Genomic DNA, 57,224 nt, shown 5'->3' with positions numbered 1-57,224 from the left:
AATCCACGCCTTCGTCAATGATCAGCACCTGCTGGACAAAGGCCTGAACAACTACTGGGGCTACAACAGCATCGCCTTCTTCGCCCCCCACCCGCGCTACCTGGCCAGCGGCAAGATCGCCGAGTTCAAGGAGATGGTCGCGCACCTGCACGACGCCGGGCTGGAGGTGATTCTGGACGTGGTCTATAACCACACCGCCGAAGGCAACGAGCGTGGCCCCACCCTGTCGATGCGCGGCATCGACAACGCCTCGTACTACCGCCTGATGCCGGACGACAAGCGCTACTACATCAACGATTCCGGCACCGGCAACACCTTGGACCTGAGCCACCCCTGCGTGCTGCAACTGGTCACCGACTCGCTGCGCTACTGGGCCGGCGAAATGCATGTGGATGGCTTCCGCTTCGACCTGGCAACCATCCTGGGCCGTTACCGCGAAGGCTACAGCGAGCGCCATGGTTTCCTCGTTGCCTGCCGACAGGACCCGATGCTGAGCCAGGTCAAGCTGATTGCCGAACCCTGGGACTGCGGCCCCGGCGGCTATCAGGTCGGCAACTTTGCCCCGGGCTGGGCCGAATGGAACGACCGCTTCCGCGACACCGTGCGGGCGTTCTGGAAAGGCGACGAAGGCCAGCTGGCCGACTTTGCCTCGCGCATGACCGCCTCGGGCGATATGTTCAACAACCGTGGCCGGCGCCCGTATGCCTCGGTCAACTTCGTCACCGCCCACGATGGTTTCACCCTGCGCGACCTGGTGTCGTACAACCACAAGCACAACGAAGACAACGACGAGAACAACCAGGACGGCACCGATAACAACCTGTCGTGGAACTGCGGCGTGGAAGGGCCGACCGACGACCCGGGCATCAATGCCTTGCGCATGCGCCAGATGCGCAACTACTTCGCCACCTTGCTGCTGGCCCAAGGCACGCCGATGATCGTTGCCGGCGACGAGTTCAGCCGTACCCAGCACGGCAACAACAACGCCTACTGCCAGGACAGCGAGATCGGCTGGGTGAACTGGGACCTGGACCAGGACGGCGAGGAGCTGCTGGCCTTTGTCAAACGCCTCACCCGCCTGCGCCTGGCCTACCCGGTGCTGCGCCGCTCGCGCTTTCTGGTGGGGGACTACAATGAGGCCATCGGGGTCAAGGACGTGACCTGGCTGGCGCCCGATGGCAGCGAAATGAGCGTGGAGCAATGGGAAGACCCGCACGGGCGTTGCCTGGGCATGCTGATCGACGGCCGTGCGCAGGTCAGCGGTATTGCCCGGCCGGGTGCCGAGGCCACCGTATTGCTGATCGTCAATGCTCACCATGACATTGTGCCGTTCAAGTTACCGGCTGTGCCTGAAGGCGAGTACTGGAGCTGCCTGGTCGATACCGACCGGCCGGAGCTGCGCAAGGGGCAGCACTTGCAGTTCGACAGCACGTTCGAGGTCAAAGGGCGGTCGATGCTGCTGATGGTATTGCAGCACGAGGAAGACTGAATCACCTGGCAGTGCAGGTGAGCGCTAGCAATCATTCTTCATAGCCGGGGCGCGGCAAATAGCTAACCCGGCTATGCCCTACTTCTTTGCTCAAAAAATCAAGGGCTTGAGCCCAACCACGAAGCGTGAACAGTTCTTTCACGCTTTCTTGACGCAAGCGGCGTCGTCTCCTTAGCTGAACATTATCTAGCAGTAAAGATCTCGCGCCGGGCCTCTAGCTCGCGCCTTTGTGCGCGCTTGCGAAGGCTGGCGTGCTGGTTTGGGTCGCCCTCTGTTTTTGCCGTACAGCTCGTGACAACAGGCCAGGTCCTCGGGCTGTAACTCACAAAAACAAAGGAGATCCGCCATGAAATGCACCTCGAACCCCTTGCGCTTCGACAGCATTTTCTACGCGGTTTCCACGTCGCTGCTTCTGGCAACCCCGGTGGAAACGTTCGCGTACGAATTGCAGGGTGACCCCACCTCGCCCGGCTTTTTGCAGCAGGCTGCGGTACCGCAGCTGTCGCTTGACCCGGTCAGCGCCAGTGGCCTGAGCATCGGCACGCTGAATGCCTTTTCACAGAAGATGAGCGAGCGCCACGGGCAGGCGGCACCGGACCTGGTTGCCAGCCAGTGGGCGCAGTTTTTCCCGACCACCTCGCGCAACGGCGCGCCCCCCCCGGAGCAGCTTGAGGCGCCCAGCCAGCAACTGATGATCGGCCCGGACCTGTTCGTGCGTGAAACGGCTGCGGGCAATGTGCACCGCGCCGGGATTTTCGTGGGGCACAACAACCTGCAAAGCAGCTTCAATGGCATGCGCCCACTGTTGGGCGACAAGCAGCGCAATGCGGTGAACCTGAGCGGGGAAAGCCTGGGCGTTTACTGGAGCATGACCCATGAACAGGGCTGGCACCTGGACGCCGTGGCCATGGGCTCGCGCATCGATGTGCTGGGGCGTGGCGAGAACGGCCAGCGCGTGGACGACAGCGGCCACGCGATGACCTTTTCGGTAGAAGGTGGTTACCCGATTCGCCTGGGTGGCAACTGGGTGATCGAACCCCAGGCACAGTTGATCAACCAACAGTTTTTCCCCGGTAACCAGGTGCAGGAAGAAACCCTGCAGGCCTTCGACAGCCAGCCGAGCTGGAGTGGCCGGGTGGGTGCGAAATTGTCCGGGCGCTACGAAGTGCGCGGCATGCCGATTGAACCCTATGTGCGGACCAACGTGTGGTATGACTTCAGCAATGCCGACGAGGTGAAGCTGGACCAGGTCGACAAGATCTCCAGCTCGCGCTACTCGACCACGGTGGAATTGGGGTTGGGGCTGGTGGCGCGGGTGACGCCTTCGGTGGCGTTGTTTGTGAGTGCAGATTACAGCAGTGATGTGGATGACAATGACCTGAATGGGCTGATTGGTAGCCTTGGGGTGCGGATGCGGTGGTAGGCAGGCCCGGCCTCTTCGCGGGCACGCCCGCTCCCACAGGGATTGCACAACACTCAGGCCATGTGCGGTCCCTGTGGGAGCGGGCGTGCCCGCGAAAGGGCCAGTACAGACGACAGATCAAGCCGGCTTCATTACCAATACCCCAAGCGGCGGCAAGTTGAGGGCTAGCGACAACGGCTGCCCATGGCTGGCCAATGCCTCACTGGCAACCGCCCCCAGATTGCCCACATTCGACCCGGCATACAGCTCGGCATCACTGTTCAACAACTCCTGCCAACGCTCGCCAAACGGCACGCCAATCCGATACCCCTCACGCGGCACCGGGGTGAAGTTGGCCACCACCAGCACCGGCTCGCCACTGCTGCTCCAGCGCAGCCAGGCGTACACGCTGTTCTGCGCATCATCACCGATTAGCCACTGGAAGCCCTGCGGCTGGCAGTCCTGCTCATGCAGTGCGGGCACCTCGCGGTACAGCCGGTTGAGATCGCTTACCAGCCGCTGCACGCCTTGGTGCTCGGGGTACTGCAACAGGTACCAGTCCAGTTCGCTGTCATGGTTCCACTCACGCCACTGGCCGAACTCGCAGCCCATGAACAGCAGCTTCTTGCCCGGGTGCGCCCACATGAAGGTGAGGTAGGCACGCAGGTTGGCGAACTTCTGCCAGCGGTCGCCGGGCATCTTGTCGATCAGCGAATGCTTGCCATGCACCACTTCGTCATGGGAGATGGGCAGGATGAAGTGTTCGGAGTAGGCATAGATCAGCCCGAAGCTCATCTCGTTGTGGTGGTAGGTGCGGTGCACCGGGTCGTTCTGGATGTAATGCAGGGTGTCGTGCATCCAGCCCATGTTCCACTTGTAGGCAAAACCGAGCCCGCCTTGCTGGGTCGGCTGGCTGACACCGGGCCAGGCGGTGGATTCCTCGGCGATGATGAGCGCGCCCGGGGCCTCGTGGGCCGCCACGCCGTTGAGGTGGCGGATGAAGTCGATGGCTTCCAGGTTTTCACGCCCGCCGTGGCGGTTGGGCACCCACTCGCCGGCCTTGCGCGAGTAGTCGCGGTACAACATGGAAGCCACCGCATCGACCCGCAGGCCGTCGATGTGGAAGTGCTTCAGCCAGTGCAGGGCCGAGGCCATCATGAAGCCGCGCACTTCGTTGCGGCCCAGGTTGTAGATCAGGGTGTTCCAGTCCTGGTGGTAGCCTTCCAGGGGGTTGTCGTATTCGTACAGGGCGGTGCCGTCGAAACGCGCCAGGCCGTGTTCATCGGTGGGGAAATGCGCGGGCACCCAGTCCAGCAGCACGCCAATGCCGCCCTGGTGGCAGGCGTCGACGAAGGCGGCGAAGTCCTCGGCACTGCCGTAGCGAGAAGTAGGCGCGAACATCGACAGCGGCTGGTAGCCCCAGGAGCCGCCGAACGGGTGCTCCATGATCGGCAGCAGTTCGATGTGGGTGAAGCCCAGTTGCTGCACGTAAGGCACCAGGCGCTCGGCCAGTTCGCGCCAGTTGTAATAGCGCCCGACTTCGCCCGCTTCATCCAGCTCGCAACGCCACGACCCGGGGTGCAGCTCGTAGATCGACAGCGGCGCGTTGTAGGCATGGCGCTGCGCGCGCTGTGCCATCCAGTCGTGGTCCTGCCAGTCATGGCTGAGTGCGTTGGCAACCTTGGACGCGGTGCTCGGCGGCAATTCGGTGGCGCGGGCCAGCGGGTCGGCCTTCAGCGGCAGAATCCCCTCCTTGCCCAGCACCTCGAACTTGTAGGTTTCGCCCACGCCCAGGCGCGGCACGAACAGCTCCCACACCCCGGCGCTGTGGCGCAGGCGCATGGGGTGGCGGCGGCCATCCCAGTTGTTGAAGTCACCCACCACCGACACCCGCCGGGCGTTGGGTGCCCACACCGAGAAGCACACGCCGGCGATGCCATCGACCTGGATCGGCTGGGCGCCGAAACGCCCGGACAAGTCGCGGTGATTGCCCTCGGCGAACAGGTACAGGTCCATATCGCCCAGTTGCGGGCCAAAGCTGTAGGGGTCTTCAGTGACTTGCTCGCCGCCGGCCCAGCCTATGTGCAACTGGTACGGCTGTGCCTCATCAAGGTGCGCGCTGAACAACCCGGGCAGGCTACCCTGCTCCATTTCGGCAAGCACGCGCCCGTCATGCCGCGCCAGGATGCGCACATTCAGGGCATTGGGCAGAAAGGCGCGAACCACCTGCCCGCCTGCGCCGTCGCCATGGGGGCCGAGTACCGCAAAGGGATCGGCGTGTTCGGCGCGGGCCAGGGCGTCGAGGTCCCGTTGCCGAAGGCCACCGTTTTCACGCGTTGTAACGTTCATTCTGACTCTCCCCAGGTACTGATCAGTCCATGCAGGCCATGCAAAGGCACGGCCAGCCAGCTCGGACGGTTTTCGGCTTCGTAGGTGATCTCGTAGGCGGCTTTTTCCAGGCAGAACAGTTCCAGTGCGGCGCGCTCGCCCTCGGCCTGTTGCCAGGCATGGGGCAAGGCGGCGGTGGCCAGGCCATAGGCTTCGACGAAGGCGTGGCGCGACTGATGCAGGTACTGCCGGGCAACCCGCTGACGAGCCTGCCGCGCCGGGCCGGAAAGGTCGACCGCAGACGCGCTGCGCAGGATCATGGCAGCAGCATAGTCGAAGGATCGCAACACGCCGCTCACATCCTTGTAAGGGCTGTGTTTTGCCCGGCGCTCTTGCAGTGGGCGGGACGGTTCGCCTTCAAAATCGATCAGGTAGGCGTCGCCCTGCACCACCAGCACCTGGCCCAGGTGGAGGTCACCGTGCACGCGCATCAGCAGGCCACCCTGGGCCTGCCCGGCCAGCTGGCTGACGTGTTGGGCCAGGCCGTCGCGTTGTTGCTGCAGGTCGTTGACCAAGGCCTGGCTGTCACTGTCGAGGTTGTCGCGGTGCTGGGCCAGCAAGTCGAGGGCACGGGTCAGCTCGGCGCTGATCTGCGTGGCCCAGTGCTGGCTGTCGCAGGCATTACTGGGGCGCGGGCGGAACGCCTCATCGTCGGTGGGGGCGGCCAGCAGCAGGTGCATTTCACCCAGGCGCTGGCCAAGCAAGGCTGCGAAGCCGCTGAGTTCGGCCAACGCGTCGGTGTGCGGCTCGGCCTCATTGGCGGTGGGCTCCATCTGGTCGCGGATGGCCCGCTCCAGGGTGTTCTGGGTCCAGGCCCAGGCATCGCCCTGGTTGTTCAGGTAGCCCTGGGCAATCATCAGCAAATGGGGCGCATGTTGTTCGTCCACCCGGCTGACCCAGGCCAGCAACGGCGAGATATTGGCAAAGCCGGCAGCGGTGAGGTAGGCACTCATTTCAAGTTCGGGGTGGATACCCGGGTTGACCCGGCGGATCAGCTTGAGCACCACCCGGTCGCCGATCACCACCGAGCTGTTGGACTGTTCGGCGCTGAGGTAGCGCACTGCACTTTCGTCGTTCAACGCCAGGCCTGCCAACGGCTCCGTGCTTTCGAAGCGCAGCTCACCCTCGCCGTTGCCACACGGCAGGCGCATGCCCTCCTGGCAGGCACGCAGCACGGCGCGGATGAAGGGTTCGAGGACGAAGGCATCGGTGATCAGGCCGACCTGATGGGCGCGACGCACCCGCGACAGGGCCAGTTGCTGCGGCAGCGCGGTGTTGATGTCCTCTTCGCGCAACAGGCCGAACGGCAGTTGATACCGATTGGCCGTGCCGTCGCTGAGCACTTCGATTTCGCTGAGCAGAACCGGCGTGGTGGCGGTGCCGAAGCGTACGCCATAGCACAGCCTGACTGCGTCGATTGGCCCTTCCTTGCCGGCGAACCAGCGCCGTTTTGGCAAGTATTGCGGCAGGATGCTGTTTTGCAGGGTGTCGCTTGACGGTGCTTCCAGCAGTTCTTCCAGGCGTTTGCGCAGCACTAGCGTGGTCAATTCGGGTAACCCCTCGGTGGCCTGTACGTGCCAACTGGGCATGCGGTCGTGGGGGGCCAGCAGGAACCAGTAGAAGGCATAGGGTGGCAAGGTGAGCAGGAACGGCAACTGGCCAATCGGCGGGAAGGCGCTGCCGCCGAGCATCTCTACCGGTACTTTGTCGGCGTAGTGTGACAATTCCAGTTCGGCGGCCTGAGCGGCACGGGAAACGTTGGCCACGCACAGGATCACCTCGGTGTTGCCATCGGCATCGGTGTACTCGCGGATATAGGCGAGGATGCGCCGGTTGCTGGGCGTGAGCGTGCGCAAGCTGCCGCGGCCAAAGGCCTTTTGCTGCTTGCGCACCGCCAGCATGCGCCGCGTCCAGTTCAGCAGCGAATGCGGGTCGTGGCTCTGGGCTTCGACGTTGACGGTCTGGTAGCCGTACAGCGGGTCCATGATTGGCGGCAGCACCAGGCGCTGCGGGTCGGCGCGGGAGAAGCCGCCGTTGCGGTCTGGCGACCATTGCATGGGCGTGCGCACCCCATCGCGATCACCCAGGTAGATGTTGTCACCCATGCCCAGTTCGTCGCCGTAGTACAAGGTCGGTGTGCCGGGCATCGACAGCAGCAGGCTGGTGAGCAGCTCGATACGCCGGCGGTCACGCTGCAGCAGTGGCGCCAGGCGCCGGCGGATCCCTAAGTTGATGCGGGCGCGGCGGTCTTCGGCGTAGTAATTCCACAGGTAATCGCGCTCGCGGTCGGTGACCATTTCCAGGGTCAGCTCATCGTGGTTGCGCAGGAAGATCGCCCATTGGCAGTTGGCGGGGATTTCCGGCGTCTGGCGCAGGATGTCGGTGATCGGGAAGCGGTCTTCCATGGCCAGGGCCATGTACATGCGCGGCATCAGCGGGAAATGGAAGGCCATGTGGCACTCGTCGCCTTCGCCTTCGCCGAAGTACGGGCGGGTGTCCTCGGGCCACTGGTTGGCCTCGGCCAGCAGCATGCGGTCGGGGTAGTTGGCGTCAATCTCGGCGCGAATGGCCTTTAGGACATCATGGGTTTCGGCGAGGTTTTCGTTGTTGGTGCCGTCGCGTTCGATCAGGTAGGGGATGGCATCCAGGCGCAGGCCATCGACGCCCAGGTCTAGCCAGAAATGCATGACATCGATCACCGCCTTGAGCACCTGCGGATTGTCGAAATTGAGGTCGGGCTGGTGCGAATAGAAGCGGTGCCAGAAGTACTGGCCGGCGACCGGGTCCCAGGTCCAGTTGGACTTTTCGGTGTCGAGAAAGATGATGCGCGTGCCGTCGTACTTCTGGTCATCGTCGGACCACACATAGAAATCGCGCGCCTTGCTGCCGCGCTTGGCATGGCGGGCACGCTGGAACCACGGGTGCTGGTCGCTGGTGTGGTTGATGACCAACTCGGTGATGACGCGCAGGCCGCGCTTGTGGGCTTCGGCGATGAAGCGGCGGGCGTCTGCCAGGCTGCCGTAATCAGGGTGCACGGCCTTGTATTCGGCGATGTCGTAACCGTCGTCGCGCCGTGGCGAGGGGTAGAACGGCAGCAGCCACAGGGTGTTGACGCCCAGCTCGGCGATGTAGTCGAGCTTGCTGATCAGGCCGGTGAAGTCGCCAATGCCGTCGTTATTCGAATCGAAGAACGACTTGATGTGTAGCTGGTAGATGACGGCGTCCTTGTACCACAGCGGGTCGTCGATGAAGGCTGCCGGGCGGGAACGCTTGGCCATGGGGGACTCCTTTCTATCCTTGGTTGCTCTAGCCCTGATGCACAAGCAACTGACTGGACACGATCCCTGTGGGAGCGGGCGTGCCCGCGAATCAGGCACTGCGGTGTATGGCACCGGCTCTGCCGGTGTTCGCGGGCACGCCCGCTCCCACAGGAGATGGCGTGTGTACCTTGCTAGCGGGCTTTTTCGATACGCCAGATACCGAATGGCTGATGCCAGGGCTCGATGCGCATGAACTGGGTCTTGCCGTACCACGACCAGCGGTGGCCGTTCATCAGGTCTTCGCCATGGGTTTCGGCGTTGTCGTCCAGGCCCAGCTCCCACAGCGGCAGCTCGAAATGCGCCTCCTGGGCGTTGTGCGGGTCGAGGCTGATTGCCACCAGGATGTAGTTGTCGCGCTCGGGCGTGCGTTTGGCGAAGTACAGGATGTTGTCGTTCCAGCAGTTGAAGAACGCCACGCCCAGGTGAGTCTGCAAGGCGCGGTTCTGGCGGCGGATGCGGTTGAGCTGGGCGATCTCGGCAATGATGTTGCCAGGCTGGGTGAAGTCCCGGGGGCGGATTTCGTATTTCTCCGAATCCAGGTACTCCTCCTTGCCCGGCAGCGGCGTGCCTTCGCACAGTTCAAAGCCCGAATACATGCCCCACAGGCCCGAGCCCATGGTGGCCAGTGCGGCGCGGATGAGGAAGCCGGCACGGCCGGAGGTATGCAGGAAGTACGGGTTGATATCCGGCGTGTTGACGAAAAAGTTGGGCCGGTAGCACTGGCTCCACGGCGGCTGGTTGAGCTGCTCGTAGAACTCGCGCAGCTCCTGTTTGGTGTTACGCCAGGTGAAATAGGTATAGCTCTGCGCATAGCCGACCTTGCCCAGCCGCGCCATCATGGCCGGCCGGGTGAATGCCTCGGCGAGGAAGATCACGTCCGGGTGCCGGGCGCGCACGTCGGCAATCAGCCATTGCCAGAACGGCAGCGGTTTGGTGTGCGGGTTGTCGACGCGGAAGGTTTTTACGCCCTCCTCCACCCAGCCGATGATCACATCGCGCAGGGCCAGCCACAGGCTCGGCACTGCGTCGGGGGCGTAGAAGTCGACGTTGACGATGTCCTGGTACTTTTTCGGCGGGTTCTCGGCATAGCGGATGGTGCCGTCCGGGCGCCAGCTGAACCAGCCCGGGTGCTCCTTGAGCCAGGGGTGGTCCTGGGAGCACTGGATGGCGAAGTCGAGGGCGATTTCCAGGCCATGCCCGGCAGCCGCAGCCACCAAGCGGCGGAAGTCGTCGCGGCTGCCCAGTTGCGGGTGGATCGCATCGTGGCCACCTTCGGCGCTGCCGATGGCGTAAGGGCTGCCCGGGTCGCCCGGCTGGGCCGTGAGTGCATTGTTGCGGCCTTTGCGGTGTTGCATGCCAATGGGGTGGATGGGCGGGAAGTACAGCACGTCGAAGCCCATGTCGCGGATCATCGGCAGGCGTTCATGCACATCGTTGAACGTGCCGTGGCGCTTGGGGTCGTCAGTGATCGAGCGTGGGAACAGCTCGTACCAGCTGGCAAACTGGGCTGCCGGGCGGTCGACATCAACGGGGAATTCACGGCTGCGGGCCAGGTAGCTGCGGTGTTCGGCCTCACTCATCAGGCGTGCGGTGGCCGGGTCGAGAAACAGCGCTACCTGGTCGTCGGTGCCGAGTGTAGCCAGGCGCTGCTGCGTGGCCTGTAGCTCCTCACGCAGGGCGCCTTTGCACAGGTCGATGCCTTTGCCCAGCATCAACCGGCCCTCTTCCAGCTCCAGCGTTACCTCGACACCGGCGTGGTACTTTTTCTCCAGGTCGTGGCAATAGGTGGCGAAGGGGTCGACCCAGGCTTCGATGCTGAACAGGTGTGGGCCCAGCTCGGTGGGGGTGAATTCGGCCAGCCAAAGGTCGTTGCCCGGTGAGTGCATGGGCACGCAATGCCAGCGGCGGCTGTGGGCCTGCCGCCAGCTGAGCATCACCGCCAGGCGGTCGTGGCCATCGCAATAGACGTTGCTGCTGACCGCCACCGGCTGGCCGCTGATGGCCTTGGCGGCAAAGGTGCCGGCTTCGAGCACGGGTTGGGTGTCTTCGATCACGATACGCGGCGCCAGCAGCGCCTGGGACAGGCCGATGGCCTGGTCCGGGTGATCGTTCGCCATGGGCACGCTTTCAAAGGGCTCGTTACGTGACATCGACCTTGCTCCCTCAGGCAGGTGGCGGTAAGGGTTCAGAGCCGGGCACAGGCGTGGGGTTCAAAAAAATTGAGCGAACGGCAGCTGCGCGAAGTCGAAGCCTGCAGCACCTCTTCATTCACCCACGCGAGGTCAGGCCATGAACATTCCCATTCCACCGGAAACCCCCGATCCCAACATCGACGACCCCAGCTTGCCGCCGCCCGTGCCGGAAGAAGAACCGGACGAACTGCCGATCAAGCCGACTGTGCCACCGACAGTGGGCGACCCGCCGAGCCAGGAGCCACCGGTGAAAGCCTAAGGGTAGACCAGGTTTTTGCACTGGCAGGTCTGGCCCTTTCGCGGGTAAACCCGCTCCTACAGGTACAGCGCCGCATTTACGGTTGGCGCTGTACCTGTAGGAGCGGGTTTACCCGCGAAGAGGCCAGTAGAGCCAACACATCACTGCGCAGTTACAGCCGAAATCTCCGCCACACTGATCTCCCGCATGCGGAACTTCTGCACCTTGCCCGTCACCGTCATCGGGTATTCGTCAACGAAACGGATATGCCGCGGCACCTTGAAGTGCGCAATGCGTGCCTTGCACCAGCCCTGCAATTCTTCCACTGTGGCGCTGTGCCCCGGATGCAGCTTGATCCAGGCCACAATCTCTTCGCCGTATCGGCTGCACGGAATGCCGATCACCTGCGCATCGGCCACCGCCGGGTGGGTGTAGAAGAACTCTTCCAGCTCACGCGGGTAAATGTTCTCACCGCCACGAATGATCATGTCTTTGTTACGCCCGACGATACGCACGTACCCGTGTTCGTCCATCACCGCCAGGTCGCCCGAGTGCATCCACCCCGCCGGGTCGATGGCGTCCGCCGTGGCCTGGGGGTTGTTCCAGTAACCCAGCATCACGCTGTAACCACGGGTGCACAGTTCGCCGATCTCACCGCGCGGGACGATGCAGCCATCGGCGTCCACCAGCTTGTTCTCCAGCTGCGGCTGGGTGCGGCCGACGGTGGTCACGCGTAGCTCCAGGTCATCGTCGGGGCCGGTTTGCAGCGATACCGGGCTGGTTTCGGTCATGCCGTAGGCAATTTGCACTTCGGCCATGTGCATCTGGTCGATGACCCGGCGCATGACTTCGATCGGGCAAGTGGCACCGGCCATGATGCCGCTGCGCAGGGTCGACAGGTCCATGCCTTGGCGAGCCGGATGGTCGAGCATGGCGATGAACATGGTCGGCACGCCGTACAGGATGCTGGCACGCTCCTCGGCCACAGCGCGCAGGGTGAGTTCGGCGTCGAAGGCGTCGTTGGGGTAGATCATGGTGCTGCCGTGGGTGATGCAACCGAGGTTGGCCATGACCATGCCGAAGCAATGGTACAGCGGCACCGGGATCACCATGCGGTCGTGCTCGGTCAGGCCCAGGCTTTCGCCGACCATGAAGCCGTTGTTGAGGATGTTGTAGTGGCTGAGCGTGGCGCCCTTGGGCGCGCCAGTGGTGCCGGAGGTGTACTGGATGTTCACCGGCTGGTCGAACTGCAGGCTTTGCTGACGAGCGGTGTAGGCTTGCGTCGTGGTCTGCCCTGCCCTTTCAGCCAGCGCTTGCCAAGGCAGGAGGCCGGCAGGCGGGTTGGCCGCCAGGCTGATGACCCCGCGCAATTCGGGCAGGCGTTCGCAGGCCAGTTCGCCTGGCGTGGCACTGGCCAGCTCCGGCGCCAGTTCCTGGACCATGGCGTGATAATCGGAGGTCTTGAAGGCATCGGCGCACACCAGCCAGCGGCAGGCGGACTGGCGCAACACGTATTCCAGTTCGCCCACGCGGTAGGCGGGGTTGATGTTGACGAGAATGGCGCCGACCTTGGCGCTGGCCAGTTGCAGGATGCACCACTGCGCGCAGTTGGGTGACCAGATGCCGACCCGGTCCCCGGTGTTGACGTCCAGGGCCATCAGGGCGCGGGCATGGGTATCGACCTGCTCGGCCAGCTGTCGCCAGCTGTAGCGCAAGCCCTGATGACGCGACACCAGCGCCTCGCTGTCAGTACAGCGGGCCACTGTGGCATCGAAGGCCTGGCCGATGGTCTGGGTCAGCAAGGCTTGGTCCTGGCGACCGCGGGTATAGCTCGGTTGACTCATGGGTGTCCCTTCTTGTGGTTGTTCTGGGCACGGCTGAAGCAGCGGGAATACTCTGGCGCAGATTTACGTTTACGTAAAGGTGACGAGCAGATTGACAGTGATCGCATGCAGGTTTACGTTAACGTAAAGGTGATCAACAACACCGGGTTTGTTGGCATGACACCGGCCCTGTGGGAGCGGGTTCACCCGCGAATGCGATCAGTCAGGCAATGACGGTGACCCTGCTGACCCATTCGCAGGTGAACCCGCTCCCACAGGGCCGGTTTAAAGGCCTTGAGCTACGGTGTAACCCAATTTCAAGAACAAGAAGGTGCCCCAGCATGCATTACCCCTCCCTGAACTTCGCCCTGGGCGAAACCATCGACATGCTCCGCGACCAGGTCCGCGCTTTTGTCGCGACCGAACTGGCCCCGCGCGCCGCGCAAATCGACCACGACAACCTGTTCCCCGCCGACATGTGGCGCAAGTTCGGCGACATGGGCCTGCTGGGCATCACCGTACCAGAAGAGTACGGCGGCGCCGGCCTGGGCTACCTGGCCCACGTGGTGTCGATGGAAGAAATCAGCCGTGGCTCGGCCTCGGTAGCACTGTCGTACGGCGCCCACTCCAACCTGTGCGTCAACCAGATCAACCGCAACGGCACCCATGAGCAGAAGCTCAAGTACCTGCCCAAGCTGATCAGCGGCGAGCACATCGGCGCGTTGGCCATGAGCGAGCCCAACGCCGGCTCCGACGTGGTGTCGATGAAGCTGCGCGCCGAAAAGCGCGGCGACCACTACGTGCTCAACGGCAGCAAGACCTGGATCACCAACGGCCCCGACGCCAACACCTACGTGATCTATGCCAAGACCGACCTGGACAAAGGCCCGCACGGCATCACCGCCTTCATCGTCGAGCGTGACTGGAAAGGTTTCAGCCGCAGCAACAAGTTCGACAAACTGGGCATGCGCGGTTCCAACACCTGCGAGCTGTTCTTCGACGGCGTGGAAGTGCCGCAAGAGAACATTCTCGGCCAGCTCAACGGCGGCGTGCGCGTGCTGATGAGCGGCCTGGACTACGAGCGCGTGGTGCTGTCCGGCGGCCCGACCGGCATCATGCAAAGCTGCATGGACCTGGTGGTCCCCTACATTCATGACCGCAAGCAATTCGGCCAGAGCATCGGCGAGTTCCAGCTGATCCAGGGCAAGATCGCCGACATGTACACCCAGCTCAACGCCAGCCGTGCCTACCTGTATGCCGTCGCCCAGGCCTGCGACCGTGGCGAGACCACCCGCAAGGACGCCGCCGGGGTCATCCTTTACACCGCCGAACGCGCCACGCAAATGGCCCTGGAGGCGATCCAGATTCTCGGTGGCAACGGCTACATCAACGAGTTCCCGGCTGGGCGCCTGCTGCGCGATGCCAAGTTGTACGAGATCGGTGCCGGCACCAGCGAAATCCGCCGGATGCTGATTGGCCGCGAACTGTTCAACGAAACCCGCTGAACATAAAGGACGGGCGCACATGGCTACCTTGCACACCCAGATCAACCCGCGTTCGGCGGAATTCGCCGGCAACAGCGCGGCCATGCTTGAACAGGTCCAGGCCCTGCGCGGCCTGCTTGCCCAGGTGGCCCAGGGCGGCGGGCCCAAAGCCCAGGAGCGGCACACTTCACGCGGCAAATTGCTGCCACGCGAGCGTATCGACCGCCTGCTGGACCCAGGCTCGCCGTTCCTCGAAATCGGCCAGTTGGCCGCCCATGAGGTGTACGGCGAAGACGTGCCGGCTGCGGGCGTGATTGCGGGTATCGGCCGCGTCGAAGGCGTGGAATGCATGATCGTGGCCAACGACGCCACGGTCAAAGGCGGTTCGTACTACCCGCTGACGGTGAAAAAGCACCTGCGCGCGCAGACCATTGCCCTGCAAAACCGCCTGCCGTGCATTTACCTGGTGGACTCGGGCGGCGCCAACCTGCCACGCCAGGACGAAGTATTCCCGGACCGCGAACACTTCGGGCGGATCTTCTTCAACCAGGCCAACATGAGCGCGCAGGGCATCCCGCAGATCGCCGTGGTGATGGGTTCGTGCACCGCTGGCGGTGCGTATGTGCCGGCCATGGCCGACGAAGCGATCATGGTGCGCCAACAGGCAACTATCTTCCTCGCCGGCCCGCCGCTGGTAAAAGCCGCCACCGGTGAGGTGGTCAGCGCCGAAGACCTCGGCGGCGCCGATGTGCATTGCCGCACCAGCGGCGTGGCCGACCACTATGCCGACAACGACGAACACGCCCTGGCGATCGCCCGGCGCAGCGTGGCCAACCTCAACTGGCACAAACTGGGCAAGCTGCAGCGCCTGGCCCCGGTGGCGCCGCTGTATGCGGCCGACGAGCTGTATGGCGTGGTGCCGGCCGATGCCAAGCAACCGTTCGATGTACGTGAGGTGATCGCCCGGCTGGTCGATGGCTCGGTGTTCGATGAGTTCAAGGCGCTGTTCGGCACCACCTTGGTGTGCGGCTTCGCCCATCTGCATGGCTACCCGGTGGCGATTTTGGCCAACAACGGCATCCTGTTCGCCGAAGCCGCGCAAAAAGGCGCGCACTTCATCGAACTGGCCTGCCAGCGCGGCATTCCGCTGCTGTTCCTGCAGAACATCACCGGCTTCATGGTCGGCAAGAAGTACGAAGAAGGCGGCATCGCCAAGCACGGTGCCAAGTTGGTGACCGCCGTGGCCTGCGCCCAAGTGCCCAAGTTCACGGTCATCATCGGCGGCAGCTTCGGCGCCGGCAACTATGGCATGTGCGGCCGCGCCTACGACCCGCGCTTCCTGTGGATGTGGCCCAATGCACGCATTGGCGTGATGGGCGCCGAACAGGCCGCAGGCGTGCTGGCCCAGGTCAAGCGCGAGCAAAGTGAGCGTAGCGGCCAGCCGTTCAGTGCCGAGGACGAGGCCAGGCTCAAGCAGCCGATCCTCGACCAGTACGAGCACCAGGGCCACCCTTACTACTCCAGCGCCCGCCTGTGGGACGACGGCGTCATCGACCCGGCACAAACCCGCGACGTGCTTGGCCTGGCGTTGTCTGCCGCGCTGAACGCGCCGATCGAACAGAGCCGCTTCGGCATTTTCCGGATGTGACCCATGAGCGATTTCAGCACCCTCGAAGTGATCCGCGACCCACGCGGTTTCGCCACCCTGTGGCTGAGCCGCGAGGACAAGAACAACGCCTTCAATGCGCAGATGATCCGCGAGCTGATCGTGGCCATCGACCAGTTGGCCGAAGACGCCAGCCTGCGCTTCGTGCTGCTGCGCGGCCGTGGCCGGCACTTCAGCGCCGGCGCCGACCTGGCCTGGATGCAGCAATCGGCGCAGCTGGATTTCAACACCAACCTGGATGATGCCCACGAACTGGGCGAACTGATGTACGCCCTGCACCGCCTCAAGGCCCCTACCCTGGCCGTGGTGCAAGGTGCAGCCTTTGGCGGCGCGCTGGGCCTGATCAGTTGCTGCGACATGGCCATTGGCGCCGAAGACGCCCAGCTGTGCCTGTCGGAAGTACGCATCGGCCTGGCCCCGGCAGTGATCAGCCCGTTCGTGGTCAAGGCGATCGGTGAGCGCGCCGCGCGCCGCTATGCCCTCACTGCCGAGCGTTTCAGTGGCGTGCGGGCCCGCGAACTGGGCTTGTTGGCGGAGGTGTATCCGGCCAGCGAACTGGACGCTCAGGTCGAAGCCTGGGTAACCAACCTGCTGCAGAACAGCCCGCAGGCGTTGCGCGCCACCAAGGACCTGCTGCGCGAAGTGGACGACGGCGAACTCAGCCCGGCCCTGCGTCGGTACTGCGAGAACACCATCGCCCGCATCCGCGTCAGCGCCGAAGGCCAGGAAGGCCTGCGCGCCTTCCTGGAAAAACGCCGCCCCGCCTGGCAAACCGATGACAAGAAGGAGCCGCGCCCATGAGCCGCCCCGTTTTGACCACCCTGCTGGTCGCCAACCGCGGCGAAATCGCCTGCCGGGTAATGCGTACCGCCAAGGCCATGGGCCTGACCACCGTCGCCGTGCACAGCGCCACCGACCGTGACGCCCGGCACAGCCGCGAAGCGGATATCCGCGTTGACCTGGGCGGCACCAAGGCCGCCGAAAGCTACCTGCTGGTCGACAAACTGCTGGCCGCCGCCAAGACCAGTGGCGCCCAGGCCATCCACCCGGGCTATGGCTTCCTGTCCGAGAACGCAGGCTTCGCACGCGCCATCGAACAGGCCGGGCTGATCTTCCTCGGCCCACCGGCCAGCGCCATCGATGCCATGGGCAGCAAGTCGGCAGCCAAGGCGCTGATGGAGGCTGCCGGGGTGCCGCTGGTGCCGGGCTACCACGGTGAAGCGCAGGACCTGGACACCTTCCGCGCCGCTGCCGAACGCATCGGCTACCCGGTGCTGCTCAAGGCCAGTGCCGGCGGCGGCGGCAAGGGCATGAAAGTGGTCGAGGAAGAAAGCCAGCTGGCCGACGCCCTGGCTTCGGCCCAGCGTGAAGCCCAGTCGTCGTTCGGCGATGCGCGCATGCTGGTTGAAAAGTACGTGCTCAAGCCGCGCCACGTAGAGATCCAGGTGTTCGCCGACCAGCACGGCAATTGCCTGTACCTCAACGAACGCGACTGCTCCATTCAGCGCCGCCACCAGAAAGTAGTCGAAGAAGCCCCTGCTCCCGGCCTGTCACCTGAACTGCGCCGGGCCATGGGTGAGGCGGCAGTACGCGCAGCCCAGGCCATCGGCTATGTAGGGGCCGGTACCGTAGAGTTTCTGCTCGACGCACGCGGTGAGTTCTTCTTCATGGAGATGAACACCCGCCTGCAGGTGGAACACCCGGTCACCGAGGCCATCACCGGCCTGGACCTGGTGGCCTGGCAGATTCGCGTGGCCTGCGGTGAGGCGTTGCCGATTACTCAGGAACAAGTGCCGCTGATCGGCCATGCCATCGAAGTGCGCTTGTATGCCGAAGACCCGGCCAACGAATTCCTGCCGGCGACCGGCAAGCTGGCGCTGTACCGTGAGTCGGCGCCGGGTGAAGGCCGGCGGGTGGACAGTGGGGTCAGTGAAGGTGACGTGGTGTCGCCGTTCTACGACCCGATGCTGGGCAAGTTGATCGCCTGGGGCGAAGACCGCGAACAGGCACGCCTGCGCTTGCTGGCCATGCTCGACGAGTTCGCCATTGGCGGGCTGAAAACCAACATCGCCTTCCTGCGCCGCATTCTGGCCCACCCGGCATTTGCTGAGGCTGAGTTGGATACCGGCTTCATTCCGCGTCACCAGGAGGTGTTGCTACCAGCGCCAAACGCACTGCCGGCCAGCTTCTGGGAAGCCGCAGCCGAAGCCTGGCTGCAAGGCCAGGCCGGGCATCAGCGTGATGACGACCGCCGTTCGCCGTGGGGTGAGCGCAACGGCTTGCGGTTGGGCCTGCCCGTACGCACCAGCCTGCACCTGGTAAGCAGCGGGCAGGACCAGGCGGTTGCCCTGGAGCGCAGCGCTACGTCCACCTACCAGCTGGTGGGCGAACAACTGGTGCATGACCAGGCCGGTGTGCGCCGCCAGCACCTGGCGATCCGCCGGGGTGGCACGCTTTACCTGCACTGGGATGGCGAGATGCACGCCATCGAGGCCTTCGACCCGATTGCCGAAGCCGAGGCCAGCCATAGCCATCAGGGCGGCTTGGGCGCGCCCATGAACGGCAGCATCGTGCGGGTACTGGTCGAGCCGGGGCAAGTGGTGGAAGCAGGTGCCGCGCTGGTGGTGCTGGAAGCCATGAAGATGGAGCACAGCATTCGTGCGCCGCATGGCGGGACGGTGAACGCGTTGTTCTGCCAGGAAGGGGATATGGTCAGCGAAGGGACGGTGCTGGTCGAGCTGACAGAGTGAGGTCAGTGGGGGCTGCTTTGCAGCCCCTTCATGCTAGAAGGCACCGTGCACTCGCACGACCACTCCGAGAAACTCGCAACCTTCTTCACAGAGCAGCGTCGGGTAGTTGTTATTGAGGGCCTTCAGGTACCGCTGCCCGCCGTCCTCAGCCAACTCGCGAAAAATCGCGGGTTTGCCCGGCTGACGAGCGATAACCAAACGCCCCGCCTCAACCTCCACCCCAGGATCAACCAGCATCCGCATGCCCTGTGGCACACTGCGACCACTGACGGTGCTCATCGCGTCGTTCTCAACTGTCAGCCAGAATGCTTTGCCTTGGGCCAGGTAATCCGTCTGTTCGAACACGCTGGGCTCCTCAGCATCTGTAGCACCCAACTCACTCCAGTCCTTGACCGGGTAGCGGAAACACACGATGTACTGCATGAGGTCCAGGTCGTCCTCGGCATCATCCACCCCGTAGGCGCCACGCTCCTCGCCAACCTGGCCCTGAATGCGCAGCTGCAGACTGACGTTGTAATGGGGCATGCCAATCTCGACAAACGTGCGGTTCATCGACTCGATCTTCGGCTGACGCCGCTTGTTCACCCAATGCCCCACACTGCCTTGAGACACACCAACGCGCTCGGCAAGCTGCTCCTGGGTGAGCCCTAGCTCCTCCATCCGGTCGCGGACGAGGGCAATCCATTTATCCATATTCATCGCTGGCACGATACGGACTGCCTTCAGGCGCTCAATAAACATTCAGTATTATTTATCTCAACGCATAAAAATACTCTAGGTATTAGTATCGGGTTCACCCTTTACTTACTGGCTCTAGCAGGTATCAGGATGAAACCATCGAAAAACGACGAAACAGATCTCGACAGCGAAGCAGCCCGTCGCGCGCTCGACTACTACCTCAACCCCAACCCGCCACGCCCCACGCTGGACAACAAGATCTGGACCTTGCACGAGGGTGTAACCGGCGACCAAGCCCAGGAGCACGCCATCGCCCTGCTGCGCTGCGCTGCAGCCACCGCCCAGGAAACAGCCACCCACCAGCACGGCAGCCAGCGCGAGCTGACCTTCGCCCTGATGCACATGATGGACATGGCCCGCGCACTGCTGGAGCACAAACGCACCGCAGATCCGGGTTTATAGGCAAGAAAGAAGGGAGAAAACGTGATAGCCGCGTAACGGCAAAGGCCCCGATTGCCGGGACAAGGAAGCGCATCGGTAAAACTTTTTTACCGAAAGGACGAAAATTCATTTGACTGGCAAATGATAACGATTATTATTGCACTCAGCTGATCGCGAGATCCGCTGGATAACCTGGAGCTTAGGTCGCTCTCAGATTATCTCCTCATCAGGCTAATCACGGTTTTTGACCCGGCTTTTTGCCGGGTCTTTTTTTTGGCTCTTCAGGCTAATGAAGATCGTGATGGCGCGCATGATAGCAAAGGTGTTTCAGGGCGTGAACGCTCATTACAAAACTTTGCGGAATCAGCAGTTGAGAATCAATCTCGTTTCGTCTACGCTGATCACGCATCAAGGAAGATGCCCCCATCCCCTCCCCCTTTGTAAAGCAAGGAGCTGTCCATGACCCGTCTGCTACTGCCCCTTGAGCACCCAGGCCCGGTTGCCGAACACGATGCCGACCACGCCCTGCTGCATGCCCTGAAGCGGCTGCCCCGGCGCGTACAGCAAGTGTTCCTGCTCAACCGCCTCGATCAACTGGACTTCGCCAGCATCGCCGCCCGCCTCGACCTGCCATTGGCCAGTATCGAGCGGCACATGGACCAGGCGTTGCAGGCCGGCCGCTCGCGCCGGGACGTACTGGCAAGTGTTGCCGGGCAATGGTATGTGCGCTTGCAAAGCCCTCAGGTAACGGCGTGCGAGCGGATCGACTTCCGCCGCTGGCTGGATGCGGATACGGCAAACTTGCAGGCGTTTCACGAGACGGAGCTGCGCTGGCGCAGCCTGCTGGCACCGGCTCGGCAGCTTGGCCACGACGGCTGGTACCGGCAAGGCCGGGCGGCGTTGTCGCTGGGCGGTTGTTCGGTTGCGGTCGGGCTTGGTGTCGTTGCGTTGGTGCTGTTTGGGTTGTGGGCCTGATCAGCGCCGATGGAACGGTACGCCGTCAGCAGTCGGCGTACCTTGCACGCTCTCCCGAGGCTATTCCTTGACCGTCTTCACGACGGCCAACTCGGGGTGACTGACCAGTTTGTCGATATGCAGCTCCGCATCGTCGAACCAGGTTTCAGTCAACACCCGGTAGTGTTCCATATCACGGCAACGCATGCGCAAGCTGTAGTCGAACGCGCCGCTGACCAAGTGGCATTCCAGCACCTGCGGGCAATTCTGCACCTTGGCCTCGAAGGCTTTCTGCGCAGCCCGACCACTCTGATTGGACAGCGCCACGAGCACCAGCAGTGACAAACCGGGTGTCAGCTTGCGCTGATCGATCACGGCCGAATAGCCACGGATGACGCCCATGCGCTCCAGCTTGCGCACCCGCTCCAGGCAGGGGCGTGGCGTGAGGTGTACGCGCTCGGAGAGCTTTTGGTAGGTGATGCGCCCTTCATGGCGCAGCACTTCCAGAATGGCTTGGTCAATACGGTCCAGAGCGAGGGATGATTCGCTGCTCTCGATCATTTCCAGCGGCTCACTTCAGCCGACCAGAAAGAAATTGCTGCAAGCGCCCGCTCTGCGGTTTGTCGAGTATCTCTGAACCACCTTGCTCCTCCACCTTGCCTTGGTGCAGGAACAGCACCTGGCTGGAAACGCGGCGGGCGAACTCCATCTCGTGGGTAACCATCAGCATCGTTCTGCCCTCTTCCGCCAGCGACTGGATAACCTTCAGCACCTCACCCACCAGCTCAGGGTCGAGGGCCGATGTTGGCTCGTCGAAGAGCATGACTTCTGGCTCCATCGCCAACGCACGGGCTATCGCCACCCGTTGTTGCTGGCCCCCGGAGAGGAAGGCCGGGTACTGGTCGGCGACGCGCGATGGCAAGCCCACTTTGTCCAGATACGACCGGGCGCGCTCCTGCGCCTCCTTTCGACTGACGCCGAGGACGCGAACGGGCGCCAGCGTAATGTTGTCCAGCACGCTCAGGTGGCTCCACAGGTTGAAATGCTGGAACACCATGGCCAACCGTGTGCGCAATGTCTGCAACTGCTTGCCGCACGCCGGACGCATGGCCCCCGCAGGCCCGCGCATGCGTATGGCCTCACCATCAAGGATGATGGCACCGGCATCCGGCTGCTCAAGGAAATTGATACAACGCAGCATGGTACTTTTGCCCGAGCCACTTGCACCGATCATGCTCACCACGTCCCCTTGGCGGGCATTCAGCGACACGCCTTTAAGGACTTCGTTGTCGCCATATCGCTTGTGCAGTGCTTCTACTGTCAGCTTGTACATAAGGCTCTCCAATGGCTGCGTTACTTCGACGCAGCATTTTCATTGCGAATCAAGATCCGGGGACTTAATGAGGGGTGCCGAGAAAGGCCAGCCAGCGCCGTTCAGCCAGCCGAAACAGGCCGACGAAAGCGAAGGTCAGGCCCAGGTACATCAGCGCGGCGAGTCCAAAAGACTGGAAAGTCAGGAAGGTTGCTGCATTGGCGTCACGGGCGACCTTCAGAATGTCCGGGATAGTTGCCGTGAAGGCCACCGAGGTCGCATGCAGCATGAGAATCACTTCATTGCTGTAATACGGCAATGCCCTGCGCAGCGCCGAAGGCACGATGAGCTGCGTGTAGAGCCGCCAGCCCTTGAGCCCATAGGCGCGCGCCGCCTCGATTTCTCCATGGGGAATGCTGCGGATGGCCCCGGCAAAGATCTCCACCGTGTAGGCACACGTGTTGAGTGTGAAAGCCAGTAATGTGCAATTCACTGCATCGCGCAAGAACGCATTCAGCACCGGCTGCTCGCGTACGGCTGCGACTCCGTACAGGCCGGTGTAAATGATCAGCAACTGGATGTAGAGCGGCGTGCCGCGGAACAGATAGGTAAAGAACTGCACTGGCCAACGCACCACTCGGCAATGAGACGTGCGAGCGATAGCCAGCGGAATCGACAGCACGAAGCCCAAGGCCAGGGAAAAACACAGCAACCAGAGCGTCATGGCGAGCCCGGTCATGTTGTACCCATCGCTGTAAAGGAAGGGTCTCCAGTACTCCTGAATCAGTTCAAGCATGATCGTGCCCTCTCACCCCAAGGTTGTATCGCGCTTCCAACCGGCGCAGGACGATATTGGAAAAACTGGTGATGAGCAGGTACAGCAGCGCAGCCAGGACCAGAAAATAGAGCATGTTGAACGTGGCCTTGCCGGCATCCTGGGCCACCTTGACGACATCAGCCAGGCCGATGATCGACACCAGCGCAGTAGCCTTGAGCAAAACGAGCCAGTTATTGCCCAGGCTCGGCAAGGCGAAGCGCATCATCTGCGGAAAGACCACCTGAACGAAGCGCTGGGTACGTCCCAGGCCATAAGCCGTGGCCGCCTCTACCTGGCTCCGTGGTACCGAAAGGATCGCGCCTCGGAATGTCTCGGCGAAGTACGCACCATAGATGAACCCGAGCGTGACGACGCCAGCAGCGAAGGGGTCGACGTCAATGTGTTCCCAACCCATGACATCGGTCAGGCTGCTCAGCCAGCCCTGCAGGCTATAGAAGATCAACAGCATCAGCACCAGATCGGGAATACCACGGATCAGCGTCGTATAGAGGGTTGCCGGAACCCGCAAGATCGACAGGGGTGACAGCTTCGCCACCGCACCCAGCAAGCCGATACCAATGCTCAGCGCCAGCGAGAGTAAAGAAAGCTTCAGGGTGACCCAAGTGCCGTGCAGCAGCAACGGCCCGAAACCCTGCAACGACAGAGATGGAAAGAGATCGTTCACGATACCTACCTGATTGAAAACACCGCGCAGCTGCCGCAAGCAACCGCGCGGATGACGAGATCGTCAGTTGTTGTAGAGGTCCAGGTCGCCGAAGTGCTTGCGCTGGATCTCCTGGTAGGTGCCACTGGCATGCATCTGTGCAATGGCCTTGTCGAGCAGGCCTTTCAATTCATCGTCGCCCTTGCGGATACCGATGGCGATATCGGAAGGCACCATAGGGTCACTGATGCCCTTGCTGCTCTGGAAGTCGGCGCCATGCGCAGACTTGAGGAAGCCCAGTTCTGCTTCGAGCATGTCCTGGATCGAGGCGTCCAACCGGCCAGACACCAAGTCCGAGTACACCTGATCCTGGTTCTGGTAGGCCTTTATCCGAACGCCTCCTGGCGCCAGTTTCGCCTTGGCATAGGCTTCCTGAATGGTGCCCTGCTGGAAGCCTACGGTCTTGCCCTTGAGCGATTCGGCAGTGGGCTCCAGACCGGAGCCTTTGCGCGTCACGATGGAAGTCGGGCCGGAGAAGAGCCGATCAGAGAAGTCGACCTGTTTCTTGCGGGGTTCGGTCACCGTCATGGAGGACAGCACGGCATCGATCTTGCGGGCCTTCAGTGACGGGATCAGGCCATCGAAATCGTTGGTCACCCAGGTGCACTTGACCTTGAGTTCAGCGCATATGGCATTGCCCAGGTCGATATCGAAACCTTGCAGGGAACCATCAGGGGCGGTGGATTCGAACGGCGGATAGGCCGGGTTCACACCAAAACGAATTTCCTTCCAGTCCTTGGCGTACGCAGCGCCGGAGGATAGCGCGAGCATCATTGCGGACAAGGTCAACCAATTGATCTTCATGAGCAGGGTCCCAGTGAGTTTTGATTTATCGCGGGCCGATGAGGGGCGGCCCGCACTTTTCATCAGGGCAGAGAACATGGAGCGAGAGATGATGAAGCATCCTGTTTTTGTTTTGCCTCGTAGGTCGTCCGAAGCCGCATGAAACCGCTATCGGACGCAGCCAGAATGCCTTCTCGCCCTTCCCTGTTGTTGTCGTAAAACTGCACCGGCACGACCAGAACAAGCTGTTTAACCAGGCAAAACAGCCGATTCTGTCGTGCGCCTTTCCTAAGCCTCGACCGGTTCGGTCATAAGCACCGATTCCACGGCCTCACCTGCTCTCAAGCGGGCCAGTAGCGCCGGTTCGCCCCGGTCCGACGCCTGCGCTTGCGCAATGGCTTTTGCGACCACCTGCGGTGGCAAAATCAGCACGCCATTGTCATCGGCCATCACCACATCCCCCGGATTGACCACTACGCCACCACAACACACCGGTATGTTGAAGGCACTGGAAGCGCTACCCAGCAGCTTGGTTGTGAGTTGCGTGGTGCCACGGGCGAACACCGGCAACCCGGCGGCACGTAACTCGACGAGGTCAGTGACCACACCGTCAACGACAATACCCATCGCGCCTGCGCAGAGCGCAGCGCACTGGGTGACGGTTCCAACGCAGGCGTGGGCATGATCGCCTGCCATGTCGATCACCAGTACGTCGCCGTGCCTCAAAGGAGCCAGTGCACGGTTAACGGCAATGGCATCCGCATGGGCCACACGCAAGGTCACTGCCCGACCGACCAAGTGGACATTCGGCACCATCGCGCGAATCTCATGGCTGACGAACCCTTGCTCCAGGAAGTGCCCAAGGGTGGCGAAACTCACTGACCGCAGTTGGTCGAGCAACTGTGAGAGGGCTACATCGTCCATCAGCAACCCCCTTCGACGAGCTCTGCAATGCAGTCGATTTCCAGGCTGACGCCCCAGAGTTGCACGCACACGGTGGTGCGCGCTGGCGGCGCATGGCCGAGGACTTCCCGGTAGACCTGGTTGAATTCCTCCAGCAACGCCGGGTCGGTGAGATAGGCATTGACCTTGACGATGTGGCTCAGGCTGGACCCCGCCGCGTCGAGAATCGCCCCCAGGTTGGCAAACGTCTGTCGGACCTGTTCAGCAAAGGTTTCAGGCTGCTCTTCAAGGCTGCCGATCGAGGGAATCTGGCCCGCCGTGAACACGAGGTGGCCACTCACCACCGCTTGCGAGTAAGGTCCGACCGGACCAATGGTGCCGGGTGCCGCGTTGATACGTTCCATGGCTGTCTCCTTCAGAAAAGCGCCAGGCTATAGCTCAGAATCAGGCGGTTCTGGTCCTGATTCGGATCGATGTCGGAATGCAGCACACCGTTGCGCCAGGCCAGGCCCAGCCCCTTGAAGGTGCCACTCTGGATCACGTAGTCCAGGCCGATGTCTCGCTCCCATTCAGAACCGTCATCCGCCCCGACACGTTTGATGTCGTCACCCTTGAGGTACATCAGCGAGGCCTTGAGCCCAGGCACACCGGCAGCGGCGAAGTCGTAGCTGTATTGAGCGAAGCCTGTGCGCTCACCGGCCCGGTTGAAGCTGGCCAGCATGCGGTCGGTGTGCAGGTACACGCTCGCCCCACCGGCACCCTTGCCGGCCAGGGAGCCCTGGTTGGGCTGGACGAAGTTGCTGGCGTCGGAAACCACCTGGTAACCGGCCATCAGCGCATGGCCCTGCACGCTGTAGGTGAACGCCGCGCTCCAGGTGCGGTTGTCGATTTCACCATTGCCGTCCTCGGTGTAGCCGCTCACCCGGTAACCGCTCGCACGCCCGGCGGCGCTGCCGTTGCCACCGTCAGAAGTGGTGCGAAAGTAACGCAGCTCGGTCTTGAAGGACTGCCCGTCGGCGAACGGCAGCGTATGGGTCAGGCCGACGAAGTGCTGGTTGTAGTAGTCCTGCATGTTGGCGAAGTAGTACTGCGCCAGCAGGTCTTTGCCCAACTTGTAGTCACCACCGGCAAACAGGAACTCATTGCTTTCGCGGCTGCCGCCTGCCACCGCCAGCCCGGTACGGTCACTGGAGCCACGCCCGGTGACATGCTCCAGGCGCCCGCCGGTCAGGGTCAGCCCATCGATCTCGCTGGAGGTCACCTGACCGCCTTCGAAGGTTTGCGGCAACAGTCGGCCATCGTTGTAGGTAAGCACCGGCAACTTGGGCAGCAGGCTGCCGTAGCGCAGCTCGGTTTTCGAGAACTTCATCTTGGGTGTAAGCCCAAAGCGGCTCCACTCGCTGGCTGCACCGGCACCGTCGTCCGGGATCATGCTACTGCCGCGGTGGCGGCCAGCGCCGCTGTCCAGGGTTACCCCCATCAGGCCGATGGCGTCCAGGCCCACGCCCACAGTGCCGTCGGTGAAGCCAGAGGCGAAATTGAAGACGAAACCCTGGGCCCATTCCTCAGTCTTGCTTTGCCCGGCAGCGCCGGGCTTGTCACGGAAATCGTTGTTGAAGTAGAAGTTGCGCAGGTTGAGGCTCGCCTGGCTGTCTTTCACCAGGTCGGCGAAGGCAGTCGGGCTAAGCGGCACGACAATGGCACTGACGGCCAGCAAGGTCTTTTTCATCGATGCTCTCCCTGGGCTCAGCCACGTGCCTTGGTGTTGATGTCTTTGTTGAAGGTTTCGGTGAGCAGCAGCAAGGCCACAAGCGACACCACCGCCGAACCGACCATGTACCAGGCCACCGAAGAGCCTTTGCCGGTCATCGACAGCAATGCCGTGGTCACCAGCGGCGTGGCCGCACTGCCCAGCAGGCCCGAGAGCATGTAACTGATCGACAACCCCGAGTAACGCACGCGGGTGCCGAACAATTCGGCCAGGAACGTCGCGATGGGGCCGTAGTTGGCGGCGAAGGCGGTCATCAGCAGCAGGTAACCGGCGAACACCAGCGGCAGCTCCTTGGTGTCCATCAGCCAGAACATCGGGAAGGCCACCAGCGCTTCGGCGATGATCCCGCCGATGATGATCGGCTTGCGCCCGATCCTGTCCGACAGCGCGCCGAAAAACGGCAGCATGAAGATGCACGCGGCGCAGGACACCAGCACCACAGTCAGCATCTCGCCGCGTGAGAAGCCGAGGGTCTGGGTGCCGTAAGTAAGGCCAAAGGCAACGATCAGGTTGTAGGAAGTACCGGTGGACATGGTCGCCACGCCGCCGAGCAGCACTTGTTTCCAGTACTTGCGGAACACCTCGAACAGCGGAACCTTCACCTGTTCACCGGTTTTCTCCACGGCCTTGAACGACGGGGTTTCGTGAATGTTCAGGCGGATGTACAGGCCCAGGGCAATCAGCAGCACGCTGCCCAGGAACGGGATGCGCCAGCCCCAGGCAAGCAACTCTTCGGTGCTCAAGGTGGTGGCGATCAGCAGGAACACCAGGTTGGCGAGCATGGTGCCGGCCGGAACGCCGATCTGAACCCACGAACCGTACAGGCCACGCTGGTGTTTGGGCGCATGCTCCACCGCCATCAGCACGGCGCCGCCCCATTCTCCCCCCAGGGCCAGGCCCTGGATGATGCGCAGCGTCAGCAGTGAAATGGGGGCCCAGATGCCGATGGACTGGTAGTCCGGTAGCAGACCGATGCCAAAGGTGGCAGCCCCCATGGCCAGTAGCGAGATCAGCAGCATCGATTTGCGCCCGAGGCGATCACCGAAGTGGCCGAACAGTGCGGCGCCGACGATCCGCGCGCCGTAGGCTGAGGCGAAGGTACCAAAGGCCAGCAGCGTGCCGACCAGCGGATCGAAGCCTGGGAAGAAGATCTTGTTGAACACCAGGGCCGAGGCCGTGGCGAAAAGGAACAGGTCGTACCATTCGACAGTGGTGCCGATCACGCTGGCGATGGCGACCTTTTTCATATCGGTGGTCTGGGTCGGTTGCTCGCTGGCAACCTTGGTGTACGCAGGGCTGTTCATGCCATTTACTCCCGGAAGTGGGTTTTGGTTGTTGTTTGGCAGGTGCAATCGGTACGGCAATTTCTTGTTTTTCGGGCAAAGCGAAGCCGTGGCGCGCGGCTGGCGGGCGCCAATTACTGGAAAAGTTCATGACTTTTTTGTTGCCGCGACCGCTTCGCGGTCGATGGCTGGCGATGCCCGGCAACGCCGGGCCGTGTCAGCTCCGGTCGGCGCGCTTCAGCACGGCATTGAGCAACACATCACACCCTTTGCTCACATCGTCAGGCAGGGCATCCTCCGCCTCGTTATGGCTGAGCCCCCCAACACACGGAATGAACACCATGGTCGTCGGGCAATGCCGCGCCAGGTGAATGGCGTCATGCCCCGCTCCACTGACAATTCGCTGGTGCGCATAACCCAGCTCGTCAACCGCCTGCTGCACCGCCGCGATGCATTGCGCATCGAACGGCGTCGCCGGGCTCAGCCAGTGGCGCTCAACGCTCACAGATAACCCTCGGCGCAGTGCAATGGCATTGATCAGCTCACGCGCACTGGCCTCCATCGCGGCGATCTGCTCATCCTCGTGGTGCCGCAGATCCAGCGTGAACGCCACCCGGCCTGGAATGGTATTGCGCGAAGACCGGGCGATCTCCAGTTGCCCCACCGTGACCAGCCCTTTGGGCGCGAAGTCCCGGGCCAGTTGTTCCAGTGCCGTGACCATCTCACCCACCGCAAACATCGCATCACGGCGCAGCGGCATCGGCGTGGTGCCAGCGTGCGCGGGAATGCCCTTGACCTCGATGTCCAGCCAGCAGATCGCCTGCCCGCCCGTCACCACGCCAACCGGCAGGCCGGCATCCTCAAGGATCGGCCCCTGCTCGATATGCGCTTCGAAATAGGCATCGAACTCACGCGCCAGCGGCAGGCTGCCGGCATGACCGGTGTCCTCCAGTGCCTGCGCCACGCTGACCCCGGCCGCGTCCTTCACCGCCAATGCACGCTCCAGCGCCAGGTCGCCGGTGAACACCGCCGAGCCGAGCATCGCCGGGGTGAAGCGAGCGCCCTCCTCGTTGGTCCATACCGCAATTTCCAGCGTCCGCAGCGGCTCAATACCTTGATCGCGCAGGCTACGCAGCACTTCCAGCCCGGCCAACACGCCGTAGATACCATCAAAACGCCCGCCCTTGGGTTGGGTGTCCAGGTGGCTACCCATCACTACCGGCGGCATCGACTCATCGCGCCCAACCTTGCGGGCGAACAGGTTGCCAATGGCGTCGAAATGGACAGTCATCCCCAGGTCGCGGCACCAGCCAGCAAACAACTCGCGCCCGGCCTTGTCCTCGGCAGACAGCGCCAGCCGGCAGTTGCCACCGTTTTCCGTTGGGCCTACCTTGGCCATCTGCATCAGGCTGTCCCACAGCCGGTCCCCATTGCATGTCAGCATGGTGTGTTTCCTCATCAGTTCAGGCGGTGGGTTCAGTAACCGAGGTGCACATCCACCCGGTTGAGCAACGGCTGGCCTTCGTGAAGGCGCCGGGCATTTGTTGCGATCTGCTGGGCGATGCAATCGTGTGACGCCGCCGACGCCATGTGCGGCGTGACGACGATGCCTGGCGTGATCCAGAGTCGGCTGTCCGGTGCCAACGGTTCCTTCTCGAACACGTCCAGCAAGGCCCCGCGCAGGCGGCCGCTTTCCACGGCGCCGATCAGCTCGTCTACCTGCACATGCTGGCCACGCCCGCAGTTCACCACGGCCGCGCCAGGCGCCAGTGAGTCAAAGGTCTTCTGGCAGAGAATGCCGCGTGTAGCGTTGGTCAGCGGCAGCAGGTTCACCAGCAGATCAAGGCCATCGAGGAACGCGACGAAGGACGCTTCGCCGGCGAAAGTCTGCACGCCCTCTATCGCTTTCAGGGTGCGCGACCAGCCGCGTACCACGTAACCCGCAGCGCTCAGTTCTTCGGCAATGACGCCGCCGAGCGAGCCCAGCCCCATGATGCCCACGCGGTATTGTGCGGCGGGTTTCTGCGGGTGACGCTGCCATACCTGACGCGCTTGCTGCTGCATGGCCCGGTCGAAATCCCGGTGGTAGTGGGTCACGGCCCAGCGCACGTATTCGGCCATGCCCTGGCGGTGCGCCGGGTCGACCACGCGGCATACCGGCAGGTTGCGTTGGTCGGGGTCGGTGCCCAAGTGATCGACACCGGCAGCCACCGAGTGGATCAGCTTCAGGCAGGGCAATGCCTTCAGGCTGCCCGCTGGCGGAAACCAGCAGGCGGCGACTTCTGCATCCACGGCGGCCGGGTCGCCAGCCAGTACCACGCGCAGCCCCGGCGCCTGGCGGGCGAACGCTGCCTGCAACTGCCCAAGCAACACATTGTCGGCGGATAAAAGCACCAGCGGTTTCATGAGCAGTAAGACTCGCGTTGGGTTTCGATCAGGGTCAGGGCAGCGTTCCAGCTCAGGGCGATGATCTCGTCCGCCTCATCCCGGTCGAACTGCGCCGCGGTATGCCGGCACACGGCTTCCGAGGGGAAGATCAGCTTGCTGCCACCGGCCAGGGCCTGCACCTGGGCCTGGCAGGCGCGCTCCAGGAAATGCAGCTCGTGGAAGGCATGGGCCACACTCTGCCCACCGGCCAGCAGGCCGTGGTTACGCAGGATCATCGCCTTGTGCGGGCCAAGGTCGGCGATGAGCCGCTCGCGCTCGTCCAGCGACAGCGCGATGCCCTCGTACTGGTGATAGGCGAGCTTGCCGTAGAACTTCAGCGCATGCTGGCTGATTGGCAACAGCCCGTGCTCCTGGGCCGACACCGCGATGCCGGCGGCGGTATGGGTGTGCACCACGCAGGCCATGTCCGGGCGGGCCATGTGGATGGCCGAATGGATCACGAACCCGGCGGCGTTCACCCGTTGCGCGTCGGTGTTACCGCCAACGACATTGCCATACTGGTCGATGCGCACCAGGTCCGAGGCGCGCATACGGTCGAAAATCACCCCGTAGCGGTTGATCAGGAAGTGATGCTCCGGCCCTGGGATACGCAGGGTGATGTGGGTGTCGATCAGGTCGGTCATGCGAAAGTGCGCGACCAGGCGGTACAGCGCGGCCAGTTCGCAACGGGCGTGCCATTCGACGTCGCTGATGTGATGGGGCTTGCTCATGGAAACTCCTGGTTAACGAGCGAGTACGGCGTCGGGTTGAGTGTCGCTGCGCAGGCGCGACAGGCCGCAGACACCGATCAGGGAAAGCGTGGACAGCAAGGTGAAGAACAGCGCCAGCGGCAGCCATTGCCCGGCGAACTGGTTGGCCAGCAGTGTGCCGATGATCGGCGTACTGCCCCCGGCCAGGGCGCAGATCAACTGGTAGGCCAGCGAGATGCCCGAGTAGCGAAGGTGGGCCGGGAAGGCTTGGGCCATGTAGCCCGCGATCACCGCGTAGAGGGCCGACAAGGTGACTACCGCCAAGGCGATGCCAAGGGTCATCAGCAACAGATTCTGGGTACCCACCAGCATGAACATCGGATAGGGCACGGCCATGCACAGCAATGCGACCCCTTTGAGGAAGCACCCTTCGCCGATGCGCTCGGCCAGCAACGCGGCCAAAGGCTGGGTGAGGAACTGGAGGATAGTCACCAGGAACAGGCAGTCCAGGATCGTCGAGCGCGCAATGCCCTGGTAGGTAGTGACGTACGTGATCATGAAGGTATTGGTGAAGAAGAACCCGGCCGAGCCGATGGTTACGGCGAGCGCGGCAAAGAGGATTTGTCGCCAGCAACTGCGGATCACTTCAGCGACCGGATATTCGACTACCTCTTTATTCTCGCGCGCGGCCTTGAACTCGGGTGACTCGTCGACCCCGAAGCGGATCGCCAGACCAACCATCATCAGCAGTCCGCTGATCAGAAACGGAATGCGCCAACCCCAGCTGACGAAGTCGTCCTGGTCAAGCATCGAGGCCAGGCGGAAGGCGATCAGCGCCAGCAACAGGCCGGCCGGGCTACCCAGCTGAGCAAAAGAGGCATAGAAGGTCTTGCGCTTGGCCGGGGCGTGTTCGCTGGCCATCAACACCGCACCGCCCCACTCCCCGCCTACCGAGATGCCCTGCACGATACGCAGCGCGATCAGCCCGATGGGCGCCCAGATACCGGCCGTTGCGTAACTTGGCAGCAGACCGATACCGGTGGTGGCGAGGCCCATCAGCGCCATGGTCACCAACAGCATCTTCTTGCGACCCAGACGGTCACCCAGATGGCCGAAGACCATGCCGGCCATGGGCCTGGCGATAAAGCCGACGGCGAAGGTGCCAAAAGCGCCAAGGGTGCTGAGCAGTGGATTGGAGCTGGGGAAGAACACCTGGCCGAGCACCAGCGCCGCGGCGGTGGCGTAGATGTAAAAGTCGTAGAACTCGATGGTGGTGCCGACGAATGCGGCAGCCGCAGCGCGCCTCGGCTGAGTGGACGTGTGCATGGCAAGGCCCTTCTTGAAATAATTGTAAAGGCAGTGTTTCTGGCTAAAACGGTGCGCTCTTTGGCGCTTTTGTCTTTTATCGCCCCGCTGGCTATGATTAGTCAATTTGCTAATTCTTAATCGCCGTATTAGCAGTGCTACTAATGGAGCCTGAGATGAAAGTGCCTGCGTCGCAAGCTGACGGCTTGGTCAACAAATGGGAGGGTCGTCGCTTCCTCAACGACCGGCTCGACTGGAACCTGTTACGCACCTACCTGGTGATCGGCCAGGAAGGCAGTGTCAGCCGCGCAGCCGCGCGTTTGCACATCACCCAGTCGGCGGTAAGCCAAGCACTGAAGCGCCTGGAGGAGCAGCTGGACTGTGCCCTGATTCTGCGGCGTGGGCCGCGTTTTGACCTGACCTCTGCCGGCGAGGAAGTGTTGCGCATTGCCACGGATATCTATGGCGATGTTTCGCGGATCAGCGCTGCCGTCGAGGAACGAAACGATGGCGTGGCCGGCAAAGTCCGGCTGCTGACCATCAGCGGGCTGCAGTCGACGCTGTACGACGAATTTCTTGCAGATTTTCACGAAGCGCACCCACGGGTGGAGGTGGAGATCGAGGTGCTACGCAGTTCGGACATCATCAGTTCACTGCTGCAGAAGACGGCGACGGTGGGTTTAGGTCTATGCCGGATACCGCAACAGAAACTGGAGCAGCGGCAACTGCTGCGCCAGCGTTATGCATTTTTCTGCGGACGACGTCATCGGTTGTTCGGGCGCGCAGACGTGGCGCTGGAGGAGATGCAGGGAGAGAACTTTGTCAGCTTCGTGAGCGATCAGTTGGGCGGAAACCTGTCGCCGTTGGCGGTATTTCGGGATCAACAGGGGTTCACCGGGCGAATTGTGGCCTCCTCCTCCAGCTTCGAGGAGATTCACCGACTGGTGTGCGCGGGGTACGGAATCGGGTGTTTGCCGGACCATATGCTGCAAAAGGATATCGAGGAAGGGTTGCTGTGGCGATTACCACCGGCTGAGGGAATCGTTGATGTGGACGTGTATCTGCTGTGGAATCGGGAGCAGAAGCTGACGATGGCAGAAGGGGTATTTCTGGAGGGGTTGCAGCATAAGTTGGCGACTGTCGATAAATCCTGAGGCGAGCGTAACGAACCCGCTGCGCTTTCCGAGCCTCAGCGCAAACCGTCGTTGTCCCGGTCGCAACGACCTGATCCGCTGCCGGCCACCTGCATCACGACAGGTTTCGCGTCTCTTTATCCGAGAAACTTTCGAGACGGGTCTGCGCTCCCGAGGGGGCGCCGGCTCGCTCTCCTCAATAAGAACGGAAGCCAGACATGACCCGACACGCCCTCAGTCGCATCGCTATCGCCATGGCGCTCGCCAGCAGCGCAAGCTTCGTACACGCCGCGCCGCTGCTTGACGCCAGCAGCAACGACGTACCTGCAGCAGCACGCATGGCGCAAAGCAATGCCTGGCTGGAAATCGACCAGGCTGCCTTCGAACACAACATCGCACGCATACAGAAGCTGGTCGCCGGCAAGAGTCAGGTCTGCGCAGTCATGAAAGCTGACGCCTATGGCAACGGGATTGCCCTGCTGGTGCCATCGGCCATTCGTATGGGTATCGGTTGCATTGGCGTTGCCAGTAATGAAGAAGCACGCGTCGCCCGTGAGAAAGGCTTCAAAGGCCGGCTCATGCGACTGCGAACTGCCAGCCTTGGCGAGGTACAGGATGCACTTCCCTACGACATGGACGAACTGGTAGGCAACCTGGAGGTGGCACAGCAACTGGATGCCCTGGCCAAGCGCAATGGCCACCCATTGAAAGTGCACCTGGCACTCAATTCGGCCGGAATGGGACGTAACGGTGTGGAGATGGGGACGCCCCAGGGTCGCAAAGACGCCATTGCCATGGCTACCCTCGCGCACCTGCAAGTGGTCGGCATCATGACCCACTTCCCGGAGGAGGCGCGTGAGGATGTCCTCAAAGGGCTTGCCACATTCAAGGAACAGTCAGCGTTGCTGATCGAACAGGCCAAACTGGATCGCAGCAAACTGCTACTGCACTGCGCCAATACCTTCACCACGCTAGAAGTACCTGAGGGCTGGCTGGACATGGTGCGCCCCGGCGCGGCGCTGTATGGCTACCCGGTTGGCGGCCACGAAGAGTTCCAGCGTGTCATGCAGTTCAAGTCGCAGGTCGCAGCTGTCAACCACTACCCCGCCGGAAGTACCATCAGCTACGACCGCACCTACACCCTGAATCGCGACTCGCTGGTTGCCAACATTCCCGCAGGCTACTCAGACGGCTATCGCCGGGCTTTCTCCAACAAGGCCTCGGTACTGATCAATGGCAAGCGGGCGCCAGTAATTGGCAAGGTCACCATGAACACCCTCATGGTCGATGTGACCGATATTCCGGGGGTCAAGCCGGGTAATGAAGTGGTGCTCTACGGCAAGCAGGGCGATCAGGAAATCACCCAGGCAGAGCTGGAAACCATCAACGGCGCGTTGCTGGCCGACCTCTACACGATCTGGGGCAACTCGAATCCGAAGGTGCTGAAAGCACAGTGATGGGCCGGTACGCTGCCTGAAGACGGCGTACCTTGTACTTCCCCCGAGGCTATTGCTGGACAGTCTTCACTACTGCCGGCACGGGGTGAATAACCAGCTTGCCAAGATGATTACCGCAGAAACGAAAAAAGGGCCCGAAGGCCCTTTTTTCACGACTTACAGACTTCGAATAAAAATCTGTAGATCTTTATTTGGAGCGGGAAACGAGACTCGAACTCGCGACCCCGACCTTGGCAAGGTCGTGCTCTACCAACTGAGCTATTCCCGCGTCGTGATGGGTGCCATTCTAGCGATTTCTAAAACAGCGTCAACCCCTTGATTCAAAAAAACTTTTATTTCTGCTCCGAACCTTCGCGCAGGTGCGGCCAGGCCGCCAGCAGGTAGTGCACCATTGACCACAGCGTCAGCCCCGCCGCCACCAGCAGCAGCCCGTAACCCAGGATGACCCAGAAAGTCACCGCCGGCGGGTTGGCCAGCAGAATCACCAGTGCCAGCATCTGCGCTGCCGTCTTCCACTTGCCAAGGTTGGACACCGCCACATGCGCGCGTGCGCCCAGCTCGGCCATCCACTCGCGCAGTGCCGACACCACGATTTCGCGGCCGATGATGACTGCAGCCGGCAGGGTCAGCCAGAAGTTGGCGTGGGTCTGCACCAGCAGCACCAGGGCCACGGCCACCATCAGTTTGTCGGCCACCGGGTCCAGGAAGGCACCGAACGGCGTGCTCTGCTGCAGGCGACGCGCCAGGTAGCCGTCCAGCCAGTCGGTGGCAGCGGCAACGGCGAACACGCTGCTGGCGGCCATGTAGCTCCAGTGATAGGGCACATAGAACAGCAGGATGAAGATCGGGATGAGCAGGACGCGTAGAACGGTGAGCAGGTTTGGAATATTCATCGGTACGACTGGCTGCAAGTTGAGCCCGGCATTCTACTCGCTATGCAGGCTGGCATAAATTGATTCGGCAAGCTTTTTACTGATGCCGGGGGCTTTGGCGATTTCATCGATACTGGCGCGGTTGAGCTCTTGCAGGCCGCCGAAATGTTTCAGCAGGTCACGGCGGCGCTTCGGCCCTACCCCGGCCACATCTTCAAGGCTGGAGACCCGACGGGCCTTGCCACGACGGGCGCGGTGACCGGTGATGGCAAAACGGTGGGCTTCATCGCGGATCTGCTGGATCAGGTGCAGAGCCGCAGAATCACCCTTGAGGGTAAATTCGTGGTGCACGTCGTTCAGATAAAGGGTCTCGAAGCCTGCCTTGCGGGTGACGCCTTTGGCCACACCAAGCAGGGTCAGGTCGTTGAAGCCCAGTTCCTGCATCACATCGCGGGCCATGTTCAGCTGGCCCTTGCCGCCGTCCACCAGCAACACATCGGGCAGCTTGCCCTCGCCGTCCTTGATACGCCCGTAGCGGCGAGTCAGCGCCTGATGCATGGCGGCATAGTCATCACCGCCGGTAATGCCTTCGATGTTGAACCGACGGTAATCGGACTTCAGCGGGCCTTCGGGGCCGAACACCACGCAGCTGGCCACGGTGGCTTCGCCGCTGGAATGGCTGATGTCGTAGCACTCCAGGCGCTGCGGCACTTCATCCAGGCCCAGCACTTCGGCCAGGGCCTCAAAGCGGGCAGCCATGTGCTGGCGGTTGGCCAGGCGGGCGTTGAGCGCCTGCTCGGCGTTGGTCACGGCCAGCTGCTGCCAGCGGGCGCGTGTACCGCGCACCCGGTGGCTGATGGTCAGTTCGCGGCCACGCAGCGTGTGCAGCGCTTCGGTGATGGCTTCAAAGTCTTCGTGAACCACGTTGACGATCAACTCGCCAGGCAGTTCGCGCTCTGCGTTGCCCAGGTAGTACTGGGAAAGGAATGCGGCCATGACCTCGGCCACCTCTTCCTCGATACCCACCTGCGGGAAAAAGTTCTTGCTGCCCAGTACTCGCCCACCGCGCACGCTGATCAGGTGCACACAGGCGCCGCCCGGGTTGACGAAAGCGGCGATGACATCGACGTCGCCACTGCCACCTTCTATGTACTGCTGGTCCTGCACGCGCCGCAGCAGGGCGATCTGGTCACGCAGTTCGGCAGCTTTCTCGAAATTGAGGGCCATGGCGGCCGTTTCCATCTCGGCATTCAGTTCGTTGCCCAACTGCTGGCTACGCCCTTCCAGGAACATGACCGAGTGGCGCACATCCTCAGCGTATTCCTCGGCAGTCACCAACCCGGTGCAGGGCCCTTTGCAGCGTTTGATCTGGTACTGCAGGCAAGGCCGGGTGCGGTTTGCGTAATAGCTGTCCTCGCACTGGCGCACGGAAAAGGCCTTTTGCAGCAGGCTGAGGCTTTCGCGGATGGCCCCGGCGCTGGGGTACGGGCCGAAGTAGCGGCCCTTGGCCTTTTTCGCCCCACGGTGAATGCCCAACCGTGGGAACTCGCCATCGGACAGGAACACATAGGGGTAGGATTTGTCGTCGCGCAGGAGGATGTTGTAGGGCGGGCGCCACTCCTTGATCAGGTTCTGTTCCAGCAGCAACGCCTCGGTTTCGTTGGCGGTGATGGTGGTTTCGACCTGCGCAATGCGCGCTACCAGCGCGGCGGTCTTGGGCGCCAGGCCAGTCTTGCGGAAATAGCTGGCCAGGCGCTTCTTGAGGTTCTTGGCCTTGCCCACGTAAAGCAGCCGGGCTTCGGCATCGAACATCCGGTAAACGCCCGGGCGACCACTGCAGGTCGCCAGGAATGCGCTGGCATCAAACACTTGAGACATGAGGTTTTACAGGCTTGCGTCGACCATACCGTGGCGAACGGCCAGCAAGGTCAGTTCGACGTCGCTGGTGACCGAGAGTTTTTCAAAGATCCGATAACGGTAAGTATTGACGGTCTTGGGCGAGAGGCACAACTTGTCAGAGATGATCTGCACTTTCTGGCAGCCGACGATCATCAGGGCAATCTGGATTTCCCGTTCGGACAACGCGTCAAACGGCGAACCCTGCGGCTGAAACGGTTTCAGTGCCAACTGCTGGGCGATCTGCGGGCTGATATAGCGTTGGCCGGCAAAGGCCAGCCGAATAGCCTGGACCATTTCATCAAGGCCTGCCCCCTTGGTCAGATAGCCGGCAGCGCCGGCCTGCAGCAAGCGCGTGGGGAACGGGTCTTCCTCGCACACCGTCACGGCGACTACCTTGATGTCCGGATGGCTGCGCAGCAATTTGCGGGTAGCCTCCAGGCCACCGATGCCGGGCATTTTCACGTCCATCAGCACCACATCCGGCTTGAGCTCACGGGCCAGTTTGAGCGCCGACTCGCCCGAGTCCCCCTCACCCACTACCTGCAGGCCGTCGATGTCGGCAAGCATGCGCGTAATACCGGTTCGTACCAGATCGTGATCATCGACCACTAAGACCCTAATCAAGCACACACCTCGTCAGCAGGGCGATTGGATCCCGCCACCTTAACAAAATTTTTCACGGTGGGCCTAACGCATTGATTCCGTCAGAAACGCCTGACGCTCAACGGGCAGAGGCCTCGCTGTTTGCCGGGGTTTACCGTTGCTGGACAAACGCCCCAACAGGTGCCAAATCGCCGCCTGATCCTCGAACGGCAGTTGGCGGAATGCCCCCAGCAAACCGGACTCATCCGTACTCAAACCTTCGAGCGGTGCAGGGGTGCGTGTACCGCTAAGCACATACAGTGCATCCACCCCCCTGACAGACAACGCGGCCAGGTAATCGATCCGAGGGGTACGCTCACCGCTTTCATACTTGCCCTGAGCATTGGGCTCGACACCGCCGATATCGCCAAAAACTCGCTGGGTCATGCCCAGTCGTTCGCGTTCTTCCCGCAGCCGCGGACCGATTCCATTCATTGGGGTTTCTCCTCTTCCTTGATATCCCTGATGCCCGGCCAACCCTCTGCAGGCAGCCCTAGGCACGTGGATCCACTATGCACATGCTCTTGGACCGCGACAAGCCATCATTGGGCTATTAGTTGATGGCGCGCTGCATACGCACAAAGCAATCGTCTTCTCCCATTTCAACGAAACCGTGGCGCTGATACAGCTGACGGGCCGGGTTGCTGCGAAACACCATCAGCCGCAGCAGCGGCAGGCGCCGCTGCCTGGCCCAAAGCGCCAACTGCTCCAATACCCAGCTGCCGACCCCGCGCCCACGGTGCTCGGGCAACAGGTGCAACTCGCGGATGAACAACGCCTGGCGGTCCTGGCTGAGGCTGCAGAAACCCAGCAGGGTGTCGCCTTCGGTCACCAGCCACTGCTCGCGCCAGCCCCAGGCCTCGTCGAAGGCTTCTTCGATCCACAACAGGTCGTACTCGCGGTAGTACGGCAACATGGCGCGGCGCGTGAGGTCTCGGGCAAAGGTACAATGGCGGTCGCTGGCGGGGGTTAACTGTAAAGACATCGCATATCGCTCACTGGGCGTAACACACTGGCGAACTGCCAGGCCCACGCCTGTCCAGTTCGGCCTCCAGCCACTCAGCCAGCACCTGGGCATTGTTATGCCCCGTGTCCTTGCCGGCATACAGCAATGTCAGCGTGCCCTTCGCGGCCATATCCAACAGCGGATACCAGTGTTCGGGGCGGGCCGCCAGTTCTTGCCGATAGCACTGGGTAAACCCGGCAAAATCGACCTCGCCCTGGTGAAATGCCTTGCGCAATGCCGACGAAGGTGCCACTTCGCGCAACCACTGCCCATGCAGGTCTTCCTTGCGTATGTTGCGCGGCCACAGGCGGTCGACCAGCACGCGCTGGCCATCTTCATCCTCAACCCCTTCGTAGACACGCTTGCAGCGAATCATCATTTACTCCTGCCATTACCGTCTGTCTTGAGCCTAGATAATTCATTGATCGAGGTCACGGCCGGGTTACGAATTGTTTCTATGCTCAAGGCCTTCGGCACCCACGCCCAACGCCAACCGGAGCACCCATGGCAACCCCGTCACTGGCCAGCCAGCCGCAACTGGCCCAGCGCGATTCCCGCCCGCAGCTTGCCCACACGCCAGGGCGCGCCACCCTCGTGTTGTTCTTCGGCCTGCTACTGGCCGGTATTGCCTATACCGTCTGGAGCCTGAAACAGGATGTGACGGCCAGCGGCACGGTGATCACCACGGTCACACCGTTCCTTCTACTGGGCCTGGCGCTGCTGATTGCCCTGGGCTTTGAATTCGTCAATGGTTTTCATGACACCGCCAATGCAGTCGCCACGGTCATCTACACCCACTCGCTGCCAGCACCGGTGGCGGTCGTCTGGTCCGGGCTTTGCAACTTCCTTGGCGTGTTGCTTTCCAGCGGCGCGGTAGCGTTCGGCATCATTGCCCTGCTGCCGGTAGAGCTGATTTTGCAGGTCGGCTCCTCGGCCGGCTTTGCCATGGTCTTCGCCCTGCTGCTGGCAGCCATCATCTGGAACCTCGGCACCTGGTGGCTGGGCCTGCCGGCATCGTCCTCCCACACGTTGATCGGCTCGATCATCGGCGTGGGCGTGGCCAACGCGCTGATGCACGGGCGTGACGGCACCAGTGGCGTGGACTGGGCCCAAGCCAGCAAAGTCGGCTATGCCTTGCTGTTCTCACCCCTGATCGGCTTTGCCTGCGCGGCCTTGTTGCTGATGGCGTTACGCGCACTGGTCAAGCGCAAGGAACTGTATCAGGCACCGGAAGGCCGCACCCCGCCACCGTGGTGGATCCGCAGCGTCCTGATCCTCACCTGCACCGGCGTATCCTTTGCCCATGGCTCCAACGACGGCCAGAAAGGCATGGGCCTGATCATGCTGATCCTGGTCGGCACCCTGCCCATGGCCTATGCCCTGAACAAGACCATGCCCAACGAACAGGCCCTGCAGTTTTCTGCCGTTGCCGAAGCAACCCGCCAGGCGCTGGTGCGCAGCGACCCGCAAGCGGCCCCGGCCGACCCGCACAAGGTACTGACCTTGTTCATTGCCGAGCCCAAGGCCAGCCCGCAACTGATACCGGCACTCGCGGCGCTGACCGGGATGATCGGCGACCAGGTCAAAGGCTATGGCTCGCTCAAGCGCGTGCCGGCCGAAGCCATGGCCAATGTGCGCAACGACATGTACCTGACCAGCGAAGCCATTCGCCTGATCGAGAAAAACCAGCTGGTGGCATTCGATGCCGACACCCGCAGCCATGTAGAACTGTTCAAGGCCCAGCTGGACGATGCCACCCGCTACATTCCACTGTGGGTGAAGGTGGTCGTGGCCATCGCGCTGGGGCTGGGCACCATGGTTGGCTGGCGACGTATCGTGGTGACGGTGGGCGAGAAGATCGGCAAGACCCACCTGAGCTATGCCCAGGGCGCCTCGGCTGAAGTGGTTGCGATGTGCACCATCGGCGCGGCGGACATGTTCGGGTTGCCGGTTTCGACCACCCATGTGCTGAGCTCTGGTGTGGCCGGCACCATGGTCGCCAACGGCTCAGGCATTCAGAAACGCACACTGATCAACCTGCTGATGGCCTGGGTGCTGACCCTGCCGGCAGCCATGGTGCTGGCAGGGTCGCTGTACTGGTTGTTGAACCAGGTCTTCTAGGTCCGTCAGGCAGGAATCTTCAGGCCGCGCTGCACGGCTGGCCGCTCGAGGAAGGCGGCCAGCACGCGCTGCACTTCCTTGAACGCATCGAAACCAATCAACTCACGGGCGTTGTAACGCTCCACCAGGTTGCGTACCCACGGGAAGATGGCGATGTCGGCGATGCTGTATTCGTCAACCATCCACTCCCGCCCTTTCAGGTGCCGATCCAGCACACCCAGCAGCCGTTTGGACTCGTTGACATAACGATCACGCGGACGCTTGTCTTCATATTCCTTGCCAGCAAAGAAGTGGAAAAAGCCGACCTGGCCGAACATCGGCCCGATGCCGCCCATCTGGAACATCAGCCACTGCAGGGTCTGGTAACGCTGGGCAGGGTCCTGGCTGAGCAGTTGGCCGCTTTTCTCCGCCAGGTACTGCAGGATCGCCCCTGACTCGAACAGCGGCAGCGGCTGACCGCCCGGCCCGTTGGGGTCGAGGATGGCCGGGATCTTGTTATTCGCGCTGAGCGAGATGAACTCGGGGCTCAACTGGTCATCGTTGTCAAAACTGACCTTGTGCGCCTCGTAGGCCAGGCCGATTTCTTCGAGCATGATCGACACCTTGACGCCGTTGGGTGTCGGCAGCGAATACAGCTGCAGGCGTTCTGGGTACTTGGCGGGCCACTTGCGGGTAATCGGGAAAGCACTGAGATCGGTCATGATCAACCTTGCCTGGGGAATGAACCTGTCACTCTAGAGACATCCCCGGCCGCTGACCATCACCGACCACGCATCAGCGCTGGCAACTCAGGCCTGACCGTGGGCCTTGAGCTTGAGTTTTTCGGTGTCGACACGCACGAACACCGAGTCGGCGGTCACGGTCAGCACATCGTCGGCCCAGACCTCGCAGATCACCCGGCTCTTGCGCCCCACGTCCCCTTCCACACGCGCCTTGAGCAACAGCTCGACGCCCATGGGCGTGGGTTTCAGGTAGGTCAGGTTGAGCGTACCCGTGACGCAGTCGATGCGCGGCAGGCTGCCCGGCTCACGGCCTTCATTGCGGTAGTGGTAAGCCATGGCCGTCCAGTTGGAATGACAGTCGACCAGCATCGCCAACAGGCCGCCGTAAACCAGGCCGGGCCAGCCGATGAAGGTGCTGTCGGGCGCATGGCGGCATATCAGATGAACGCCGTCGGCGTCCCAGTGGCTTTGCAGATGCAGCCCGCTGGGGTGGGAACACCCGCAGCCATAACACGTGCCGTCGGGTGCCGCGAGGGCCTGGAGGGAAAGGGCTTGGTCGTTCATACGCTTCCTGTGCTTATTGAAATGGGGGCGCGCAACGCCCCCATTAAAGCAGAAACATCAGGCCGTCTGGGCAACCACCTTGGCACGCCGCTGGGTCAGCGAAACCAGCAGGATGAACAGGGTTACGCCAGCAGTCATCAGGGTTTCGTAGCGGTAGGCATCGCTGAACAGCATGTAGCCCAGCACCATGACGATGGTGCCGATCACCAGCCAGGTCAGCCACGGGAACAGCCACATCTTGAGCTCCAGCGGCCGCCCTTCGCGCTCGGCACGGGCACGCATGCGCAGTTGCGACACGGCAATCACCAGGTACACCAGCAAGGCAATGGCACCGGTGGTGGACAGCAGGAAGCCGAACACCTTGCCCGGGAACACATAGTTGACGAAGCAACCGGCAAAGCCTGCCAGGGTAGAGAAGATCACCGCCACGGTCGGTACGCCGGAGCCGGAGATGCGCTTGGTAACGCTCAGAGCCTGACCACGGGCACCCAGCGAATAGAGCATGCGCGACGCGGTATACAGCCCCGAGTTCATACAACTGGTCACCGCTACCAGCACCACCAGGTCAACCAGCAGTTTGGCACCCGGCACGTTCAGCACCTCCAGTACGCGCTGGAACGAACCGACCGCCTTCAGTTCAGGGTCATTCCAGGCCACCAGCGACACCACCAGGAAAATCGACGCCAGATAGAAGATGGCGATGCGGTACACCACCAGGTTGGTGGCACGGCGGATCTTGTCTTTCGGGTTGGCGGTTTCGTCAGCGGCAATGGTGACGATTTCGGCACCGAAGAACGAGAAAATGGTGATCAGTACACCACCCAGCACGGTCCCGAAGCCGTTGGGCATGAAGCCGCCGTTGTCCCACAGTCGGCTGACCCCGGACACTTCGGCCAGCGGCCAGAAGCCGAACACGGCCAAGGTGCAGACCACGATGAAGGCAATGATCGCCACCACCTTGACCAGGGCGAACCAGTACTCGAAGGCACCGAAGTTCTTCACGCTGATCAGGTTGGTGCCCGACAGCACCAGCATGATCAGGAAGGCGAACAGCCACGATGGCACCCCAGGGAAGTAGGCATGCAGGATGTCCGCACCGGCAATGGCCTCGACCGGAATGATCAGCACCCAGAACCACCAGTACAGCCAACCGATGGTAAAGCCCGCCCATGGGCCGATGGCTTCGGAGGCATAGGTGGAGAACGAGCCGCTGTTGGGGTTGGCGATGGCCATTTCGCCCAGCATACGCATCACCAGCAAGACCAGCAGGCCGGTCATGGCGTAGGAGATCAGGATGGCCGGGCCGGCGGTGGCGATGGCGTTGGAGGAGCCGATGAACAGGCCGGCGCCGATGATGCCCGCAATGGAGATCATGGACACCTGACGGGAGGTCAGGCCGTGCTGCAGGGAACGCTGTTTCTTGTTGTCTTGCGAAGCCATGAAGAACCCTCGAATGGGTCGGCCGCAGCGAGGCGGCTGAAGGTCGGAGCAGAATTCTTTTAAATTTCTGATAGTCGTTGTTGTTGTTTTGCAGATGCCGGAAGCGGGTACTGACCTCCTCTTCGCATGACCGGTTGTAATCGTTGATCCAGGTCAGTATTAATCTATAGGCCGGGGTCAACAAACGACCTTTTCGAACCACATGATTCCTCTTTGGAATGAACTCCTTCCTTTTTTGCTCGGTATTTGCCCGTCATGTCCAAACGCCTGATGCCTTCGACCACCGCCCTTCAGTGCTTCGAAGCGGCCGCCCGCCACCTCAGCTTCACCCGCGCGGCGCAGGAACTGCACCTGACCCAGAGCGCCGTCAGCAAGCAGGTGGCGCAGCTTGAGGACATGCTCTCGCACTCGCTGTTCCAGCGCATTCGCCGCCGCCTGCACCTGACCCCGGCCGGCGCGCTGTACCTCACCGAAGTGAACAAGATCCTCACCCAGATCGATATCTCAAGCCGCTACATCCTCAGCTACGGCGATGAAACCGAAGTGCTGCGCATTGCCACTCAGCCCACCTTCGGCGCCCGCTGGCTGGTGCCCAAACTCAAGGGTTTCGGCGACCGCTACCCGCGTATTCACCTGGACGTGCGCAACGAACTGGAACCGTTCGACCTGGTGCAGGCCAAGGCAGATATCGCGTTTTTCTTCGGCCAAGGCACCTGGCCCGGGGCAACCTGCATCGAGCTGTTCAGCGAAGAAGTGGTGCCGGTGTGCAGCCCGCAGCTATTGGCCAACCATCCTTTCGACAGTGCCCAGGCGCTGACCGAGCACCGGCTGCTGCAGTGCGTGTCGCGGCCGGAGGCCTGGCACGAATGGTTTCTGGGGCTGGGGCTGCATAGCCAGAACAGCTACCACGGGCCGCGTTTCGACACGTTCTACCTGTGCATTCGCGCAGCGATTGCGGGCTGCGGTATCGCCCTGATTCCGCGCTACCTGGTGGCAGAGGAACTGAGCGAGGGCAAGCTGGTGGTGGCCTGGGATCACCCGGTGGCGAGCAATGGCCGGCACTTCATCGCCCATGCCGAGCATGCGGCCGAAGTGCCCAAGATCCGGGCTTTTGTACAATGGATCCGGGAGCGGGTGGCTGAGGGGGATTGATATTGACCGCGCCGGCAAGATCACGAATCCACGGAATGACCGCAATCGAATAATTCGTTTGCGGAATAACCCGCCAACACGCTTGGATAATAAGAAACTCGAACAAGGTCCCGCGTGCCCATGAACCAGGAAAGTATCAGCCAATCCATTGCCATCGTTCACCCGATCACACTTTCCCATGGCCGTAATGCCGAAGTCTGGGACACCGACGGCAAACGTTACATCGATTTCGTCGGTGGTATCGGTGTGCTCAACCTGGGCCACTGCAACCCCGCCGTGGTCGAGGCGATCCAGACCCAGGCCACCCGCCTGACCCACTACGCCTTCAACGCCGCCCCTCACGGCCCGTACCTGGCACTGATGGAACAACTGAGCGAATTCGTGCCCGTCAGCTACCCATTGGCCGGCATGCTCACCAACAGCGGCGCGGAAGCGGCAGAAAACGCCCTGAAAGTGGCCCGTGGTGCCACCGGCAAGCGGGCCATCATCGCCTTCGACGGCGGCTTCCATGGCCGCACCCTGGCCACCCTGAACCTCAACGGCAAGGTCGCCCCGTACAAACAGCGGGTCGGTGAACTGCCTGGGCCGGTGTACCACCTGCCCTACCCCAGCGCCGACACCGGCGTGACCTGCGAGCAGGCGCTCAAGGCCATGGACCGCCTGTTCAGCGTCGAGCTGGCTGTGGAAGACGTGGCAGCGTTCATTTTCGAGCCGGTGCAGGGAGAAGGCGGTTTCCTCGCCCTTGACCCCGCCTTCGCCCAGGCCCTGCGCCGCTTCTGCGACGAGCGCGGCATCCTGATTATCATCGACGAAATCCAGTCGGGCTTCGGCCGCACCGGCCAACGCTTCGCCTTCCCACGCCTTGGCATCGAACCCGACCTGTTGCTGCTGGCCAAGAGCATTGCCGGCGGTATGCCGCTGGGTGCGGTGGTCGGGCGCAAGGAATTGATGGCAGCCCTGCCCAAGGGCGGCCTGGGCGGCACCTATTCGGGCAACCCGATTGCCTGTGCGGCGGCGCTGGCCAGCCTGGCGCAGATGACCGACGAGAACATCGCCACCTGGGGTGAACGCCAGGAGCAGGCCATCGTCAGCCGCCACCAGCGCTGGCAGGCCTCGGGCCTGAGCCCGTTCATCGGCCGCCTGACTGGCGTGGGCGCCATGCGTGGCATCGAGTTCGTCAATGCCGATGGCAGCCCGGCGCCGGCACAACTGGCCAAGGTGATGGACGCCGCGCGGGCCAAGGGCTTGTTGCTGATGCCCAGCGGCAAGTCACGGCACATCATCCGCCTGTTGGCACCACTGACCATCGAGGCCGAGGTGCTCGAAGAAGGCCTGGATATCCTCGAGCAGTGCCTGGCCGAGCTGAACTGAGGCTTACAGCCCCAGTTCTTGCGGGGTGAGCATGTCGGACTCGAAGGCAATCCAGCCGCCTTCGAGTTCGGCATGGCCGTTGACGATCGGGCCGTAGTAGGTCAGGCCGTTCTCCAGGGTCACGCAAATGTGCGTGGCCGATTTCTCGGGGGCTGCGAGCGTACCGACGAAATGCACCTTCTTCAGGGTTTCGGTCACCGCCTCCAGGCCAACGCGCATGTTGGGGTTTTCCGATGCCTCGGTATCTCCACCACGGTCTTCGGCGCTGATGGTCACGGTGGCGATGTACGGGTACTTGGTGCTCAAGCGGGTTACCTCTGTGGGTGTGAAGGCGTATGGGCGCGTAGAGTACGGCAGGTGATCTCTATTGTCTCTACCGGCCTCTTCGCGGGCACGCCCGCTCCCACAGGGATCGCATGTTGCCCGGGGTGTGCACAGCACCTGTGGGAGCGGGCGAGCCCGCGAAGAGGCCGGGCCTGCAAAAGGTGATCTGAATGCCCCGATCTGTTAGGGTGCCCGCCGATGCACGCCACACCACACGAGGATCCCGAGTGAGCGCCGAAGAACCCCTGATCGCCGACCTGTTCGATGTCGACAAACGCCTGTCCCTCAAGCCCGTCGTGGACTTCAACAGCTACCTGCGCAATGCCTTCGGCGAAGGCCCGTGCCGCTGCCACCGTTGCGCCGAAGGTGGCGACGAGAGCACCTACAGCCACGCCCACAGCTTCACCTTCGACGGCCGTCAGTGGCACCGCCGCTTCGCCAGCACCTCGGGTAGCGATGTTGCCCAAGCGCTGAAAAAGGCCTGGCTGTCGTACACCAAAGCCGATCTCAACCTGGTCGGCGCGCTGGACCTGACCACCCTCAAGACCTTCACCGAAGCCGCCCTGCACCCGCGCCTGCTGGCCCTGCTGCCAGCCAGCGGCCTGGCCCGTGAAGTCGATGGCCAATGGATGCTGCAAGCCCAGGCCGACTGACGGCCCGGCGGCAGGGCAGGATTCCACCGGTCTGCTAACGTGGTGGAATCCGCCCATCCGCAGGTAGTCCGCCATGGCCCGCACAACGCCCATCGAGCTGTACCGCAATATCGGCATCGTCGCACACGTTGACGCCGGCAAGACCACGACTACCGAGCGGATCCTGTTCTACACCGGGGTCAACCACAAGATGGGCGAGGTGCACGATGGCGCCGCGACCATGGACTGGATGGCTCAGGAGCAAGAGCGCGGCATCACCATCACCTCGGCGGCGACCACGGCGTTCTGGCAAGGCTCGACCAAACAGTTCGCGCACAAGTACCGCTTCAACATCATCGACACCCCCGGCCACGTCGACTTCACCATCGAGGTGGAGCGCTCGTTGCGCGTGCTCGATGGCGCGGTGGTGGTGTTCAGCGGCGCTGACGGGGTGGAGCCACAGTCCGAGACGGTCTGGCGCCAGGCCAACAAATACCATGTGCCACGCCTGGCCTACATCAACAAGATGGACCGCCAGGGCGCCGACTTCCTGCGCGTGGTCAAGCAGATCGACCAGCGTCTGGGGCACCACCCGGTACCCATCCAGCTGGCCATCGGCAGCGAAGAAAACTTCGTCGGCCAGATCGACCTCGTGAAAATGAAGGCCATCTACTGGAACGATGCCGACCAGGGCACCAGCTACCGCGAAGAACCCATTCCCGCAGAACTGCAGGCGCTGGCCGACGAATGGCGTGCGCATATGATCGAGGCCGCCGCCGAGGCCAACGATGAGCTGACCATGAAGTTTCTCGAAGGCGAGGAATTGAGTGTCGACGAGATCAAGGCTGCGCTGCGCCAACGCACCATCGCCAACGAAATCGTACCGACCATCCTCGGCTCCTCGTTCAAGAACAAAGGCGTGCCGCTGATGCTCGACGCGGTCATCGACTACCTGCCCGCCCCGTCGGAAATCCCGGCGATCAAGGGCACCGACCCCGACGACGAAGAGAAGCACCTGGAGCGCCACGCCGACGACAAAGAGCCGTTCTCGGCCCTGGCATTCAAGATCGCCACCGACCCCTTCGTCGGCACCCTCACCTTCGCCCGGGTGTATTCCGGCGTGCTCAGCTCGGGCAACGCGGTACTCAACTCGGTCAAGGGCAAGAAGGAACGCATCGGCCGCATGGTGCAGATGCACGCCAACCAGCGCGCAGAGATCAAAGACGTGTGTGCCGGCGACATCGCCGCGCTGATCGGCATGAAGGACGTGACCACCGGCGACACCCTGTGCGACATGGACAAGCCAATCATCCTTGAGCGCATGGACTTCCCCGACCCGGTGATTTCCGTGGCCGTCGAGCCGAAGACCAAGGCCGACCAGGAAAAAATGGGCATCGCCCTGGGCAAGCTGGCCCAGGAAGACCCGTCATTCCGCGTACGCACCGACGAAGAAACCGGCCAGACCATCATCTCTGGCATGGGCGAGTTGCACCTGGACATCATCGTCGACCGCATGCGCCGCGAGTTCAATGTCGAGGCCAACATCGGCAAGCCGCAGGTGGCCTACCGCGAAAAAATCCGCAATACCTGCGAGATCGAGGGGCGTTTCGTCCGCCAGTCCGGCGGCCGTGGCCAGTATGGTCACTGCTGGATCCGCTTCGCCCCCGGCGACGAAGGCAAGGAAGGCCTGGAGTTCATCAACGAGATTGTCGGTGGCGTGGTACCACGCGAATACATTCCGGCGATCCAGAAAGGCATCGAGGAACAGATGAAGAACGGCGTGCTCGCCGGTTACCCGCTGATCAACCTCAAAGCCGCGGTGTTCGACGGCTCTTACCACGACGTCGACTCCAACGAAATGGCCTACAAGATCGCTGCGTCGATGGCCACCAAACAGCTATCGCAGAAAGGTGGCGCGGTGCTGCTGGAGCCGGTGATGAAGGTGGAGGTGGTGACGCCGGAGGAGTACCAGGGCGACATTCTGGGCGACCTGAGCCGGCGCCGCGGGATGATTCAGGACGGTGACGAAACGCCGGCAGGCAAGGTGATCCGTGCCGAGGTGCCGCTGGGCGAAATGTTCGGCTACGCCACCTCGATGCGCTCGATGACCCAGGGCCGGGCGAGCTTTTCGATGGAGTTCACCCGATATGCCGAGGCACCGGCCAGTATTGCCGATGCAATTGTGAAGAAGAACCGCGGCGAGTAAGCCGTTCTCCTGCACCGGCCTCATCGCGGCTAAAGCCGCTCCTACAGGGATCGCACACCCCTTGTAGGAGCGGCTTTAGCCGCGATGAGGCCAGCACAGGCAGCAACTATCTTCAGTGCTGTTCACCAGCCCGCTTCAACAGCTTCTTGCAGCGCTCCGACAAGTGCACCACGCGCAACTGCTTGCCCGCCTTGGCATACCGTTCACGCAGGGTCTTCAATGCCGCAATCGCCGAGTAATCGACAAAGCTCAGATGCTGGCAATCCAGCGTAACCTGAGCAGGGTCGCTGGCCGTATCGAACTGATTGAGGAACGAGGTGGTAGAGGCAAAGAACAGCGTGCCATGTACCTGATAATGCTTGCCGCCCTGCGCATCCTCATGGCAGTCCGCATACAACTCCCGCGCATGCTGCCAGGCAAAATTAAGGGCCGCGATGATGATGCCGAACAGCACCGCCATGGCCAGGTCGGTAAACACTGTCACGACAGTGACCGCAATGATCGCCAGCACATCGTTCACCGGTACTTTGTTAAGCACCCGCAGCGACGCCCAGGCAAACGTCTGCTGGGCCACCACGAACATCACCCCCACCAGTGCCGCCAGCGGAATGCGCTCGATCAGCGGTGACAGGAACAAGACGAACAGCAAGATCATTACCCCGGCCACCACCCCCGACAGCCGGCCACGGCCATTGGAGCTGAGGTTGATCACCGTCTGCCCGATCATCGCGCAGCCACCCATGCCGCCGCACAGGCCCGAGACCATGTTAGCCGCGCCCAACGCCACGCACTCGCGGTCCGGGAAACCTCGGCTCTCGGTGATTTCATCGGTCAGGTTGAGGGTAAGCAGGGTTTCCAGCAGGCCGACCATGGCCATCAGCACCGCGTAGGGGGCGATGATCTTCAGGGTTTCCAGGTTCCAGGGCACATCCGGCAGCGCCAGCCCTGGCAGGCCACCAGCGATGTGCGCCATGTCACCCAGGGTGCGGGTGGGCAGCCCCAGCAGGTACACCAGCAGGCCAACACCCAGGATCGCCACCAGCGCCGGTGGTACTGCGCGGGTCAGCTTCGGCAGCACGTAAACCACCGCCATGGTCAACGCTACCAGGCCGATCATCAGATACAGCGGCGCACCACTGAGCCAGTGCTCACCGTCCTTGAAGTGCTCCAGCTGAGCCATGGCGATGACGATGGCCAAGCCGTTCACGAAGCCAAGCATCACCGGGTACGGCACCAGGCGCACCAGTTTGCCCAAGCGCAGCACGCCGAACAGGATCATCACCACACCGCCCAGCAACACCGTTGCCAGCAGGTACTGCACGCCGTGCTGCACCACCAGCGCGACGATCACCACGGCCATTGAGCCCGCGGCGCCGGAGATCATCCCGGGCCGACCGCCGAACAGCGCAGTCAGGGTACAGATGATGAATGCGCCATACAGGCCCATCAAAGGGTTGAGGTGAGCCACCAGGGCAAAGGCGATGCACTCGGGCACCAGGGCGAACGAGGTGGTGAGGCCGGCGAGCAGGTCGGCGCGTAGTCGGGCGGGTTTCATGAGATTCCTGTGTATGGCGAGCACTTGTCTGGAGCACTCCCACAGAGCCACAGGAGCGCCCGAGGCAGCTGTACGGCCTTTAGAACGGGCAAAAAATTGTAGCGGGAATGTTACGTAATTTGTCCGACAGCAGCCACAGCGTGATGTGCGCGAGCTGACCAACCAAGCCTGCATCGTGGAATTATCTGCAATTATCTGGCTGACTATAATTTATAGTTGCCTAGATAAAGCCAGTATAAAAGGCAGGTTTTAATGTGCACCCGGCACAAGCAGGATGCCTTGGCCATTCTGGCGATTCCTCCCGCGGAGATCATGGACATGCCGCTACGCCCCCTTTTCACCACCGTGCTGCTGGTTACCAGCCTCGTCGCCCAGGCCGCCACCGAGGTGGTGCCGCTGCAGCACCGCGCCAGCGCCGAACTGCTGCCTGCGGCGCAGGCATTCATCGGCAAGGACGGCACAGTCAGCGCCTTCGAGAACAAGCTGATCGTCAACGCCAGCCCCGAGCGCATCGACGACCTGCGCGCCCTGCTGCAACAACTGGACACCGCCCCCAAACGCCTGCTGATCAGCGTCGACAACAACGACAGCAACTTCCAGGACAACCGTGGCAATGCCCGTGTTATCCACTACGGCACCAGCAACCGTGACGGCGGCATGCAACAGATCCAGGCCAGCGAAGGCCAGCCGGCGCTGATCCAGGTTGGCCAGAGCATCCCGATCACCAGCACCAGCACCGACGGCTACGGGCGCCTGCAGAGCAACACCGAATACCGCAACGTGACCCAGGGTTTCTACGTTACGCCAAGCCTGAGCGGTGATACGGTTCGTCTGCAAATAAGCACCAATAATGACCGCATCAGCCATGAACGTGCAGATGTAGTGAAAGTGCAAAGTACCGACACGACCGTCACCGGCAAGCTCGGCGAATGGATCACCCTGGCAGGCTACAACCAGCAGAGCCAAGCCGACCGCAGCACGTCAAGCCGCAGTTACAGCACCCAGCGGGGTGAAAACATGACTTTACGTGTCAAAGTCGACCTTCTCGACTGATCCCAGGCAATTCAAGGCCTCGACCAAAGGCCTTGAAACTGACTGCCAAGTCGCATTAGACCAAAGATGTAGTAAGTGAAAAATTCCACTACAAAACATTTGACATGCCCTTTTTCCCAAGGGCATGATGGCCTCGCTCCCGCTAATCAGGGGCCCTGGCAAGGGCCTTCGAGGCGTACTCCTCCCACCCCTGGAGGCGCCTCGTGTCTATACGGCCCACAAGGCGGTTCGACGGGATTGCGACTGCAACGAAGAAGTTGTCCCGAGGGACGGAAGCGCATCACCGCAGTACTGGCAATCGCGTAGCACCGCAGCAAGGCAACCACGAGCCGACCTGCCGGAGCACACCTTCGCCTGGCCTGCCCACCCTTCCCCCTTCGAGCCTTCGCGTTCGCCGCCGCACTCTCTAGAACAGGACAGCCGCCAGGCACCCTGATCTGCACCCGGGCATCAGCACAATTAACCCAAGATCGATGCGACGAGGTTTATTTCCATGGCACTGACACGCGAACAGCAAATTGCAGCCCTCGAGAAAGACTGGGCCGAGAACCCGCGCTGGAAAGGCGTGACCCGTACCTACTCCGCCGCCGATGTCGTTCGCCTGCGTGGCTCCATCCAGCCGGAGCACACCTTTGCTCGCCAAGGCGCAGAAAAACTGTGGAAGCTGGTCACCGAAGGTGCCCACCCGTCCTTCCGCCCAGAAAAAGATTTCGTGAACTGCATGGGCGCCCTCACCGGCGGCCAGGCAGTGCAACAGGTAAAAGCCGGCATCCAGGCCATCTACCTGTCCGGCTGGCAAGTAGCCGCCGACAACAACTCGGCCGAGTCCATGTACCCTGACCAGTCGCTGTACCCGGTCGATTCGGTACCGACCGTGGTCAAGCGCATCAACAACGCCTTCCGCCGCGCCGACCAGATCCAGTGGAAAGCCGGCAAGAACCCGGGCGACGATGGCTACATCGACTACTTCGCGCCCATCGTGGCTGACGCCGAAGCCGGTTTCGGCGGCGTACTGAACGCCTATGAACTGATGAAGAACATGATCGAAGCAGGCGCCGCTGGCGTGCACTTCGAAGACCAGCTGGCCTCGGTCAAAAAATGTGGCCACATGGGTGGCAAGGTACTGGTACCGACCCAGGAAGCCGTACAGAAGCTGGTGGCCGCGCGCTTGGCAGCCGACGTGTCGGGCGTTCCGACCATCATCCTGGCCCGCACCGACGCCAACGCCGCCGACCTGCTGACCAGCGACTGCGACCCGTACGACCAGCCGTTCGTGATCGGCGAGCGTACCCGTGAAGGCTTCTACAAGGTACGCGCCGGCCTCGACCAGGCCATCGCCCGCGGCCTGGCCTATGCGCCGTACGCCGACCTGATCTGGTGCGAAACCGCCAAGCCAGACCTGGACGAAGCCCGCCGCTTCGCCGAGGCGATCAAGAAGGAGTACCCGGACCAGATCCTGTCGTACAACTGCTCGCCGTCCTTCAACTGGAAGAAAAACCTGGACGACGCCACCATTGCCAAGTTCCAGCGCGAGCTGTCGGCCATGGGCTACAAGCACCAGTTCATCACCCTGGCCGGCATTCACAACATGTGGCACGGCATGTTCAACCTGGCGCACGACTACGCCCGCAACGACATGACCGCCTACGTGAAGCTGCAAGAGCAGGAATTCGCGGACGCCAGCAAAGGCTATACCTTCGTGGCGCACCAGCAGGAAGTGGGCACTGGCTACTTCGACGACATGACGACCGTGATTCAGGGTGGCGCATCGTCGGTGACTGCACTGACCGGTTCGACCGAGGAAGAGCAATTCCACTGATAATGGGTTGCTGACAGAGGCCCGGGGCTTGCGAAAGCTCCGGGCCTTTTTTGCCTGTACTGGCCCTTCGCGGATAAATCCGCTCCTACAGAGCCTGTGCGCACCTGTAGGAGCGGATTTATCCGCGAAGGGCCCGCACAGACAAACGCAAATCTCACGATCAGGTCTATGCTTGAGGCAGCACAGTAGCAAGGACCGCCCATGCCTCGTCCAAGCCACCTGATCATTCTCGCCCTGGCCGCCGCTGCTCTCTATATATATGCACTGGCCAGCGACAACACCGTGCTTGCCCTGCTGGCCAAGCCCATCCCGGTGCTGGCCTTGATCGCCTGGCTGCGCAGCACCCCCGCTTCAGCCTATTGCACGTGGATCTCGATCGGCCTGGCCTTCTCGGCACTCGGCGACATCCTGCTCGCCATCCCCGCCGACCTCTTCGTGTTCGGCCTGGCCGCCTTCCTCTGCGCCCACCTCGCCTACCTGCGTGCGTATTGCAGCCATACCCTGCGCCCAGCCCTGCCCGCACTGCTGCTTAGCGCCGTCACCGGCCTCACCTTGCTCAGCGTTCTGGCCAATCACGGCCTTGGCCCGCTACTGGTCCCGGTCGCGCTCTACGCCTTGGCCATCAGCGCCATGCTCTGGCGCGCCCTGGCCTGCGACGGACTGGCCGCACTCGGCGCCGGCCTGTTCGTGCTCTCCGACAGCCTGATCGGCATTGACCGCTTTGTCAGCCCGTTCGCTGCCTCGCCCTACCTGATCATCCTTACCTACTGGCTCGGCCAGTGGGCGATCGCTTCATCAGTCGGTCATGGCTCAATCGATAAAGTATTGACCCAGAGCGGTGCGCGCAGCGCCGGAAGCTGCTAGAACAAGAGCCTTTCGCATTTGCAAGTAGGGGGAATCGCCAGATGAACTTTACAAGGCGCAGAACAGCCAAATTAGAAGGCATCAGGTCAAATGATATTAATTATCATTCCGAAACTTGTAATTCGTTACCAGTCGCAAGAAACATAATTAACAAAACAGCACGCAATGCCCGAATCTCAAGGCTTTCAGCCAGTTACGAGCGTGTTTTGTTCTTAATCCTACGAATAAATTTGCGACAGAAATTTTACTTGCACCGGGTTTACCCATAAAATCAGCGCGATTGATTCAGCTGCGACATTTGGTCACTGCACCTGCGACACCACGTCGCCGCTTTACTTATTTCAGACTGCAGAGCTGGGTCTCTGTATAAGGATCTCTAGCATGTCCGATTCGGCAGGACTCATCGCCCACAACTGGGGCTTTGCCATCTTCCTCCTGGGTGTCGTCGGCCTGTGTGCCTTCATGCTCGGCCTGTCCAGCCTGCTCGGTAGCAAGGCCTGGGGCCGCGCCAAGAACGAACCCTTCGAATCCGGCATGCTGCCCGTCGGCAGCGCCCGCCTGCGCCTGTCCGCCAAATTCTATCTGGTCGCGATGCTGTTCGTGATCTTCGATATTGAAGCCCTCTTTCTCTTTGCATGGTCTGTGTCCGTCCGCGAAAGCGGCTGGACCGGGTTCGTCGAAGCTCTCGTTTTCATAGCAATTCTGTTGGCAGGTCTTGTCTACCTATGGCGCGTCGGTGCTCTTGATTGGGCTCCCGAAGGTCGCCGCAAGCGGCAAGCGAAGCTGAAACAATGAGGCTTTGGCAATGCAATACAATCTCACCAGAATCGATCCGGATGCGCCTAACGAGCAGTACCCGGTAGGTGAACGGGAAACCGTCACCGACCAGCTGCTAGAGGACCAGGTCCACAAGAACATCTTCATGGGCAAGCTTGAAGATGTGCTGCGTGGCGCGGTCAACTGGGGTCGCAAGAACTCCCTCTGGCCGTACAACTTCGGCCTGTCCTGCTGCTACGTGGAAATGACCACGGCCTTTACGGCACCCCACGACATCGCCCGCTTCGGCGCCGAAGTCATCCGGGCCTCGCCGCGTCAGGCCGACTTCATGGTCATCGCCGGTACCTGCTTCGTCAAAATGGCGCCGATCATCCAGCGCCTGTACGAGCAGATGCTCGAGCCCAAGTGGGTCATCTCCATGGGGTCGTGCGCCAACTCCGGTGGCATGTACGACATTTACTCGGTCGTTCAGGGGGTCGACAAGTTCCTCCCCGTGGACGTCTATGTGCCTGGCTGCCCGCCACGCCCTGAGGCTTTCCTGCAAGGCTTGATGCTGTTGCAGGAGTCGATCGGCCAAGAACGACGCCCGCTTTCCTGGGTTGTTGGTGATCAAGGTATTTACCGTGCCGAGATGCCAGCCCAGAAAGACCTGCGTCGTGAGCAGCGCATTGCAGTAACCAACCTGCGCAGCCCCGACGAAGTCTGATCCAGCGACCTGCCGCCCGCTCCCGAAGGAGCCGGCGGCCTGGCTTCAT

Annotated in this window: 51 protein-coding genes and 1 tRNA gene (1 of these 52 cut by a window edge); 21 read left to right on the top strand and 31 right to left on the bottom strand. The window is 62.1% G+C overall.

Features of this window, described 5'->3' with window-relative positions:
* On the top strand, window positions 1-1,489 hold the 3' portion of the coding sequence (gene glgX / locus N436_RS07325) for a glycogen debranching protein GlgX (protein WP_105946585.1). The gene continues 665 nt to the left of window position 1, outside the view; only the last 1,489 of its 2,154 coding nucleotides appear in the window; its start codon lies beyond the left edge, outside the window; it ends in the stop codon at window positions 1,487-1,489.
* 31 nt (window positions 1,490-1,520) lie between these two features.
* On the opposite strand, the gene N436_RS28680 is transcribed toward glgX, so the two are convergent.
* A complete protein-coding gene (locus tag N436_RS28680) occupies window positions 1,521-1,646 on the bottom strand; it encodes a hypothetical protein (protein WP_256127519.1) in 126 nt (41 codons plus the stop codon).
* 189 nt (window positions 1,647-1,835) lie between these two features.
* Between N436_RS28680 and N436_RS07320 the strand changes: the two genes are divergently transcribed.
* A complete protein-coding gene (locus tag N436_RS07320) occupies window positions 1,836-2,912 on the top strand; it encodes an autotransporter outer membrane beta-barrel domain-containing protein (protein WP_105946584.1) in 1,077 nt (358 codons plus the stop codon).
* Between the two features lie 117 nt (window positions 2,913-3,029).
* Here the strand turns inward: N436_RS07320 and glgB are convergent, their stop codons facing one another.
* The 3 genes from glgB to N436_RS07305 form a co-directional block, all read right to left on the bottom strand.
* Window positions 3,030-5,240: a 1,4-alpha-glucan branching protein GlgB gene (gene glgB / locus N436_RS07315; protein ID WP_110740695.1), complete on the bottom strand. Its 2,211-nt coding sequence runs from the start codon at window positions 5,238-5,240 to the stop codon at window positions 3,030-3,032.
* The gene (gene treS / locus N436_RS07310) at window positions 5,237-8,557 is read right to left on the bottom strand and encodes a maltose alpha-D-glucosyltransferase (protein ID WP_110740694.1); all 3,321 of its coding nucleotides are present in this window, start codon (window positions 8,555-8,557) and stop codon (window positions 5,237-5,239) included. The genes glgB and treS overlap by 4 nt, the downstream gene beginning before the upstream one ends.
* Before the next feature lie 173 nt (window positions 8,558-8,730).
* Window positions 8,731-10,749: an alpha-1,4-glucan--maltose-1-phosphate maltosyltransferase gene (locus N436_RS07305; protein ID WP_110740693.1), complete on the bottom strand. Its 2,019-nt coding sequence runs from the start codon at window positions 10,747-10,749 to the stop codon at window positions 8,731-8,733.
* A gap of 139 nt (window positions 10,750-10,888) precedes the next feature.
* On the opposite strand from N436_RS07305, the gene N436_RS28535 reads away from it, so the two are divergent.
* On the top strand, window positions 10,889-11,050 hold the full coding sequence (locus tag N436_RS28535; protein ID WP_015271006.1) for a hypothetical protein: 162 nt from the start codon (window positions 10,889-10,891) through the stop codon (window positions 11,048-11,050).
* Window positions 11,051-11,190: 140 nt separating this feature from the next.
* Here the strand turns inward: N436_RS28535 and N436_RS07300 are convergent, their stop codons facing one another.
* Window positions 11,191-12,873 (bottom strand): AMP-binding protein, encoded by a 1,683-nt coding sequence (locus N436_RS07300; protein WP_110740692.1) that lies wholly within the window; start codon window positions 12,871-12,873, stop codon window positions 11,191-11,193.
* Window positions 12,874-13,193: 320 nt separating this feature from the next.
* Here N436_RS07300 and N436_RS07295 point away from each other — a divergent pair, with 320 nt between their 5' ends.
* The 4 genes from N436_RS07295 to N436_RS07280 are packed head-to-tail and all read left to right on the top strand — an operon-like array spanning window position 13,194 to window position 18,752.
* Window positions 13,194-14,357, top strand: a complete 1,164-nt coding sequence (locus N436_RS07295) for an isovaleryl-CoA dehydrogenase (protein WP_105946579.1) — start codon at window positions 13,194-13,196, stop codon at window positions 14,355-14,357.
* A 19-nt stretch (window positions 14,358-14,376) separates the two neighbouring features.
* Window positions 14,377-15,984: a carboxyl transferase domain-containing protein gene (locus N436_RS07290; protein ID WP_012273265.1), complete on the top strand. Its 1,608-nt coding sequence runs from the start codon at window positions 14,377-14,379 to the stop codon at window positions 15,982-15,984.
* A 3-nt stretch (window positions 15,985-15,987) separates the two neighbouring features.
* Window positions 15,988-16,803 (top strand): gamma-carboxygeranoyl-CoA hydratase, encoded by an 816-nt coding sequence (locus tag N436_RS07285; protein ID WP_105946578.1) that lies wholly within the window; start codon window positions 15,988-15,990, stop codon window positions 16,801-16,803.
* Complete coding sequence (locus tag N436_RS07280; protein ID WP_110740691.1) at window positions 16,800-18,752, top strand: acetyl/propionyl/methylcrotonyl-CoA carboxylase subunit alpha; 1,953 nt, start codon at window positions 16,800-16,802, stop codon at window positions 18,750-18,752. Before N436_RS07285 ends, N436_RS07280 begins: the two co-directional genes overlap by 4 nt.
* 33 nt (window positions 18,753-18,785) lie before the next feature.
* Here the strand turns inward: N436_RS07280 and N436_RS07275 are convergent, their stop codons facing one another.
* On the bottom strand, window positions 18,786-19,493 hold the full coding sequence (locus N436_RS07275; protein ID WP_105946576.1) for a S24 family peptidase: 708 nt from the start codon (window positions 19,491-19,493) through the stop codon (window positions 18,786-18,788).
* Between the two features lie 87 nt (window positions 19,494-19,580).
* Between N436_RS07275 and N436_RS07270 the strand changes: the two genes are divergently transcribed.
* Together N436_RS07270 and N436_RS07265 are read left to right on the top strand one after the other, a co-directional pair.
* The gene (locus tag N436_RS07270; RefSeq protein ID WP_105946575.1) at window positions 19,581-19,892 is read left to right on the top strand and encodes a DUF6124 family protein; all 312 of its coding nucleotides are present in this window, start codon (window positions 19,581-19,583) and stop codon (window positions 19,890-19,892) included.
* A 438-nt stretch (window positions 19,893-20,330) separates the two neighbouring features.
* Window positions 20,331-20,846, top strand: a complete 516-nt coding sequence (locus N436_RS07265; RefSeq protein WP_105946574.1) for a DUF4880 domain-containing protein — start codon at window positions 20,331-20,333, stop codon at window positions 20,844-20,846.
* Between the two features lie 60 nt (window positions 20,847-20,906).
* Here N436_RS07265 and N436_RS07260 read toward each other — a convergent pair whose 3' ends face one another.
* From N436_RS07260 to N436_RS07200, 13 genes are all read right to left on the bottom strand, one after another.
* On the bottom strand, window positions 20,907-21,386 hold the full coding sequence (locus N436_RS07260) for an Lrp/AsnC family transcriptional regulator (protein WP_105946573.1): 480 nt from the start codon (window positions 21,384-21,386) through the stop codon (window positions 20,907-20,909).
* A gap of 10 nt (window positions 21,387-21,396) precedes the next feature.
* Window positions 21,397-22,158 (bottom strand): ABC transporter ATP-binding protein, encoded by a 762-nt coding sequence (locus tag N436_RS07255; protein WP_105946572.1) that lies wholly within the window; start codon window positions 22,156-22,158, stop codon window positions 21,397-21,399.
* A 64-nt stretch (window positions 22,159-22,222) separates the two neighbouring features.
* Window positions 22,223-22,933, bottom strand: a complete 711-nt coding sequence (locus N436_RS07250; protein ID WP_105946571.1) for an ABC transporter permease — start codon at window positions 22,931-22,933, stop codon at window positions 22,223-22,225.
* Entirely contained in the window at window positions 22,926-23,639 is a 714-nt protein-coding gene (locus tag N436_RS07245; protein WP_177410272.1) for an ABC transporter permease, read from the bottom strand. Before N436_RS07245 ends, N436_RS07250 begins: the two co-directional genes overlap by 8 nt.
* Before the next feature lie 63 nt (window positions 23,640-23,702).
* Window positions 23,703-24,482, bottom strand: a complete 780-nt coding sequence (locus N436_RS07240; RefSeq protein WP_105946570.1) for an ABC transporter substrate-binding protein — start codon at window positions 24,480-24,482, stop codon at window positions 23,703-23,705.
* 267 nt (window positions 24,483-24,749) lie between these two features.
* Complete coding sequence (locus tag N436_RS07235) at window positions 24,750-25,385, bottom strand: RraA family protein (protein ID WP_110740690.1); 636 nt, start codon at window positions 25,383-25,385, stop codon at window positions 24,750-24,752.
* Window positions 25,385-25,768 (bottom strand): RidA family protein, encoded by a 384-nt coding sequence (locus N436_RS07230; protein ID WP_105946568.1) that lies wholly within the window; start codon window positions 25,766-25,768, stop codon window positions 25,385-25,387. Before N436_RS07230 ends, N436_RS07235 begins: the two co-directional genes overlap by 1 nt.
* An 11-nt stretch (window positions 25,769-25,779) precedes the next feature.
* The gene (locus N436_RS07225; RefSeq protein ID WP_110740689.1) at window positions 25,780-27,093 is read right to left on the bottom strand and encodes an OprD family porin; all 1,314 of its coding nucleotides are present in this window, start codon (window positions 27,091-27,093) and stop codon (window positions 25,780-25,782) included.
* Between the two features lie 17 nt (window positions 27,094-27,110).
* On the bottom strand, window positions 27,111-28,439 hold the full coding sequence (locus tag N436_RS07220) for an MFS transporter (RefSeq protein WP_105946566.1): 1,329 nt from the start codon (window positions 28,437-28,439) through the stop codon (window positions 27,111-27,113).
* Between the two features lie 196 nt (window positions 28,440-28,635).
* Window positions 28,636-29,862, bottom strand: a complete 1,227-nt coding sequence (locus N436_RS07215; RefSeq protein WP_105946565.1) for a Zn-dependent hydrolase — start codon at window positions 29,860-29,862, stop codon at window positions 28,636-28,638.
* Between the two features lie 32 nt (window positions 29,863-29,894).
* Complete coding sequence (locus N436_RS07210; protein WP_105946564.1) at window positions 29,895-30,824, bottom strand: glyoxylate/hydroxypyruvate reductase A; 930 nt, start codon at window positions 30,822-30,824, stop codon at window positions 29,895-29,897.
* Window positions 30,821-31,576 carry a class II aldolase/adducin family protein gene (locus N436_RS07205; RefSeq protein WP_105946563.1) on the bottom strand — a complete coding sequence of 252 codons (756 nt, stop codon included), beginning with the start codon at window positions 31,574-31,576 and terminating at the stop codon, window positions 30,821-30,823. The genes N436_RS07210 and N436_RS07205 overlap by 4 nt, the downstream gene beginning before the upstream one ends.
* Window positions 31,577-31,588: 12 nt before the next feature.
* Window positions 31,589-32,881, bottom strand: coding sequence for an MFS transporter (locus tag N436_RS07200; RefSeq protein WP_105946562.1), 1,293 nt, complete (start codon window positions 32,879-32,881; stop codon window positions 31,589-31,591).
* Window positions 32,882-33,036: 155 nt separating this feature from the next.
* Between N436_RS07200 and N436_RS07195 the strand changes: the two genes are divergently transcribed.
* Window positions 33,037-34,014, top strand: coding sequence for a LysR family transcriptional regulator (locus N436_RS07195; protein WP_105946561.1), 978 nt, complete (start codon window positions 33,037-33,039; stop codon window positions 34,012-34,014).
* A gap of 197 nt (window positions 34,015-34,211) precedes the next feature.
* Window positions 34,212-35,450: an alanine racemase gene (alr, locus tag N436_RS07190; protein WP_105946560.1), complete on the top strand. Its 1,239-nt coding sequence runs from the start codon at window positions 34,212-34,214 to the stop codon at window positions 35,448-35,450.
* A 192-nt stretch (window positions 35,451-35,642) separates the two neighbouring features.
* Here alr and N436_RS07185 read toward each other — a convergent pair.
* The 7 genes from N436_RS07185 to N436_RS07155 form a co-directional block, all read right to left on the bottom strand.
* Window positions 35,643-35,718: transfer RNA gene (locus N436_RS07185), tRNA-Gly, on the bottom strand.
* A 64-nt stretch (window positions 35,719-35,782) separates the two neighbouring features.
* Window positions 35,783-36,343, bottom strand: a complete 561-nt coding sequence (gene pgsA, locus N436_RS07180; RefSeq protein WP_060492890.1) for a CDP-diacylglycerol--glycerol-3-phosphate 3-phosphatidyltransferase — start codon at window positions 36,341-36,343, stop codon at window positions 35,783-35,785.
* Window positions 36,344-36,376: 33 nt separating this feature from the next.
* Window positions 36,377-38,200: an excinuclease ABC subunit UvrC gene (uvrC, locus tag N436_RS07175; RefSeq protein WP_110740688.1), complete on the bottom strand. Its 1,824-nt coding sequence runs from the start codon at window positions 38,198-38,200 to the stop codon at window positions 36,377-36,379.
* Between the two features lie 6 nt (window positions 38,201-38,206).
* Window positions 38,207-38,845, bottom strand: a complete 639-nt coding sequence (uvrY, locus tag N436_RS07170) for a UvrY/SirA/GacA family response regulator transcription factor (protein WP_003251380.1) — start codon at window positions 38,843-38,845, stop codon at window positions 38,207-38,209.
* Window positions 38,846-38,908: 63 nt separating this feature from the next.
* Window positions 38,909-39,298, bottom strand: a complete 390-nt coding sequence (locus tag N436_RS07165) for a helix-turn-helix domain-containing protein (protein ID WP_105946558.1) — start codon at window positions 39,296-39,298, stop codon at window positions 38,909-38,911.
* Window positions 39,299-39,416: 118 nt separating this feature from the next.
* Window positions 39,417-39,848: a GNAT family N-acetyltransferase gene (locus N436_RS07160; RefSeq protein ID WP_105946557.1), complete on the bottom strand. Its 432-nt coding sequence runs from the start codon at window positions 39,846-39,848 to the stop codon at window positions 39,417-39,419.
* Between the two features lie 10 nt (window positions 39,849-39,858).
* On the bottom strand, window positions 39,859-40,245 hold the full coding sequence (locus N436_RS07155) for a DUF488 domain-containing protein (protein WP_105946556.1): 387 nt from the start codon (window positions 40,243-40,245) through the stop codon (window positions 39,859-39,861).
* A 128-nt stretch (window positions 40,246-40,373) separates the two neighbouring features.
* On the opposite strand from N436_RS07155, the gene N436_RS07150 reads away from it, so the two are divergent.
* Window positions 40,374-41,990 (top strand): inorganic phosphate transporter, encoded by a 1,617-nt coding sequence (locus tag N436_RS07150; RefSeq protein WP_110740687.1) that lies wholly within the window; start codon window positions 40,374-40,376, stop codon window positions 41,988-41,990.
* A gap of 5 nt (window positions 41,991-41,995) precedes the next feature.
* On the opposite strand, the gene N436_RS07145 is transcribed toward N436_RS07150, so the two are convergent.
* From N436_RS07145 to N436_RS07135, 3 genes are all read right to left on the bottom strand, one after another.
* Complete coding sequence (locus N436_RS07145; protein WP_110740686.1) at window positions 41,996-42,691, bottom strand: glutathione S-transferase N-terminal domain-containing protein; 696 nt, start codon at window positions 42,689-42,691, stop codon at window positions 41,996-41,998.
* An 87-nt stretch (window positions 42,692-42,778) separates the two neighbouring features.
* The gene (locus tag N436_RS07140; RefSeq protein ID WP_016711584.1) at window positions 42,779-43,276 is read right to left on the bottom strand and encodes a PaaI family thioesterase; all 498 of its coding nucleotides are present in this window, start codon (window positions 43,274-43,276) and stop codon (window positions 42,779-42,781) included.
* Between the two features lie 57 nt (window positions 43,277-43,333).
* Window positions 43,334-44,716 (bottom strand): amino acid permease, encoded by a 1,383-nt coding sequence (locus N436_RS07135; protein WP_110740685.1) that lies wholly within the window; start codon window positions 44,714-44,716, stop codon window positions 43,334-43,336.
* Window positions 44,717-44,971: 255 nt separating this feature from the next.
* Here N436_RS07135 and gcvA point away from each other — a divergent pair, with 255 nt between their 5' ends.
* The gene (gene gcvA / locus N436_RS07130) at window positions 44,972-45,868 is read left to right on the top strand and encodes a transcriptional regulator GcvA (protein ID WP_105946551.1); all 897 of its coding nucleotides are present in this window, start codon (window positions 44,972-44,974) and stop codon (window positions 45,866-45,868) included.
* A 120-nt stretch (window positions 45,869-45,988) separates the two neighbouring features.
* A complete protein-coding gene (locus N436_RS07125; protein ID WP_105946550.1) occupies window positions 45,989-47,239 on the top strand; it encodes an aspartate aminotransferase family protein in 1,251 nt (416 codons plus the stop codon).
* A gap of 3 nt (window positions 47,240-47,242) precedes the next feature.
* On the opposite strand, the gene N436_RS07120 is transcribed toward N436_RS07125, so the two are convergent.
* On the bottom strand, window positions 47,243-47,545 hold the full coding sequence (locus N436_RS07120; RefSeq protein WP_105946549.1) for a hypothetical protein: 303 nt from the start codon (window positions 47,543-47,545) through the stop codon (window positions 47,243-47,245).
* Between the two features lie 245 nt (window positions 47,546-47,790).
* Between N436_RS07120 and N436_RS07115 the strand changes: the two genes are divergently transcribed.
* A complete protein-coding gene (locus tag N436_RS07115) occupies window positions 47,791-48,216 on the top strand; it encodes a hypothetical protein (RefSeq protein WP_105946548.1) in 426 nt (141 codons plus the stop codon).
* A 73-nt stretch (window positions 48,217-48,289) separates the two neighbouring features.
* Window positions 48,290-50,401, top strand: a complete 2,112-nt coding sequence (gene fusA / locus N436_RS07110) for an elongation factor G (RefSeq protein ID WP_105946547.1) — start codon at window positions 48,290-48,292, stop codon at window positions 50,399-50,401.
* Window positions 50,402-50,513: 112 nt separating this feature from the next.
* Here the strand turns inward: fusA and N436_RS07105 are convergent, their stop codons facing one another.
* Window positions 50,514-51,956 carry a SulP family inorganic anion transporter gene (locus N436_RS07105; protein WP_105946546.1) on the bottom strand — a complete coding sequence of 481 codons (1,443 nt, stop codon included), beginning with the start codon at window positions 51,954-51,956 and terminating at the stop codon, window positions 50,514-50,516.
* Window positions 51,957-52,274: 318 nt separating this feature from the next.
* On the opposite strand from N436_RS07105, the gene N436_RS07100 reads away from it, so the two are divergent.
* The 5 genes from N436_RS07100 to N436_RS07080 all read left to right on the top strand — a co-directional run bounded on the left by N436_RS07100 (window position 52,275) and on the right by N436_RS07080 (window position 57,175).
* The gene (locus N436_RS07100) at window positions 52,275-53,009 is read left to right on the top strand and encodes a secretin N-terminal domain-containing protein (protein ID WP_110740785.1); all 735 of its coding nucleotides are present in this window, start codon (window positions 52,275-52,277) and stop codon (window positions 53,007-53,009) included.
* A gap of 493 nt (window positions 53,010-53,502) precedes the next feature.
* Window positions 53,503-54,828: an isocitrate lyase gene (aceA, locus tag N436_RS07095; protein WP_016711593.1), complete on the top strand. Its 1,326-nt coding sequence runs from the start codon at window positions 53,503-53,505 to the stop codon at window positions 54,826-54,828.
* 201 nt (window positions 54,829-55,029) lie between these two features.
* Entirely contained in the window at window positions 55,030-55,692 is a 663-nt protein-coding gene (locus tag N436_RS07090) for a lysoplasmalogenase (protein ID WP_110740684.1), read from the top strand.
* 381 nt (window positions 55,693-56,073) lie between these two features.
* Window positions 56,074-56,487 (top strand): NADH-quinone oxidoreductase subunit A, encoded by a 414-nt coding sequence (locus N436_RS07085; protein ID WP_003251427.1) that lies wholly within the window; start codon window positions 56,074-56,076, stop codon window positions 56,485-56,487.
* Window positions 56,488-56,497: 10 nt separating this feature from the next.
* Window positions 56,498-57,175, top strand: a complete 678-nt coding sequence (locus N436_RS07080) for an NADH-quinone oxidoreductase subunit B family protein (RefSeq protein WP_003251429.1) — start codon at window positions 56,498-56,500, stop codon at window positions 57,173-57,175.
* Window positions 57,176-57,224 lie beyond the last annotated feature (49 nt).

This window comes from Pseudomonas sp. RV120224-01b (genome assembly GCF_003208145.1).
Lineage (GTDB): Bacteria > Pseudomonadota > Gammaproteobacteria > Pseudomonadales > Pseudomonadaceae > Aquipseudomonas > Aquipseudomonas monteilii.
Note: the sequence above shows the minus strand (reverse complement) of the source record. Positions and strands in the feature narration are given on the sequence as shown.

What these genes read in the sequence shown, in the direction of transcription:
- N436_RS07320 (WP_105946584.1), top strand. Translation starts at nt 1,836, where the DNA reads ATGAAATGCACCTCGAACCCCTTGCGCTTCGACAGCATTTTCTACGCG.
- glgB (WP_110740695.1), bottom strand. Translation starts at nt 5,240, where the DNA reads ATGAACGTTACAACGCGTGAAAACGGTGGCCTTCGGCAACGGGACCTC.
- treS (WP_110740694.1), bottom strand. Translation starts at nt 8,557, where the DNA reads ATGGCCAAGCGTTCCCGCCCGGCAGCCTTCATCGACGACCCGCTGTGG.
- N436_RS07305 (WP_110740693.1), bottom strand. Translation starts at nt 10,749, where the DNA reads ATGTCACGTAACGAGCCCTTTGAAAGCGTGCCCATGGCGAACGATCAC.
- N436_RS28535 (WP_015271006.1), top strand. Translation starts at nt 10,889, where the DNA reads ATGAACATTCCCATTCCACCGGAAACCCCCGATCCCAACATCGACGAC.
- N436_RS07300 (WP_110740692.1), bottom strand. Translation starts at nt 12,873, where the DNA reads ATGAGTCAACCGAGCTATACCCGCGGTCGCCAGGACCAAGCCTTGCTG.
- N436_RS07295 (WP_105946579.1), top strand. Translation starts at nt 13,194, where the DNA reads ATGCATTACCCCTCCCTGAACTTCGCCCTGGGCGAAACCATCGACATG.
- N436_RS07290 (WP_012273265.1), top strand. Translation starts at nt 14,377, where the DNA reads ATGGCTACCTTGCACACCCAGATCAACCCGCGTTCGGCGGAATTCGCC.
- N436_RS07285 (WP_105946578.1), top strand. Translation starts at nt 15,988, where the DNA reads ATGAGCGATTTCAGCACCCTCGAAGTGATCCGCGACCCACGCGGTTTC.
- N436_RS07280 (WP_110740691.1), top strand. Translation starts at nt 16,800, where the DNA reads ATGAGCCGCCCCGTTTTGACCACCCTGCTGGTCGCCAACCGCGGCGAA.
- N436_RS07275 (WP_105946576.1), bottom strand. Translation starts at nt 19,493, where the DNA reads ATGTTTATTGAGCGCCTGAAGGCAGTCCGTATCGTGCCAGCGATGAAT.
- N436_RS07270 (WP_105946575.1), top strand. Translation starts at nt 19,581, where the DNA reads ATGAAACCATCGAAAAACGACGAAACAGATCTCGACAGCGAAGCAGCC.
- N436_RS07265 (WP_105946574.1), top strand. Translation starts at nt 20,331, where the DNA reads ATGACCCGTCTGCTACTGCCCCTTGAGCACCCAGGCCCGGTTGCCGAA.
- N436_RS07260 (WP_105946573.1), bottom strand. Translation starts at nt 21,386, where the DNA reads ATGATCGAGAGCAGCGAATCATCCCTCGCTCTGGACCGTATTGACCAA.
- N436_RS07255 (WP_105946572.1), bottom strand. Translation starts at nt 22,158, where the DNA reads ATGTACAAGCTGACAGTAGAAGCACTGCACAAGCGATATGGCGACAAC.
- N436_RS07250 (WP_105946571.1), bottom strand. Translation starts at nt 22,933, where the DNA reads ATGCTTGAACTGATTCAGGAGTACTGGAGACCCTTCCTTTACAGCGAT.
- N436_RS07240 (WP_105946570.1), bottom strand. Translation starts at nt 24,482, where the DNA reads ATGAAGATCAATTGGTTGACCTTGTCCGCAATGATGCTCGCGCTATCC.
- N436_RS07235 (WP_110740690.1), bottom strand. Translation starts at nt 25,385, where the DNA reads ATGGACGATGTAGCCCTCTCACAGTTGCTCGACCAACTGCGGTCAGTG.
- N436_RS07230 (WP_105946568.1), bottom strand. Translation starts at nt 25,768, where the DNA reads ATGGAACGTATCAACGCGGCACCCGGCACCATTGGTCCGGTCGGACCT.
- N436_RS07225 (WP_110740689.1), bottom strand. Translation starts at nt 27,093, where the DNA reads ATGAAAAAGACCTTGCTGGCCGTCAGTGCCATTGTCGTGCCGCTTAGC.
- N436_RS07220 (WP_105946566.1), bottom strand. Translation starts at nt 28,439, where the DNA reads ATGAACAGCCCTGCGTACACCAAGGTTGCCAGCGAGCAACCGACCCAG.
- N436_RS07215 (WP_105946565.1), bottom strand. Translation starts at nt 29,862, where the DNA reads ATGCTGACATGCAATGGGGACCGGCTGTGGGACAGCCTGATGCAGATG.
- N436_RS07210 (WP_105946564.1), bottom strand. Translation starts at nt 30,824, where the DNA reads ATGAAACCGCTGGTGCTTTTATCCGCCGACAATGTGTTGCTTGGGCAG.
- N436_RS07205 (WP_105946563.1), bottom strand. Translation starts at nt 31,576, where the DNA reads ATGAGCAAGCCCCATCACATCAGCGACGTCGAATGGCACGCCCGTTGC.
- N436_RS07200 (WP_105946562.1), bottom strand. Translation starts at nt 32,881, where the DNA reads ATGCACACGTCCACTCAGCCGAGGCGCGCTGCGGCTGCCGCATTCGTC.
- N436_RS07195 (WP_105946561.1), top strand. Translation starts at nt 33,037, where the DNA reads ATGAAAGTGCCTGCGTCGCAAGCTGACGGCTTGGTCAACAAATGGGAG.
- alr (WP_105946560.1), top strand. Translation starts at nt 34,212, where the DNA reads ATGACCCGACACGCCCTCAGTCGCATCGCTATCGCCATGGCGCTCGCC.
- pgsA (WP_060492890.1), bottom strand. Translation starts at nt 36,343, where the DNA reads ATGAATATTCCAAACCTGCTCACCGTTCTACGCGTCCTGCTCATCCCG.
- uvrC (WP_110740688.1), bottom strand. Translation starts at nt 38,200, where the DNA reads ATGTCTCAAGTGTTTGATGCCAGCGCATTCCTGGCGACCTGCAGTGGT.
- N436_RS07165 (WP_105946558.1), bottom strand. Translation starts at nt 39,298, where the DNA reads ATGAATGGAATCGGTCCGCGGCTGCGGGAAGAACGCGAACGACTGGGC.
- N436_RS07160 (WP_105946557.1), bottom strand. Translation starts at nt 39,848, where the DNA reads ATGTCTTTACAGTTAACCCCCGCCAGCGACCGCCATTGTACCTTTGCC.
- N436_RS07155 (WP_105946556.1), bottom strand. Translation starts at nt 40,245, where the DNA reads ATGATTCGCTGCAAGCGTGTCTACGAAGGGGTTGAGGATGAAGATGGC.
- N436_RS07150 (WP_110740687.1), top strand. Translation starts at nt 40,374, where the DNA reads ATGGCAACCCCGTCACTGGCCAGCCAGCCGCAACTGGCCCAGCGCGAT.
- N436_RS07145 (WP_110740686.1), bottom strand. Translation starts at nt 42,691, where the DNA reads ATGACCGATCTCAGTGCTTTCCCGATTACCCGCAAGTGGCCCGCCAAG.
- N436_RS07140 (WP_016711584.1), bottom strand. Translation starts at nt 43,276, where the DNA reads ATGAACGACCAAGCCCTTTCCCTCCAGGCCCTCGCGGCACCCGACGGC.
- N436_RS07135 (WP_110740685.1), bottom strand. Translation starts at nt 44,716, where the DNA reads ATGGCTTCGCAAGACAACAAGAAACAGCGTTCCCTGCAGCACGGCCTG.
- gcvA (WP_105946551.1), top strand. Translation starts at nt 44,972, where the DNA reads ATGTCCAAACGCCTGATGCCTTCGACCACCGCCCTTCAGTGCTTCGAA.
- N436_RS07125 (WP_105946550.1), top strand. Translation starts at nt 45,989, where the DNA reads ATGAACCAGGAAAGTATCAGCCAATCCATTGCCATCGTTCACCCGATC.
- fusA (WP_105946547.1), top strand. Translation starts at nt 48,290, where the DNA reads ATGGCCCGCACAACGCCCATCGAGCTGTACCGCAATATCGGCATCGTC.
- N436_RS07105 (WP_105946546.1), bottom strand. Translation starts at nt 51,956, where the DNA reads ATGAAACCCGCCCGACTACGCGCCGACCTGCTCGCCGGCCTCACCACC.
- N436_RS07100 (WP_110740785.1), top strand. Translation starts at nt 52,275, where the DNA reads ATGCCGCTACGCCCCCTTTTCACCACCGTGCTGCTGGTTACCAGCCTC.
- aceA (WP_016711593.1), top strand. Translation starts at nt 53,503, where the DNA reads ATGGCACTGACACGCGAACAGCAAATTGCAGCCCTCGAGAAAGACTGG.
- N436_RS07090 (WP_110740684.1), top strand. Translation starts at nt 55,030, where the DNA reads ATGCCTCGTCCAAGCCACCTGATCATTCTCGCCCTGGCCGCCGCTGCT.
- N436_RS07085 (WP_003251427.1), top strand. Translation starts at nt 56,074, where the DNA reads ATGTCCGATTCGGCAGGACTCATCGCCCACAACTGGGGCTTTGCCATC.
- N436_RS07080 (WP_003251429.1), top strand. Translation starts at nt 56,498, where the DNA reads ATGCAATACAATCTCACCAGAATCGATCCGGATGCGCCTAACGAGCAG.